At 70.0% G+C, this 48,953-nt stretch carries 37 protein-coding genes; 7 read left to right on the top strand and 30 right to left on the bottom strand.

Features of this window, described 5'->3' with window-relative positions:
- The coding region (locus G537_RS44350; RefSeq protein ID WP_026872847.1) for a hypothetical protein at positions 1–343 on the top strand (343 nt) is incomplete at its 5' end.
- 201 nt (positions 344–544) lie between these two features.
- Here the strand turns inward: G537_RS44350 and G537_RS0127585 are convergent.
- The 12 genes from G537_RS0127585 to G537_RS0127530 all read right to left on the bottom strand — a co-directional run bounded on the left by G537_RS0127585 (position 545) and on the right by G537_RS0127530 (position 12,356).
- Positions 545–1,633 carry an aldose epimerase family protein gene (locus tag G537_RS0127585; RefSeq protein ID WP_211230531.1) on the bottom strand — a complete coding sequence of 363 codons (1,089 nt, stop codon included), beginning with the start codon at positions 1,631–1,633 and terminating at the stop codon, positions 545–547.
- A 208-nt stretch (positions 1,634–1,841) separates the two neighbouring features.
- Positions 1,842–3,080 carry an ABC transporter substrate-binding protein gene (locus G537_RS0127580; protein WP_051249211.1) on the bottom strand — a complete coding sequence of 413 codons (1,239 nt, stop codon included), beginning with the start codon at positions 3,078–3,080 and terminating at the stop codon, positions 1,842–1,844.
- Positions 3,081–3,161: 81 nt separating this feature from the next.
- Positions 3,162–4,208: a CobW family GTP-binding protein gene (locus G537_RS40240; protein ID WP_034853234.1), complete on the bottom strand. Its 1,047-nt coding sequence runs from the start codon at positions 4,206–4,208 to the stop codon at positions 3,162–3,164.
- On the bottom strand, positions 4,205–4,525 hold the full coding sequence (locus tag G537_RS0127570; RefSeq protein ID WP_026872844.1) for a hypothetical protein: 321 nt from the start codon (positions 4,523–4,525) through the stop codon (positions 4,205–4,207). The genes G537_RS40240 and G537_RS0127570 overlap by 4 nt, the downstream gene beginning before the upstream one ends.
- Before the next feature lie 140 nt (positions 4,526–4,665).
- Positions 4,666–5,547, bottom strand: coding sequence for a polysaccharide deacetylase family protein (locus tag G537_RS0127565; protein ID WP_026872843.1), 882 nt, complete (start codon positions 5,545–5,547; stop codon positions 4,666–4,668).
- Between the two features lie 34 nt (positions 5,548–5,581).
- Complete coding sequence (locus G537_RS0127560) at positions 5,582–6,679, bottom strand: ABC transporter ATP-binding protein (protein WP_026872842.1); 1,098 nt, start codon at positions 6,677–6,679, stop codon at positions 5,582–5,584.
- 26 nt (positions 6,680–6,705) lie between these two features.
- The gene (locus tag G537_RS0127555) at positions 6,706–7,941 is read right to left on the bottom strand and encodes an ABC transporter substrate-binding protein (RefSeq protein WP_026872841.1); all 1,236 of its coding nucleotides are present in this window, start codon (positions 7,939–7,941) and stop codon (positions 6,706–6,708) included.
- A 58-nt stretch (positions 7,942–7,999) separates the two neighbouring features.
- Positions 8,000–8,758 (bottom strand): SDR family NAD(P)-dependent oxidoreductase, encoded by a 759-nt coding sequence (locus G537_RS0127550; RefSeq protein WP_211230530.1) that lies wholly within the window; start codon positions 8,756–8,758, stop codon positions 8,000–8,002.
- Positions 8,759–8,766: 8 nt separating this feature from the next.
- Positions 8,767–9,513, bottom strand: a complete 747-nt coding sequence (locus G537_RS0127545; protein ID WP_026872839.1) for an SDR family NAD(P)-dependent oxidoreductase — start codon at positions 9,511–9,513, stop codon at positions 8,767–8,769.
- Positions 9,510–10,361, bottom strand: a complete 852-nt coding sequence (locus G537_RS0127540) for an ABC transporter permease (protein ID WP_026872838.1) — start codon at positions 10,359–10,361, stop codon at positions 9,510–9,512. Before G537_RS0127540 ends, G537_RS0127545 begins: the two co-directional genes overlap by 4 nt.
- 3 nt (positions 10,362–10,364) lie before the next feature.
- The gene (locus G537_RS0127535) at positions 10,365–11,249 is read right to left on the bottom strand and encodes an ABC transporter permease (RefSeq protein WP_155888810.1); all 885 of its coding nucleotides are present in this window, start codon (positions 11,247–11,249) and stop codon (positions 10,365–10,367) included.
- A 33-nt stretch (positions 11,250–11,282) separates the two neighbouring features.
- Entirely contained in the window at positions 11,283–12,356 is a 1,074-nt protein-coding gene (locus G537_RS0127530) for an ABC transporter ATP-binding protein (RefSeq protein WP_034853231.1), read from the bottom strand.
- A 368-nt stretch (positions 12,357–12,724) separates the two neighbouring features.
- Between G537_RS0127530 and G537_RS45490 the strand changes: the two genes are divergently transcribed.
- Positions 12,725–13,744 carry a GntR family transcriptional regulator gene (locus G537_RS45490; protein WP_026872835.1) on the top strand — a complete coding sequence of 340 codons (1,020 nt, stop codon included), beginning with the start codon at positions 12,725–12,727 and terminating at the stop codon, positions 13,742–13,744.
- A 34-nt stretch (positions 13,745–13,778) separates the two neighbouring features.
- Here G537_RS45490 and G537_RS0127520 read toward each other — a convergent pair whose 3' ends face one another.
- The 16 genes from G537_RS0127520 to G537_RS0127440 all read right to left on the bottom strand — a co-directional run bounded on the left by G537_RS0127520 (position 13,779) and on the right by G537_RS0127440 (position 30,499).
- Positions 13,779–14,696: a LysR family transcriptional regulator gene (locus tag G537_RS0127520; RefSeq protein WP_026872834.1), complete on the bottom strand. Its 918-nt coding sequence runs from the start codon at positions 14,694–14,696 to the stop codon at positions 13,779–13,781.
- A 288-nt stretch (positions 14,697–14,984) separates the two neighbouring features.
- Positions 14,985–15,650 carry an RraA family protein gene (locus G537_RS0127515; protein ID WP_026872833.1) on the bottom strand — a complete coding sequence of 222 codons (666 nt, stop codon included), beginning with the start codon at positions 15,648–15,650 and terminating at the stop codon, positions 14,985–14,987.
- An 8-nt stretch (positions 15,651–15,658) separates the two neighbouring features.
- On the bottom strand, positions 15,659–16,483 hold the full coding sequence (locus tag G537_RS0127510) for a carbon-nitrogen hydrolase family protein (protein ID WP_026872832.1): 825 nt from the start codon (positions 16,481–16,483) through the stop codon (positions 15,659–15,661).
- Between the two features lie 174 nt (positions 16,484–16,657).
- Positions 16,658–17,395 carry an HpcH/HpaI aldolase family protein gene (locus tag G537_RS0127505; protein WP_026872831.1) on the bottom strand — a complete coding sequence of 246 codons (738 nt, stop codon included), beginning with the start codon at positions 17,393–17,395 and terminating at the stop codon, positions 16,658–16,660.
- A 35-nt stretch (positions 17,396–17,430) separates the two neighbouring features.
- The gene (locus tag G537_RS0127500; RefSeq protein WP_026872830.1) at positions 17,431–18,222 is read right to left on the bottom strand and encodes an ABC transporter permease; all 792 of its coding nucleotides are present in this window, start codon (positions 18,220–18,222) and stop codon (positions 17,431–17,433) included.
- Between the two features lie 16 nt (positions 18,223–18,238).
- Positions 18,239–19,132, bottom strand: a complete 894-nt coding sequence (locus G537_RS0127495) for an ABC transporter permease (protein WP_026872829.1) — start codon at positions 19,130–19,132, stop codon at positions 18,239–18,241.
- A gap of 3 nt (positions 19,133–19,135) precedes the next feature.
- Positions 19,136–20,266: an ABC transporter ATP-binding protein gene (locus G537_RS0127490; protein WP_081689085.1), complete on the bottom strand. Its 1,131-nt coding sequence runs from the start codon at positions 20,264–20,266 to the stop codon at positions 19,136–19,138.
- A gap of 33 nt (positions 20,267–20,299) precedes the next feature.
- Positions 20,300–21,364: an extracellular solute-binding protein gene (locus G537_RS0127485; protein WP_026872827.1), complete on the bottom strand. Its 1,065-nt coding sequence runs from the start codon at positions 21,362–21,364 to the stop codon at positions 20,300–20,302.
- A gap of 184 nt (positions 21,365–21,548) precedes the next feature.
- On the bottom strand, positions 21,549–22,436 hold the full coding sequence (locus tag G537_RS0127475; protein ID WP_026872826.1) for an N-formylglutamate amidohydrolase: 888 nt from the start codon (positions 22,434–22,436) through the stop codon (positions 21,549–21,551).
- A 10-nt stretch (positions 22,437–22,446) separates the two neighbouring features.
- On the bottom strand, positions 22,447–24,003 hold the full coding sequence (locus G537_RS0127470) for a gamma-glutamyltransferase (protein ID WP_026872825.1): 1,557 nt from the start codon (positions 24,001–24,003) through the stop codon (positions 22,447–22,449).
- A complete protein-coding gene (locus tag G537_RS0127465; RefSeq protein WP_026872824.1) occupies positions 23,996–24,679 on the bottom strand; it encodes an RraA family protein in 684 nt (227 codons plus the stop codon). Before G537_RS0127465 ends, G537_RS0127470 begins: the two co-directional genes overlap by 8 nt.
- Positions 24,666–26,306, bottom strand: a complete 1,641-nt coding sequence (locus tag G537_RS0127460; protein ID WP_034853229.1) for an ABC transporter ATP-binding protein — start codon at positions 26,304–26,306, stop codon at positions 24,666–24,668. The genes G537_RS0127465 and G537_RS0127460 overlap by 14 nt, the downstream gene beginning before the upstream one ends.
- Complete coding sequence (locus G537_RS0127455) at positions 26,303–27,115, bottom strand: creatininase family protein (RefSeq protein ID WP_034853227.1); 813 nt, start codon at positions 27,113–27,115, stop codon at positions 26,303–26,305. Before G537_RS0127455 ends, G537_RS0127460 begins: the two co-directional genes overlap by 4 nt.
- Before the next feature lie 7 nt (positions 27,116–27,122).
- Positions 27,123–28,700, bottom strand: a complete 1,578-nt coding sequence (locus G537_RS0127450; RefSeq protein WP_026872821.1) for an ABC transporter substrate-binding protein — start codon at positions 28,698–28,700, stop codon at positions 27,123–27,125.
- A gap of 31 nt (positions 28,701–28,731) precedes the next feature.
- Positions 28,732–29,568: an ABC transporter permease gene (locus G537_RS0127445; RefSeq protein WP_026872820.1), complete on the bottom strand. Its 837-nt coding sequence runs from the start codon at positions 29,566–29,568 to the stop codon at positions 28,732–28,734.
- A gap of 10 nt (positions 29,569–29,578) precedes the next feature.
- Positions 29,579–30,499 (bottom strand): ABC transporter permease, encoded by a 921-nt coding sequence (locus G537_RS0127440; RefSeq protein WP_026872819.1) that lies wholly within the window; start codon positions 30,497–30,499, stop codon positions 29,579–29,581.
- 159 nt (positions 30,500–30,658) lie between these two features.
- On the opposite strand from G537_RS0127440, the gene G537_RS40235 reads away from it, so the two are divergent.
- Positions 30,659–31,591 (top strand): LysR substrate-binding domain-containing protein, encoded by a 933-nt coding sequence (locus G537_RS40235; RefSeq protein ID WP_051249210.1) that lies wholly within the window; start codon positions 30,659–30,661, stop codon positions 31,589–31,591.
- On the opposite strand, the gene G537_RS0127430 is transcribed toward G537_RS40235, so the two are convergent.
- Both G537_RS0127430 and G537_RS0127425 read right to left on the bottom strand, forming a co-directional pair.
- Positions 31,566–33,320, bottom strand: coding sequence for a thiamine pyrophosphate-dependent enzyme (locus tag G537_RS0127430; protein ID WP_026872818.1), 1,755 nt, complete (start codon positions 33,318–33,320; stop codon positions 31,566–31,568). The genes G537_RS40235 and G537_RS0127430 overlap by 26 nt on opposite strands.
- 98 nt (positions 33,321–33,418) lie before the next feature.
- Positions 33,419–34,594 (bottom strand): LeuA family protein, encoded by a 1,176-nt coding sequence (locus G537_RS0127425; RefSeq protein ID WP_026872817.1) that lies wholly within the window; start codon positions 34,592–34,594, stop codon positions 33,419–33,421.
- Positions 34,595–35,383: 789 nt separating this feature from the next.
- Between G537_RS0127425 and G537_RS43990 the strand changes: the two genes are divergently transcribed.
- From G537_RS43990 to G537_RS42440, 4 genes are all read left to right on the top strand, one after another.
- Entirely contained in the window at positions 35,384–36,004 is a 621-nt protein-coding gene (locus G537_RS43990; RefSeq protein WP_155888809.1) for a hypothetical protein, read from the top strand.
- Positions 36,005–36,562: 558 nt separating this feature from the next.
- A complete protein-coding gene (locus G537_RS0127420) occupies positions 36,563–37,078 on the top strand; it encodes a helix-turn-helix domain-containing protein (protein ID WP_211230529.1) in 516 nt (171 codons plus the stop codon).
- Between the two features lie 112 nt (positions 37,079–37,190).
- Complete coding sequence (locus G537_RS43985) at positions 37,191–37,415, top strand: hypothetical protein (protein ID WP_155888808.1); 225 nt, start codon at positions 37,191–37,193, stop codon at positions 37,413–37,415.
- A gap of 82 nt (positions 37,416–37,497) precedes the next feature.
- Positions 37,498–48,953 (top strand): beta strand repeat-containing protein (locus tag G537_RS42440; RefSeq protein ID WP_155888807.1); only part of this gene is annotated, 11,456 nt, incomplete at its 3' end.

Genomic DNA, 48,953 nt, shown 5'->3' with positions numbered 1-48,953 from the left:
CTGCGGCCTCGGCCTGTCCGAGGAATGGTCCCGCTGGGGCGCCCTCGGCTGGCCGGCGACGCCGCGGCCGGCCCAGCCGGCCGGCGGCCCGGCCGCGGTCGCGGCCGAGCGGGCCCGGCGCCGGCAGGCGGTGGCCGCCGCCATGGAGCGGGCCTTCGCCGAGGTGCGGGACCCGACCCGGGTGCCGGGGCTCCGGGCCGGGCTGGCGGTCCGGCTGCAGGAGCCGGATGTGATCGGGTGGCTCGACGCCGAGACCACCGCCACCACCGCCGACCGCCTCTGCCGCTCCCTCGGCCTCGGCCTCTATGTCGACGACCCCAAGCCCGCACCGGACACCGGGTGACGCGGGGGCGCCCGGCAACGGCGTCCCCGCCACGATCCGCAATTGCGATCGCGCTCGGAGATCGTTTGGAAATGCGCTGGCGTGAGTCGGCTGGCGGTGGTTTCGAGAACCGGAGCGCAGCGGACGTTAAAGTCCGTGAGCACCGGAAGCGCTCGAGCCCGCCGTCAGATGGCCGCGCCAGTAGCATTTACAGACGGTCTCTCAACCGCGGTCGGTCGTGAAGCGGTAGATGGTCGTCGTCTTATAGGTGTCGCCCGGCTTCAGGACGGTCGAGGGGAATTCCGGGTGATTGGGCGAGTCCGGGAAATGCTGGGTCTCCAGGCAGAAGCCGTCCGCCTGGCGGTACATCCGGCCGCTCGGGCCCACGAGCGAGGCGTCGAGGAAGTTGCCGGCATAGAACTGGATGCCGGGCTCGGTCGTCGACACCTCCATGACCCGGCCCGTGGTCGGCTCGCGGACCCGGGCGGCGAGGCTCAAGGCGCCGGCGCTCGGCTTGTCGAGCACCCAGTTGTGGTCGTAGCCGCGCCCGAACACGAGCTGCGGGTCGTTGTCGCGGATCCGGGCGCCGATCGCGGCCGGGATGGTGAAGTCCATCGGCCCGCCGGCGACCTTCACGATCTCGCCGGTGGGGATGAGGGTCGCGTCGACCGGGGTGAAGGCCGAGGCGTTGAGCATGAGCTCGTGGTCGAGGATGCTGCCCGCCCCTTCGCCCGCAAGGTTGAAGTAGGTGTGGTTGGTGAGATTGACGATCGTCGGCTTGTCGGTCGTCGCCTCGTAGTCGATCCGGAGCTCGTTGTTGCCGGTCACCGTATAGGTCACCTTGGCGTTCAGCGTGCCCGGATAGCCCTCCTCGCCATCGGGGCTCGTATAGGTCAGCTCGAGGCCGACGCCGTCGGCGCCCTGGATCTCCTTCGCCTTCCAGACCTTCTTGTCGAATCCCGCGAGGCCGCCGTGCAGCGCGTTCGGCCCGTTGTTCGCGGCCAGCTTGTAGGTCTGGCCGTCGAGCGTGAAGGCGCCCTTGGCGATGCGGTTGGCGTAACGGCCGGTGATGGTCCCGAAATAGGGATTCTTCGTGAGGTAGTCGTCGAGCCTGGCGAAGCCCAGGGCGATGTTGCCCGACCGGCCGTCCCGGTCGGGAACACTGATCGCCTGGACGATCCCGCCATAGGTGAGGATGTTGACGCTCATCGCGCCGTTGGTGAGCGTGTATAGCTCGACCGCGGTCCCGTCCGACGTCGTGCCGAACGGCTTCTTCTCGATCGAAGCCGCCAGCGCCTGCGAGCCGGCCATGAGACCTCCGAGCAGGACCGCTGCGGCCAGTTGCCCGGCAACGAACATCGTATGCATGATCTCGCTCCCAAGGTTGTGGCAACGCTGTAGTTCAGATCCGTCTGGCTGCGGATTCCATGGGTCCGTATTCTTGTCGCGCCGACCGAGGGACAGTCCGCGGACCAGGTTCTTCCGGAGACGGCATCGCTGGGTATTGCGCCCGGCCGTCTCACCCCGCCGTCAGCTCCGACCAGCGGCGGGCCAGGTAGTTGTGCTCGTCCATCACCGTGTTCCACACGGCGATGCGGCTGGCGCGGCGCCAGTAGGAGCCGCCGGAGCGCACGGCGCCGGCCTTCACCGCCACGCGGCCGTCGGTGCCCTCCAGGTCCTTGGCCGCCGGTTTGCCCTCGTACCAGTAGTCCCATTCCGCCGGATCCAGGAACGGGCGCACCCGCTTCGGGATCGACATGTAGTAGCCCTGCCGGGCCATCACCGCGCCGGGCCAGCCGGACAGCCACCAGTTCAGATAGGCATAGGCCACGTCCAGCGCCCGGCCGGTCAGGGGCGCGGCGACGCACAGGCCGCCGTGCCAGGCGCGGTAGCCCTCGCGCGGCGCCGCCTCGCGCACCGGCACGCCGAGGCCGGACAGGGCGACCGCGGCCGGGGCCCAGCTGCTCTGGATCGCCGCGCGATGGTCGGCCATCAGCCGCTTGGCATCGGCCATGGTCTGCCAGAAGCCGCAGAAATGGCCGTGCCGCTTGCGCTCGAGCAACAGGTCGATCAGCCGGTCGATCTCCGCCAGCGTCATGTTGCCGATATCGGCGAAGCTGGCCTCGCCGCGGGCCTGCAGCGCCAGCGCCGCGTCGAACACGCCGATCGCCGGCTCGTCCACCAGGGCGACGCGGCCGCACCAGCGCTCGTCCAGCAGCCAGGACCAGCTCTCGGTCTCATAGGCCTCGCCCGGCGGCACCACGGTCGGGTCATAGGCGAAGGCGTCGACGTTGTGCACCGCCGGCAGCATGCTGATGTGGCGCGACGGCTGCGGGCCCAGCGACCGGTCGGGCTGGACGTACAGCTTCTTCACCGGGGCGTCGCCGCGGCCGATCATGGCATCGGCGCTCAGCCGCCCGGTCTTGGTCAGGTCGTTGACCTCGCCCCAGTGCTGGATGCGGGCGGTGTCGATCGGCTGGATCGCCTTCCAGAACCAGACGATGTCCAGGCTGTGGAAGCACTGGTCGTAGATGTCGAAGGCGCCGGGCTGCGTCGCCGCCTTCTGCTGCGCGCCCAGAAAGTCCAGCGTCTCGTAGCTGATGGTGATGCCGAGATCGGCCTCGGCCCGTTCGCGGATGCTGTCCAGCAGCGTGATCTCGGTGCCCAGAACGCGCAGATGCGGCCGGCCCTCGGTGTGCACCGCCGGCTTGCTCAACCCCTCCTTGCTCAACAGGATGTCGGCTGCGTCCGCGGCCATGATCCGTCCCCCGGGCGAAATCGTATTAGAAGCGGATTTGCCGGCGGCTGACCAGTGCGGCCGGGGGTCCGTTTCCGCGGGTCACGCCGCGGCCGTCGCCGGTTCGGCGAAGGCGGCCTGGAAGGCGGCGAAGGAGCGCTCGATCTCGGCCCGGCCGATGCCCCGGGTGATGAAGACGAGGCGCGAGCGCCGGTCCCCGTCCGGCCAGGCGTCGAGATGGCTCGGCGCATGCACGATGTGCTGCGCCCCCTGGACCACGACCGGCGTGTCGACCCCGGCGACGTGCAGCAGGCCCTTGACCCGCAGCACGTCGTCGCCGCGGCTGTGCAGCAGCAGGGTCAGCCACAGGCCGAACACGGTCCAGTCGACACGGTCCTCGACCTCCAGCACGAAGGCGCCGATATCCCGGCCGTGGCGGTTGATGTCGTGGTCATGCTGGTGCCAGGCGGCGCTGCCGGTCCAGCGCGCCAGGTCGAACCAGCGGCGGATCTCCGCCGGCTTGGTCGCGGGGTCGAAGGCGTCGCGGCCGACCAGCTCCTCGGCCGGCGGCGGGGCGTTGGCCGACCGCCACAGCGGCACGGCCGGGTTGATCGCCTTGAGCCGCGCCTCCAGCGCCGCCACCGCCTCGGGCGCCGCCAGGTCGGTCTTGGTGACCAGGATGCGGTCGGCGACGGCCGCCTGCTTCGCCGCCTCGGGCTGGCAGTCCAGCTGCGCCGGGCCGTTCACCGCATCGACCGTGGCGATCACGTTGCCCAGCCGGAAATGGTGGCGGATCACCGGCTCGCTCATCACCGTCGCCAGCACCGGGATCGGGTCGGCCAGGCCGGTGGTCTCGACGATCAGCCGGCCGAAGGCGGGGATGGTGCCGGCCTCGCGCCGGTCGTACAGGCCGCGGATGGCGCGGCCCAGGTCGCCGCGGATGGTGCAGCAGATGCAGCCGCTCTGCATCAGCACCACGTCCTCGTCCACCGCCTGCAGCAGGTGGTGGTCGAGGCCGACCTCGCCGAACTCGTTGATCAGCACGGCGCAGCCGGCGAAGGCCGGATCGGCCAGGATATGGCGGAGGAGGGTGGTCTTGCCGCTGCCCAGGAAGCCGGTCAGGACGTTGACCGGGATCGCCTCGCTCATCGCCCGCCCCCGGCGATGCGGTCGAGCAGGGCGGGGTCGAGTGGGTCGATCTTCCGGCCCAGCAGCCGCGATGCCGCCTCCCACACCGCCGGCAGGGCGTCGACGATCTCCTGCCGGCCGGTCGGTCCGCTCAGCACGAAGGCGCTGCCCTGCCAGTCGTCCAGCCGCAGCCCGAACAGCGACAGGATCCGGTTGGCCGCGGCGGCGCGGCGCAGCCGCTCGGCCCGGCGGGTGCGGCCGGCGCCGAACACCTCCGGCCGGGCGGATTCCGCCGTCCAGTGCTCCTCGCCGCCGAGCACGCCGCACACGCCGCACATGATGACTGGCTCCTCCTGAGCTGTCGGTGCCTCCCCCCCAATTGTCATGCCCGGGCTTGACCCGGGCATCCAGAAGGTCTCGACGCCCTCTGGATTGCCGGGTCAAGCCCGGCAATGACAATAAGGGAGAACGCTCTTGGCTACTTCTTCCGCGGATTCCGTCGGGCGAAGTCGTCGGCCATCTCGTCCATGGTGACGAAGCGCACGCCGGGGTGGCGGATCATGTGGTTGTACAGCCGCTCCAGCATCAGCAGCACCTGGGGCCGGCCGGCGACGTCCGGGTGGATGGTGATCGGGAACACGGCGTAGTCGTATTCACGGTAGACCCAGTCGAACTGGTCGCGCCACATCTCCTCGATATGCCGCGGGTTCACGAAGCCGTGGCTGTTCGGCGACTTCTTGATGAACATCATCGGCGGCAGGTCGTCGAGATACCAGCTGGCCGGGATCTCGATCAGGTCGGTCTCGACGCCGCGCTTCAGCGGCACCATCCACTCGCTCGGCTTCTTCGAGAAGTCGATCTTGGTCCAGCTGTCGCCGACCCGGACGTAGTAGGGCTCGAAGTCCTTGTGCATCAGCGAGTGGTCGTACTTGATGCCCTTCTTCAGCAGCAGCTCATTGCTGACCGCGCTGAACTCCCACCACGGCGCGACATAGCCGGTCGGCCGGCGGCCGGACAGCTGGGTCACCAGCTCGATGCATTTGTCGAGGACCTCCTCCTCCTGCGCCGGGGTCATGGCGATCGGGTTCTCGTGGCTGTAGCCGTGGATGCCGATCTCGTGCCCGGCCTCGGCCACCGCCTTCATCTGCTCCGGGAAGGTCTCGATCGAATGGCCGGGGATGAACCAGGTGGTCTTGATCCCCAGCCGGTCGAACAGCCTCAGCAGGCGCGGACTGCCGACCTCGCCGGAGAACAGGCCGCGCGAGATGTCGTCCGGCGAATCCTCGCCGCCATAGGAGCCGAGCCACCCGGCCACCGCGTCGACATCGACGCCGAAGCCGCACAGGATCTCTTTCGCCATCAGGACTTCCTCCTCTCGTTGGGCCGCCGCCGTGTCACGCGGCCGCCCGGATCACCGTCGCCTCGCCCGGCTGCCAGCCGAGCACGATCTCCTCGCCCGACCAGCCGGCGGCGTATTTGTCGACATGGCTCTCGACCCCGATCTCGCGCCCGTCGGCGAGGCCGATGGTCAGGTGCAGCGCATGGCCGGTGACGGCCTGGCCGATCAGCCGGCCGGGCAGGGTGTCGCCGCGCCCAGCCAGCGAAGCGGCCCCGGCGGCGCCGACCACGTCGATCGCCTCGGACGGCACCACCACCGCGGCGGCGTCGCCGACCTGCAGCGTCGGGTCGTTCAGCGTGCCGTGCAGCGGGCCGAAGCCGGTCCCGACCCGGGCCACCGCGCCGTCCCGCGCCTCCAGCCGGCCCGGCAGCACGGTGTTGCGGCCGATGAAGCGGGCCGCGAACTCGGTCTTCGGCCTTCGGTAGATCTCCTCGGGCGGGCTGATCTGCTCCACCCTCCCTCGGTTCATCACCACGATGCGGTCCGACAGCGCCAGCGCCTCGGACTGGGCATGGGTGACGAAGACGAAGGTGATGCCGATGTTCCGCTGCAGCAGCTTCAGCTCGGCCTGGATCGATTTGCGCAGATTGGCGTCCAAGGCACCGAGCGGCTCGTCCAGCAGCAGGATGTCGGGCTCGACCACCAGGCCGCGGGCCAGGGCGGTGCGCTGGCGCTGGCCGCCGGAGAGGCCGGCGCTGCGGCGGTCGGCGATGTCCGCCAGGTCCAGCGCCTGCATCATCCGGTCGGCCTTCGCCCTTCGCTCGGCCGCCGGCAGGCCCTTCACCCGAAGGCCGTATTCGATGTTCTGGCGCACGGTCATGTGCGGGAACAGCGCGAAGTTCTGGAAGATGGTGGAGGTCGGGCGGCGCTCGGGCGGCAGGTCGTTGATCCGCCGCCCGCGCACCAGGACGTCGCCGGCGCTGATCTCCTCGAAGCCGGCGATCATCCGCAAGGTCGTGGTCTTGCCGCAGCCGGAGGGGCCGACGAAGGAGATGAACTCCCCCTTCGCCGCCTGGAGGTCGAAATCGACCACCGCCGGCGTGCCGTCCGCATAGGTCTTGCCGACGCCGACGAGCTCGAGATCGTAGGTCATCCTGCGTTCCTCCGGTCCGCGCGGCCTCAGGCGTTCAGGAACTCGTCCCATTTCTGGATCACGTGGTCGTATTCGTCCGGCCACTGGTGCCAGTAGGCGACGTTCTTGGCCCGGGTCTCCAGCGAGCCGCCGTCGCGCAGGTCGCCTTCCTTGATGCCGCGTTCCGGCGCGCCGACCCAGGGCTTGCCCTCGTACCAGAAGGCGTATTTCTCCGGCGCCATCACCGATTTGATGTTGGTGGTGGGGGAATAGTAGCCCTGCTCCGACACCGTGATCGCCGGCGGGCCGGACAGCCAGTAATCGGCATAGGCCGTCACCGCCTCCTTGTTCGGCGAGCTGGCGATCAGCGACACGCCGATGGCCCAGGCGCGGTAGCCCTCCTTCGGCACGGCGTAGCGGCAGGGCTTGCCCTGGGCCTTCACCGCCATCACCGCCGGCTGCCAGGCGTCGCAGACCACCATCTCGCCCGACGCCATCAGGTTCACCAGCTCGCCGAAATCGCCCCACAGGGCGCGGAACTGGCCCTCCTTCTTCTTCGACACCAGGAACTTCATCGCCTCGTCGATCTCGGCCTGGCTCGGGTTGCCGGGATTGGCGACCTGCGACAGGCCCAGCGAGTTCATCGCCAGGATGGCCTGGCCCAGAGCGATCAGCGGATCGGTGTTCAGCCCGGACCTGCCCCTGAACTTCGGGTCGAAGATCGCGGTCCAGGTGTTGGCCTCCTCGTCGGACAGGGCGTCCGGGTTGAAGCCGATGGAATCGTAGTTGTAGACCGCCGGCACCATCCACAGCTCGGTCTGCGCCTCGTCCTTCCAGATCTGGCCGACGATCTGCGCCCCGCGGGGCCATTTCGGGTCGGGCGTGGTGAAGGTGTCGCGGATATTGGCCCAGTTCTTCAGCGCCGAGGCCGGGATGGCGGTGACGTTATTGGTCTGCACCACCGAGGGCAGCCGCTCGCCGATCACCTCCCAGCAGTCGTAGTCGGTGGCGCCGGACAGGATCTTGGTCTGGGCGTCCGGGAAGGTCGCCGCCGTGCCCTGGGTGCCGCCGACGCCGGACGCCTTCTGGAAATCGGCCAGGATGCGGTCCTGCACCGTGACCGACAGGCCGATGGTGCGCAGCTGCTGCTGCGCCAGGGCGCTGGCCTGGGCATAGGCGCGGCGGGAATGGAGGAACGGCGTGCCGCCGCCCATCGCCAGGGCGGTGGCGCCGATCGTGCCCTGCAGGATCTGCCTGCGGCTCAAGGCCGGAATCTGTGCCATGCGATGCTCTCCGTTTCGTGAAAACCACCCGAGAAACCGGCTCTTCTCTGAGGAGCCGTCAGTAGCGCCCGACCAAGAGGCCGCCATCGACGACGATGGTCTGGCCGGTGATGTAGCGGGCGGCCGGCGAGGCCAGGAACAGCGCCACATCGGCGATGTCGTCGGGCTCGCCGACCCGACCCATGGGGATGAACGAAGCCGCCTTCTCCAGCCCTTCGGGGCCCAGCGAATGCTCGCGCGACAGGGCCTGGGCGGTGCGGATGTAACCGGGGGCGATGCCGTTGACGCGGATGCCGCTGCGCGCCAGCTCCACCGCCAGGCCGCGCACCAGCCCGACCACGCCCGACTTGGCGGCGGAGTAGTGGACGTGCTCGTCCCAGCCATAGGCCACGCCCATGATCGAGGACAGGGCGACGATCGCGCCCTGGCCGCGGGTGCGCATGCCGGGCAGGGCAGCGCGCACCACGCGGAAGATGCCCTTCAGGTCGACGTCGAAGGTGTGGTCCCATTTCGCGTCGGTCATCTGCGACAGCGGCACGCGATGGGCGATGCCGGCATTGGCCACCAGCGCGTCCAGCGCGCCGTGCCGGGCCTCGACATCGGCGACCACGGCGTTGACCCGCTCGGTGTCGGTGACGTCGAGGGGCTGGAACTCGCCGCTGCCGCCGGCGTCGCCGATCGCCTTGGCGGTGGCGCGGCCCTCGGCCTCCAGCACGTCGGTCACGACCACGTGGTGGCCGGCGCCGGCGAAGGCCAGCGCCGTGGCCCGGCCGATGCCGATGCCGGCTCCCGTGATCAGGGCAACCTTCCGGACCATCATTCCTCCTACAGCATCACGTCGCCGGAATTGGGCCCCAGCGTCTGGCCGACATAGATCCCGGCGGCGGGGGAGGCGAGAAAGGCCACCGTCTCGGCCACGTCCTCCGGCGCGCCGAAGCGGCCGAGCGGCAACTGCGCCCGCTTCGCCGCCCGCCATTCCTCGGACAGGGCGCGCACCAGCTCGGTCTCGATCGGCCCGGGTGCAACCGCGTTGACCCGCACGCCGCGGGCGCTGACCTCGCGCGCCAGCGCCTTGGTCAGGCCGATGATCCCGGCCTTGGCGGCGCTGTAATGGACCAGGTCGACGCCGCCGATCTGGCCGAGCTGCGAGGCGATGTTGACGATCACGCCCTCTCCGGCCGCCAGCATCGCCGGCAGGGCGGCGCGGCAGCACAGGAAGGTGCCGCGCAGATGCACCGCGATCATCCGGTCCCAGTCGGCCACCGCCAGCGCCTCGAAGGGCGACTGGTGGACATGGCCGGCGTTGTTGACCAGCAGCGTGCAGTCCCCGAAAGCCTCGCGCCCGGCGGCGAAGATCCGTTCCACGGCTTCGGCGTCGGAGACGTCGGCGCCGACCGCCTCGGCCCGGCCGCCGGCGGCGCGCAGGGTCGCAGCCACGGCCTCGGCCCGGTCGGCATGCAGGTCGGCGATCAGCACCGCGGCGCCAGCCATCGCCAGCCGCTCCGCGATCGCCTTGCCGATGCCGCTGGCGGCGCCGGTGACGACGGCGACGTGGTCGGCCAGCGCCCTCATCGCAGCTCCTCCTGGATCGCGATGCGCCTGGCGCGGCGGACCGACAGCGTCATCAGGATCCCGTAGACGGCGAGGAGGGCGAAGGAGAACAGGGTGGTCAGCACCCCGAAGGCGAAGATGTTCGGATGGATCTCGACCGCGAAGGTGCCGTAGATCGTCAGCGGCAGGGTCTGGCCGCCGCCGGCCGTGAACAGGGTGCGCGGGAACTCGTCGTAGCTCAGGGTGAAGGCGAACAGCATCGCACTCAGCACCCCAGGGAAGATCAGCGGGAAGGTGACCTTGCGGAAGGTGCGGGCCGGGCTGACGCCCAGGCTCCACGACGCCTCCTCGATCGACCGGTCGAAGCGGTTGAAGATCGCCAGCATGACCAGGAAGGCGAAGGGGAAGGTGTAGACCACATGGGTGACGAAGGACGTCCCCCACCAGGCCCGCGGGATGCCCAGCTCGTTGGCCACCAGCGCGACGCCGAGCCCGACCAGCACCCCCGGCACCATCATGCCCAGCACGATCAGGTAGAACAGGATGCCGGAGCCGCGGAAGCGCGACCGGAAGGCTTGGGCCGACAGGGTGCCCAGCACCGTCGCCACCACCATGGTCATGAAGGCGAGGGTGAGGGACCGGACCAGCGCGTCGCCGATCGGCAGCGGCGCCACGCGGGACGGCGGGGCCCAGCCGAACAGGTGCTGGTACCAGTAGGTCGACCACTCGATGATCGGGAATTGCGGCCCGCCCTCGGGCCCGGCCTGGAAGCTCAGCGTCGCCAGCACCGCCAGCGGGCCGTAGAGGAACACGATGAACAGCGCCGTGAAGACCATCAGCGCGGTGCGGAGAAGCGGCTGCCCCTGCATGGCCTACAGCTCCTTGCGCAGGTCGACCAGGCGCAGGAGGCCGGCGACGACGATGCCCATCACCACGGTCAGGATCACGCCGACCACGGCGGCGAAGGCCCATTTCAGCGACCCGACCTGGGTGACGATGATGTTGCCCAGCATGTTGACCTTGCGGCCGGACAGCGCTGCGGCGGTTGCGAACTCGCCCAGCACCATGACCGAGACGAAGATCGCGCCGACGATCACGCCGGGTAGGCTCAGCGGCAGGATCACGGTGCGGAAGATGCGGCCGGTGCCGGCGCCGAGATCCCGCGCCGCCTCGATCAGGCTCGGCTCGATCCGCGACAGCATGAAGGCGATCGGCCCGACCATGAACACGACGTAGATCTGGGTCATGCCGATGATGACGCTGAGCTCGGTGAACAGGAGGCCCGCCACCGGCTCCGACACCACGCCCAGCTTCATCAGCAGGATGTTGACCGCGCCCTCGGTGCCCAGCATCGGGCGCCAGGCCAGCACCCGGATCAGGAACGAGGTCCAGAAGGGCACGACGCAGACCACCAGGAGGATGGTCTGGACCGTCTTGTTGCGGACGAACAGGCCGATATAGAGCGCGACCGGGTAGCCCAGCACCAGCGTCGTCGCCAGCACGATCAGCCAGATCCGGATCGTGGTCCACAGCGCCGACAGATAGGTCGAGGTGCCGAAGAAGGTGACCCAGTTCTTGAGGGTCAGCGTCGGCTCGATGGTGAAGGTCTTCTGGGTCCAGAAGCTGACATAGACCATCATCGCGATCGGGACGACCAGGAAGGCGGTCATCCACAAGGCGCCCGGCGCCGCCAGCAGCGCCGCCACCCGCCGCCCGGTGCGCCGTTTTGGAACCGGAGCCGGCGCCGTCTCGGTCATGATCTCCGCTCCGACACTCATCGCCACCCCGCCTCAGCCGCGGAACACGAGGGCATCCGCCGCCGGCCAGCGCAGTGCGTAGCGGCGCCCGGCATCGAAGCTCCTCGGTCGGCGGTGGCTCAGATGGTATTCGACCTCGACCGGCCGGCTGCCGGCGACGTCGAACAGATAGGTCACCCGGGCGCCGGAATATTCGCTGGCGATGAATCGGCCGGGCAGGACGGCCTCGCCCGGCGCCGCCGGCTCCGTCTCCTCGGCCACCGTCACCTTGTCGGCGCGGATGCAGTAGGCGGCCGCCCCCGCGGCGGCCTCGCCCGGCAGCGGCAGGGCGGCCTCGGCGAAGCGGAAGGCGCCGTCGCCGACCGTGCCCTCGAAGATGTTGTAGCAGTTGAGGAAGCGGGCGACGCGGACCGAGCCGGGGCGGTTGTAGAGGACCTGCGGCGGGCCGATCTCGGCGATCCGGCCGCGGTCCAGCATGGCGGTGCGGTGGCCCATGGCCAGGGCTTCCTGCTCGTTGCCGGTGACATGCAGGAAGGTGCCGCCCAGCTGCGCCTGGATGCGCTTCAGCTCGATCATCATCCGCTCGCGCAGATTGGCGTCGAGCGCGCCCAGCGGCTCGTCCAGCAGCACGATCTTCGGGTCGGTGACGAGCGTGCGGGCCAGGGCGACGCGCTGCTTCTGGCCGCCGGAGATCTGGCTGACGGCGCGGGCGCCCAGACCGGTCAGGCCCAGCAGCTCCAGCGCCTCGCCGACCCGGCGCCGGACCTCGGCCTCGTCGGTGACCGGATCACGGCTGCGGTTGCGCAGGCCGTAGGCGACATTGTCGAAGACGGTCATGTGCGGGAACAGGGCGAAGCCCTGGAACACGAAGCCGATGCCGCGCTGATGCGCCGGCGTCGACAGGATGGAGCGGCCTTCCAGCCGCACGTCGCCGGCATCCGGCGTCTCGAAGCCGGCGACGACCCGCAGCATGGTCGATTTGCCGGAGCCGCTGGGGCCGAGGATGGAGAGGTACTCGCCCGCGCCAACCGACAGCGACAGGTCGGTCAGCGCCGGCGCGCCGCCATAGGCCTTGGCGATGCCGCTCAGTTCCAGGAGCAGAGTCATGCGTCCCCGAATCTTTCAAGCCGTGCCCTGAGCCCCGCCATCCCGACCGCGTCGTTCGGCAACGCCGTTGCGCGGAGGTCGATGGGGAGTTCGGGAAGCCTGTCAAAAGTGACTTTAGTATGCAATAGTCTTTTTATGGTGATCGAAAGTTTCGCCATGACGCGCGGTGTGGCTCTTCTCGGCCCTGAAAAGCCGATCTGCCCGGGTTTCGGGCAGGTTCTGCGAGCGCGCGCGGCGTTCTGGGTATGCGATAGCCATTTTTTCGGAGGCGCTGCCCGCCCCATGGGCAGCGGGCTCTTGCGCCGGGGCGCCGCGGAGGCCATCAGAGGACCAGGATCACAGGGACGGCTGGGACGCTGCTGCAGGACATGACGGACACGGCGACGAACGCGTCCCCGCCGCGGCTGTACGAGATCGTCGAGCGCGCGCTGCGGTCGTCGATCGGCACCGGGCGGCTGCCGGCCGGGCTGGTGCTGCTGGAAGGGCCGATCGCCGAGATCTTCCAGACCAGCCGGGCCCCGGTGCAGCGGGCGCTGGCGCGGCTGGAGGCGGACGGGCTGATCCACCGCTTCGAGGGCCGTGGCTTCCTGGTCGGGCCGGAGGCGGCCGGCGTGGCGCCGTTGCGGGCAGACATCCGCGGCTTCGGCCTGGAGGCGGCGGAGGAGATCGACGAGGCGCAGCAGTCCCGCGCCTCATGGGAGCGGATCTATGCCACCGCCGAGCGGCAGATCGCCTCCTGTCTCGTCTTCGGTCGCTACCGCATCGTCGAGGCGGAGATGGCCGACCATTTCGGCGTCAGCCGCACCGTGGTGCGCGACGTGCTGGGCCGGCTGCAGGAGCGCGGGCTGATCGAGAAGAACGCCAGCTCGCACTGGATCGCGGGGCCGCTGACCGCCCGGGCGATTCGCGACCTCTACGAGATGCGCCGGCTGCTGGAGCCGCCGGCCCTGGTCGGTGCGGCGCCGTCGCTGCCGCGCGGCGAGATCGAGGCGATGCTGGAGCGGCTGCGCTGCGCCGAGGCCGCCGGCCTAAAGCCGCCGCCCGAGACCATGGACGCGGTCGAGGAGGACCTGCACGTCCGCTGCGTGCTGGCGACGCCGAACGCCCGACTGGCCGACGCGCTGCGCCACAACCAGCTGCCGCTCCTGGCCACCCACGCCTTCACCCGGTCGCTCGGCATCGCCGACGACCAGCCGATCCTGACCGAGCACCGGCTGGTGCTCGAACTTCTGGCGCAGGAGGCCTGGCCGGCCGCGGCCGCGGTGCTGGAGACGCATCTGCAGGCGGCCGAGCGCCGTGCGATCGCCCGTCTCAAGACCCTCGCCGTGATCCCCGAGCCGAGCAACCTCGCGCCGTACCTCACCAAGACATCCGGCCACGAGCCGTAAGCCGACGAGGCTGGAGCCGGACCGGCAGCAGGGCCTAGCCCTGATGCGCGAGCGAGGCGTCGTACAGGCAGCAGAACGCGGCAGCCGCGTCGCGGGCGATGGACGCGACCAGCCCGGGCAGGCGCGACATCGGCGGGTCGAGATGGACCGCGGCATAGCGGGTCGCCGGAAAGGGCGGATGCACCTTGAGCACGTGAAGAATGCCTTCACGCAGCTCGCGCTGGATCACCACGGGCGGGAGCACGGCGATGCCGATGCCGGCGATGGTCATGCTGACCGTGGTCGCCAGCGAGTTGGAGTAATGCAGCACCGGGTCGCCGGCCCCGGCGAGATACTCGACCAGCCGGGCGTGGTTGTGGGCCCCGGGCTCGTAGGAGATGATCGCATGGGCGGCGATGTCCTCCGGCCCCAGCGTCCCGTCGGCGGAGTGGGGCAGCAAGGCCGGGCCGGAGATCCAGAACATCCCGAAGGTGCAGAGATCGAGGATCTTGAGGCCGTCCGCCTCGTCCGGCCGGATGATCAGCGCGACGTCGATCTCCCGGTCCGACAGCTTCTGCAGGATGGTGTGCGAGGCGTCGGTGGTGACCGAGAAACGGACATTCGGGAACTGCCGGCGCAGCGTGCCGGCGATGTCGGGCAGCAGGGTCAGGGCCATGCTGGGCACCAGGCCGATGCGCACCGCGCCCTTGATCGCCGAGGTCGGGTCCAGGCTGCAGACCAGCTCGTGGTAACGGGCGACGATCTCCTGCGCCCCTTCGACGAAGGTCTGGCCCTCGGCGGTCGGGCGCACGTCGCGCGCGTCGCGCTCGAACAGCTTGAAGCCCAGCTCCTGCTCCATCGCCGCGACCCGGCTGGAGATCGCCGCCTGGGTGATGTTGAGGCGCTCGGCCGTGGCCCGGAAACTGCGCAGGCGCGACAGCCAGATCGCGGTTTCGAGGAAGCGTATGTTCATGGGCGGGCCGCCGACGTGTCGATCAGGGCTGCAAAGATCCTGATTGAGGGCGCCGGCGAGCCCCGCGTAAAGGCCTGATGGCGGCGGCTCCAGGCGAACCCCATAGGCGCAGTCATGCAGGGAGGACGGGACCACCCCCCTCACCCGAAATCGCTTGCGCGATTTCGACCTCTCCCCAAGGAGAGGTGAATCGGGCCACGATTCCGTTCCCCTCTCCTCGGGGAGAGGGAGGGGCCCGGCGCCGAAGGCGACGGGAGGGTGAGGGGGGCTGTGCGGCCGACTCTTGCCTCAGGCCGCGCCGCGGGCGAGCACCTTGCGGCTCGCCCCCGATACCTCGCCCAGCTTGGCGCCGTGCTTGACCGTCAGCTCGCGCTCGCGGCCCACCTCCTGCCGGCGCAGCGCCTCGCCCGCCACCGCCTCGACCTCCGCCCGCGGCAGCACCAGCACGCCGCTGTCGTCGGCCAGGACCGCGTCGCCGGGCATCACCACCACGCCGCCGCAGGAGACCGGGATGTTGAGGCCGCCGCCGAGATCGTAGAGCCGGGTCGTGATCGGCGAGATGCCGCGGGCCCAGATCGGGAAGTCGGAGTCCTCGATCTCCGCCAGATCGGTGCAGGGGCCGTCGACGATGCCGGCGACCGCCCCCGCCGCCTTGGCGGCCACGGTGACGCCGCCGCCCCAGCAGGCGTGGCGGTCGTCGCCGAGCCGGTCGACGACCAGGATGTCGCCCGGCCGCAGCAGGCCCGTGGCATGGTGCAGCAGGGTCGAATCCGGCCCCGGTATGGCGACGGTGACGGCGGTGCCGACCACCCGCTTGCCGCGCAGCAGCGGCTGGATGCCGTGATGCATGAAGCCGAACAGGCGCCAATGCCCGACCGTTGCCGTCTCGACGCCGGACAAGAGGTCGAGATGGGCCGGCGGCACCGGCGCCGGCATGTCGTTGATCGTGTACATCGGCAGCCTCACGCACAGGCCAGGCGGCGGTGATCGTTCATCGGGATCAGCGTCCGCGCCCGGCGGATCTGCTCCGTCTCCACCCGCGCGGTGACGAAGCCGACCCCGTCCGAGGCGCGGGCGACGACATGGCCCCAGGGGTCGCAGACCAGCGAATGGCCGTAGGTGTGCCGCCTCTCGCCATTGGCGACATGGGCGCCCCATTGGCCGCAGGCGGCGACATAGGTCTGGGTCTCGATCGCCCGGGCGCGGGCCAGCACCTCCCAATGGTCCTTGCCGGTCTGCAGCGTGAAGGCGGCGGGCAGCACGATGACGTCGGCCCCCTGCTTGGCCAGGGCGACGAACAGCTCGGCGAAGCGGATGTCGTAGCAGATGGCGCAGCCGACCTTCAGCCCTTCGAGGTCGTAGAGGACCACGTCCTCGCCCGGCCGGACCGTCGCGGATTCCCGGTAGGCGGTGCCGTCCGGCGCGACGATGTCGAACAGATGGACCTTGCGGTAGCGCGCCACCTCGCGCCCGTCGCGGTCGAACACGACCGTGGTGTTGTAGATCCGGTCCTCGCCCGGGATGCGCTCCAGCAGGCTGCCGGCATGAACCCAGACGCGGTTGGTCTTGGCCACGCTCTGCGCCATGGCATAGGCGGCGCCGCCCGGCGCCGGCTCGGCGGCCGCCACCTTGTCGGCGCTGCTGCCGCCATAGAACTCGAAATATTCCGGCAGCACCAGCAGGTCCGGCGCGTCGGTGCGGATGGCTTGCTCCATCAGCACCTTGGTGTTGCCGAGATTCTCCGCCCGGTCGGTCTGCGGGTTGGTCTGGATCAGGCTGATCTTCATGGGTGGGCTCCGGAAGGAAGGGAAGGGGTCAGAGACCGTTTGTAAATGCTACTGGCGCGGCCGCCCGGCGGCGGTTTCTGCGCTTCCGGTGCTCACGGACCCAAACGTCCGCTGCGCGCCGGTTCTCGAAACCACCGCCATTCGACTCACGCCAGCGCATTTCCAAACGGTCTCTCAGGCGGCGAGCACGGCTTCGCGCTTCAGCGCGTCCAGGGTCCCGGCCAGGCCCTGGCGGACGACCATGGTCTGGGTCGCGACCACCAGCTGGGCCGCGCCCTCGGCCAGGGCGAATTCGCGCTCCGCCGCGGTCCAGGCCGGCATGATCCAGGGCTTGCCGGCGGCCTGCGCGGCGCGGGCGCAGCGGGTCAGGTCGGCGCGGTCGGCGTCGCCGAAGGCGTAGGCGCCGCGGCCGCGCGCCAGCGCCAGGTCGGAGGGGCCGGGGAACAGCCCGTCGACCGTATCGAGGTCCAGGATGGCCTCTACCTCGGCCAGGCTCTCGGCGGTCTCGATCATGGCGTAGCAGCGGGTGCGGCGGTTCTCCTCCTCGAAGTAGCTGCTGCTGGGCCGGGCGTATCCGGCCGGCCGGCCGCCGGAATAGCTGCGGATCCCGCGCGTCGGGAACTTCGCGGCGGCGGTCACCGCCCTCGTGTGCTCGACGCCCAGGAGATGCGGGATGACCACGCCGTCGGCGCCGAAGTCGAGCACCTGCTGGATCGCCTCCGTGGTCGGCGCCAGCACCTTGGCCAGGACCGAGATTCCCTTGGCCTTGGTGAAGGCCAGGAAGCGGTCGAGATCCGGCAGGTCGAAGGTGCCGTGCTCGACATCGATGACGAGGGTGCGGAAGCCGCAGAGATGCGCGATCTCCACGTAGGAGAAGTGCGGATGCGACATCCAGAGGGCCAGACGATCCATGCTTGCGGAGGACTCCATGGCAGCGGGAGCGAGGGTCACTTGCCCATCGCCTTCGACAGGCCGAGCGAGCGCTCGACCAGGGTGATGATCAGAAGCGTGGCGGCGACGAGGACGACCGAGACGGCGGCGATCATCGGGTCGGTCCGGCTCTCGACGTAGTTGAACATCGCCACCGGCAGGGTGGTGATGCCGGGGCCGGTGACGAAGAGCGAGATCACCACCTCGTCGAAGGAGATCAGGAAGGCCAGGGCGGCGCTGGCGACCAGGCCCGGCATCATCAGCGGCAGCGTGACCCGGCGGAATACGGTGAAAGGTGGGGCGCCCAGCGTCGCGGCCGCGTCCTCGACCGCCGGCGGCAAGGTGGCCAGCGCCGTGGCCATGATCCGGATCACATAGGGCGTGGTGACGATCAGATGCGCTGCCACCAGCCCGGGATAGGTGCTGAGGAGGCGCAGGTCGACGAAGACCAGCAGGATGGCGAGGCCCAGCACGATCGAGGGCAGCAGCAGCGGCGCCGTGAACAGGCTCATCAGCGCCTCGCTGCCGCGGAACCGGAACCGCCGGATGGCGTAGGCGGCGGGGATTCCGGCGGCCAGCGACAGCGCCGTGACCAGCGCCGCGATGCCCAGGCTGACCCAGAAGGCCTGGATCATCACCTTGTTCTGGATCAGCGCCGCGTACCAGCGCGTGCCCCAGGCCGAGGGTGGGAAGGTGAGATAGGCGTCGTTGCTGAAGGACAGCGGCACGACGATCAGGATCGGCGCCAAGAGGAAGGCGTAGAGCAGCAGCACCAGCAGCCTGAAGGGCAGAGTCGTGGTTCCGACCATGGTCATCCCCTCCGGTTCAGTCGAAGCGCCGGACGATGCGGGCATAGGCGGCGAGGGCGGCGCCGAAGATGATCAGCACGATCACCGAGATCGTCGCCGCCATCGGCCATTGCAGTTGGATCACCGCCTGGTCGTAGATCTCGGTGGCCAGGAGGAAGACCCGGCCGCCGCCCAGCAGCTTCGGCGTGATGAAGGAGCTGATGGCGAGCACGAAGCACAGCAGGCAGCCCAGCGCGATCCCGGGCAGGGTCAGCGGCAGGACGATGCGGCGGAACCGGGTGAAGGGGCCGGCGCCGAGCGAGGCCGCGGCCTCCTCATGGCTCGCTTCCAGCCGGCCGAACCCGGCCATCAGCGATAGCGCCATGTAGGGCATCAGGATCTCGACGAGGCCAATGAAGACGCCGGTCATGTTGTTGACCAGGCGCAGCGGCGACTGAACCAGGCCGAGCGACAGCAGCGCGCCGTTCACCAGCCCCTGGTCGCCCAGCAGCACCATCCAGCCATAGGTGCGGACCACGCTGCTGACCAGCAGCGGCGACACCGTGATGACGAACAGGATGTTGCGCCAATGCGCCGGCGCCCGGTGCAGGAACATCGCGATCGGATAGGCGCAGGCCAGCGTCGCCAGGGTCACGGCGAAGCTCATCGCCAGCGAGTTCGCGATCAGGCTGAGATTGAAGCTGTCGGTGAAGAAGCCGAGGTAGTTGCGCAGCGAGTAGACGTCGGTCAGGACACCGCTGCTGCGGCTCTCCTGGAACGAGATCTGGGCCAGCCGCAGCACCGGGACGACGAAGGCGACGAGGTTGATCAACGCCATCGGCGCCAGCAGGGCGGCGGCGATCAGGGCGAAGCGGCCGCGGCGGGAGCGCGGGGTCGCGGCCGGGGCGAGGTCGGCGGAGACGGCGGTCATGGCTCAGCCCGGGAAGACCAGCATGTCGTCGGGCGACCATTCGCACATCAGCCGGTCGCCGGGCCGATGGGCGGCACCGGGCCCCGCGGTCGGCGCCTCGACCTTCAGCACCGGGCCGCCGATGTCGATGTCGTACTGCACCAGGTCGCCGATATAGGTGACGCGCAGCACCCGGCCGGGGGCGCCGTTGGTGGCGGTGCTCAGGAGGGCCTGATCGCGATACGGCGTCAGGCTGATCCGGTGCGGCCGCACCGTGGCCCAGGCGGCACCGGGCGACTGCTCGGTCGCGGCGCAGCGGTAGACGGCGCCGCCCAGCCGCAGCCGGCGCCGGTCCAAGAGCTCGCAGGGCAGGGTGTTGGTGCGGCCGACGAACTCGGCCACGAAGCGCGACGCCGGCCGCTCATAGATGTCTTCCGGCGTGCCCAGCTGCGCCAGCCGGCCGCCGGACATGACGCCGACCACGTCGCACATGGTCAGGGCCTCGACCTGGTCGTGGGTGACGAAGACGGTCGTGATCGACAGCCGTTGCTGGATCTCGCGGATCTCAATCCGCATCTCGTCGCGCAGCTTGGCGTCGAGGTTGGACAGTGGCTCGTCCAGCAGCAGGATGCGCGGGCGGATCACCAGCGCCCGGGCCAAGGCAACGCGCTGCTGCTGGCCGCCCGACATCTCCTTCGGCTTGCGCGGGCCGTAGCCCGGCAGCCGCACCATCTCCAGCGCCTGCTCCACCCGCTCCCGCGCCTCGGCCTTGCCGACGCGGCGCATGTCCAGGCCGAAGGCGACGTTCTCGGCAACGGTCATGTGCGGGAACAGGGCGTAGTTCTGGAACACCAGGCCGATGTCGCGCCGGTGCGGCGGCCGCTGGGTGATGTCGTCGCCGGCCACGACGATCCTGCCTTCGGTCACCGGCAGCAGCCCGGCGATCATGCGCAGCGCCGTGGTCTTGCCGCAGCCGGAGGGGCCGAGCAGCCCGAGCAACTTGCCGCGGCTGACCTCGAGCCAGAGGTCGGTGACGGCGGTGAACCCGGCATAGCGCTTGGTGACGCCTTCGAGGCGCAGGAACCCGGCGGCGGGATCGGGTGCCGGCTCCGGACGGCCGGGGTCGATGGCGGGGGCGGTCAGCGTCGCCTGCATGAGGAGTCCCGGGTGCTGGTGAGGGGAGGGGAACTAGCGGCTGGCCGGGATGATCTGGCGTCGCCAGGGGGCCAGGATCGACTCCCGCATGTCGCCGATGGTCATCCAGTCGATCGGCACCAGCTTTGCCTTCTGCGCCGGGTCGAGCAGCGGGATGCGCCTGCCGGTCTCGGGCGGGATCGCCGCGTCCTTGTTCGAGGGGGCGTAGAACATCGCCTCGGAGAAGCGCTTCTGCGCCTCGGCCCCCAGCGCGTAGTCCATGAAGGTCTCGGCCGCCTCGCGGTTCGGCGAGTTGGCGATCAGGCTGATCACGTTGACCTGGGTGATGGTGCCCTCCGCCGGCGCGACGGAGCCCAGCCGGCCCTCGGTCTGGTCGGCATAGAACTGGCTGCGCGCATTCCAGCCGATCGCCAGCGTGGCGGTGCCGTTCGCGACCAGGGTGTAGGCGTCCGGCTTCGGCTCCCAGGTCTGGATCAGCGGCGCCATCTCGACCAGCTTGTCGACGCCAGCGTCGACGCCTTCCCGGTAGTCCTCGGCCCCGGCCATGCGGTTGGCGATCAGGGTCAGCGCGATCGCCTGGATGTCGCCGCCACCTTGGGCCGGGACGATGATCTTGCCGGCCTGCGCCTTGTCCCACAGCGCGGTCCAGCTGGTCGGCGCCGTCGGGAAGGTCTCGGCGTTGTACAGCAGGGCCAGCGTGTCATAGGTGATCGGCGGCGCGAAGGCGCCGAGGTCGCGGCCGAGATCGCCGAGATGGGCCAGGTTGGTCAGCCGCGCCGGGTCGCCCTCGGCGATCAGCCCCTCATCCCGCGCGATCTTGGCGACCGACAGGTCGAAGATCACGGCGTCGACCTGCGGCGCATCTTTCTGCGCCCGCATCAGCCCCAGCGCGGTGGCCGCGTTCTGGACGCCGTAATAGGTCACGGTGATGTCCGGATGGGCGGCCTGGAACGGCTCGATCACCGCCTTGGTGTAGTTCTCCTGGAACTCGCCGCGATAGCCCATGACCGTGATCTGGGCGGCGTCGGCCGCGCCAGTCGCGGCGACGGCCAGGATGGAGGCGAGACAAAGGGATCGCGCGCAGGAGGCGAGTGTCATGGTCGTGTCCCTGTTTGCCGTGGCTGCCGCCGTCGAGGCGGTCTGCGGGCGCCGGTCGATCGCCGGCGACAGGGACACGCTGGGGCAGGGGGGCCGCCCCGTCTAACGGGTTTTTCTTATCGCCCGATAAGATTTCGCGGACGGCCTGGCCGCCGCTCCCGGGGACACAATCCCTCGGGAGCTCCTATGCCTCGACGCCGCCGTTCGCCGCATAATTGCGCAGCGCCCGGCCCAGGATTTCGAGATGGCCGCGCAGCGCCGCGAAGCCGGCGGTGCGCTCGCGGCTGTCCTCGTCCATATAGAGCCGGCGGTTGATCTCGATCTGCAGGCTGTGGCGGCCGCGTGCCGGGTCGGAATAGGCCGAGACCAGCTCGGCGCCGCGGAACGGCACGTTGAGCGAGACCGAATAGCCGAGACCGCGCAGGGTCTCTGCGGCGAGCCGGACGAAGCCGGGCTCGCAGCTGGCCCCGTCATAGTCGCCGAGCACGAAGTCGGGCCGCACCGTCCCGGCCGGGTCGGGCGACAGCGCATGGCCGATGGCCGGCATGGAGTGGCAGTTGACGTGGTAGACACGGCCGAAGGCCCCGTGCACCGCGTCGAGCAGGGCTTTCAGCCGGTCGTGATAGGGCCGCCAGTAGCGCTCGATCCGCGCCTCGACCTCAGCCACGGTCAGGCGCCGGTCGTACATCGCCGCGTCGCCCCAGGCGTAGCGCCAGATCAGCCCCATGCCGCGCCGGGCCGAGGCGCTGTCGCGAACCGGATGCGGCCAGTCGCCCTCGACCAGCTCCAGATCCACGTCGAGCAGCGAACGATTCACGTCGAGGAAACTGCGCGGGAAATGCGCGACCAGGAAGGGCGCGCCGAGATCGGGGGCGAAGTCGAACAGCGCGTCGACATGGGTATCGGCGGCGATGTGCACCAGCCCGGGCGGCACCGCCGGATGGAAGTCTTCCGGCAGCATCAGCCCGCTATGCGGGCTGTCGAAGACCATCGGGCTCGGCGTGCCGCGCGGCGGGACGACGGTAAGGACGCCGTCGATCTCGACGGCGTCGATGCGGGCGGGCTGGGTCATCGTGGATCGGTCAACGGGTCGCGGCGGTGGCCTGGGAGGCCGGGTAGGTGGTGTCGGCCATGCCGGTGAAGCCGCCGCCCTCGCGGACGATGGCCGAGGGTGAGGCGAAGGGGCGGGGATAGACCGCCCGCTGGGCCGGGCGGATCGGGCCCAGCGGCTCCAGCGCCGCGACGCAGTCGGCCGGCAGGTCGATGTCGACGGTGATCCCGGCGGTCGGCCCGGCATTGATGCGCGGCGCGTTCAGCGCATCCTCGACGCCCATCCCGGCATGCAGCAGCATCGCCGAAACCTGGGCCAGAGCCGGCACGATCTGGTTGCCGCCGGAGGCGCCGAGCACGGCGAGGGGGCCGTCGACGTCGGTGATCGCCACCGGGCACATGTTGTTGGGGCCGAAGGCGCCGGGCCGCAAGCTGTTCGCCCGGCCGGGGCGTGGATCGAACCAGGCCATGCCGTTGTTCAGCAGCACGCCGGTCGAAGGCGACAGCACCCGGGCGCCGAAGCGGTTCAGCAGGGTGAAGGTCAGCGCCACCATCCGGCCGTCGCGGTCGGCGGCGTTGAGCTGGGTGGTGCTGGAGGTGGTGCTCAGCTCGGCCGGGGTCAGCCGCGTCCGGTGGGCGGCGAAGGCGTCGCGCAGCGCCGCCGTTATCGCCGTGTAGAAGCCGGCATCGAGCGGTCCGGCACCGCGCTGTGCGTCGAAATGGCGGAGCGCGTCGTGCAGCCGGCGGCCGCCGCTGCTGTCGCCGGCGACATGGACCTGCCGACCGGCGATTTCGGCCGCGGAAGCCCGGTACACGCTCGGCCGGTAGTCGGCCAGGTCCTCGGCGGTGATGAAGCTGCCGCCGCGGCGCAGGTCGTCGACCAGGCGCTCGGCGATGCGGCCGGTGTAGAAATCCTCCGGCCCGGCCTCGGCCAGCCGCTCCAGCGTCGCGGCCAGGGCCGGCAGCGGCAGCACCGTCTCCGGCTCCGGCACCGTGTCGCCGGGCATCAGCACGGCGCGGGCGCCGTCGTCGCGCCGCAGATCGGCCTCGGCCATGGCGATGGCGAGGGTGGCGTGCCAGTCGACCGCCATGCCCTTGCGGGCCCGTTCGATCGCAGGGGCCAGGGCGCGGTCGAAGCCGATCGTGCCGAAGCGCCGCAACGCCTCGGCCAGGCCGCGGACGCAGCCGGGCACCACCGCCGCGGTATAGCCACGGACATTGGCCTGGCCGGCCGAGGCCGGCAGGCCGAGGAAGGTGACGGATCCCTCCGGGTCCGGCCGGTAAGCCTCGGGGTCGAAGCGCAGCGGCGCGCGGCCGGTGAACTCCACCACCTCGACCCGGCCGTCCGGCTCCGCCACCATCAGATAGCCGCAGGCGCCGAGGCCGCTCATCCAGGGCTCGACCGTCTGCAGCACGAAGGCGCCGGTGACCGCGGCGTCGACGGCGTTGCCGCCGGCCTCCAGCACCGCGGCGCCGGCCTCGGCCGCGGCATAGTGCTGGGCGGTGACGACGCCGTGGGGTCCGGCGGCGGCCGGCTTGCGCAACTGCCAGCGCTCGACCCGGGCGGCGGCGAAGCGGGGATCAGCCATGGTCGGCCTCCTGGTCGGCGGCGACGAGGCGGCTGGCGCCGGAGATGTCGCCCAACTGCTGCCCGGCCTGGGCGCGGGCCTGCCGCTCGGCGATCCGCGCCTCGCGGGCGATCGCCTTGTCCGCCGCCGCCTCGGCCTCGCCGGGCGGCAGGACCAGCACGCCGGTGGCGTCGGCCAGGATCGCGTCGCCCGGCAGCACCGGGACGTTGCCGCAGGCGACCGGCAGGTTCAGCGCCCCGCCCAGATCGTTCAGCCGGGTGGTGATGGCGGAGGCGCCGCGGCACCAGACCGGCAGCCCGGTGTCGCGGATCTCCTCCGGGTCGGTGCAGGGGCCGTCCAGCACCACGGCCACGGCGCCGGCCCGCTTGGCCGCCCGGGCCACGCCGCCGCCGAGGCAGGCGTGGCGGTCATCGCCGAGCCGGTCGATCACCAGCACGTCCCCCGGCCGCAGCAGGCCGATGGCATGATGCAGCAGGGTGGAATCCGTGGCCGGGATGGCGACCGTGACGGCGGTGCCGACCAGCGTCCCGCGCACCGGCTGCAGCGGCGCGATGCTGCGGTGGACGAAGCCGCGATGGCGGAAATGGCCGATCGTGGCGATTTCCACCCGGGCCAGCTTCTCGGCCAGGGCCGGGGCGATCTGCGGCGGCACGGCGCCGATCTCATACTTTCTCATGCAGCTTCGCTCCTTCCGGCCCGGCGGCATCCCGGCCCCAGTCGCGGCCGGGCACGGCCGACAGCAGCTCGCGCGTGTAGGCCTCGCGCGGGGCGGCGAAGAGGACGGCGGGCTCGCCCTCCTCGACGATGCGGCCCCGGCGCATCACGGCGATGCGGTCGCAGATCCGGCTGGCGACGCGCAGGTCGTGGGTGATGAACAGCATGGCGAAGCCCAGCCGCTGCTGCATCTCGGCGAGGAGATCGAGGATCTGCGCCTGGATCGAGACGTCGAGGGCCGAGACGGATTCGTCGGCGATCAGCAGGTCCGGCTCGATCGCCAGCGCCCGGGCGATGCAGATGCGCTGGCGCTGGCCGCCGGAGAATTCATGCGGAAACCGGCCGGCGGCGTCGGCGTCGAGGCCGACGGCCTGCAGCAGCCGCAGCGCCCGTTCCCGCGCCTCCGCCTTGCCGACGCCGTGGATGATCGGCCCCTCGGCGATGGCGGCGCCGACGCTCTGTCGCGGGTCGAGCGCGCTGTAGGGATCCTGGAACACGATCTGCACCCGCCGGCGCGCCGCCCGCAGCGCCTTGCCGCGGAGGGCGGAGAAGGAGCCGCCCGGCAGCGTGACGTCGCCGCGCTCGGGCTCGATCAGCCGGATGACGCATTGCGCCAGGGTGGACTTGCCGGAGCCGGATTCCCCGACCAGCCCCAGCGTCTCGCCGCGGCGGATCTCGACATCGACCCCGTTCACCGCCTTGACGCTGCGGCCGCCGCCGAACAGCCCGGACTTGCGGAAGGTCTTGGCGATGCCCCTGGCCGAGACCGCGACCGGCCCCAGCCCCGGCCGGGCGCGCCGCGGCTCCAGCACCGGCACCGCGGCCAGCAGGTCGCTTGTGTAGGGCTCCTGCGGCCGGCGCAGCACCCGGTCGCGCGGGCCTTCCTCGACCAGCCTGCCGTTCTGCATCACCGCGACCCGGTCGGCGATCTCGGCGACCACGCCGAAGTCGTGGGTGATGAACAGGATGCCGGTGCCGTGCCGCTGCCGCAGGTCCAGCATCAGCCGCAGGATCTGCGCCTGGGTGGTGACGTCCAGCGCGGTGGTCGGCTCGTCGGCGATCAGGATGGCGGGGTCCAGCGCCAGCGCCGTCGCGATCATCACCCGCTGGCACTGCCCGCCGGACAGCTGGTGCGGATAGCTGTGGTACAGCTGCTCGGGATCGGGCAGGCGGACCTCGCGGAACAGCGCCAGCACGCGCTCCCGGATCTCGGCGGCGGAGAGCTTCGTGTGCAGCCGGAAGGTCTCGGCCACCTGGTCGCCGACCCGGTAGATCGGGTTCAGCGCGGCGCTCGGCTCCTGGAAGATCATGGCGATGCGTCGGCCGGCCAGGTCGCGCCGCTCGCGCTCGGCCAGCGCCAGCAGGTCGCGGCCCTCGAACAGCACGCGGCCGCTCGGTGCCGGCAGGTTGGCCGGCAGCAGCCCCATCACCGCCAGGGCCGTCATCGACTTGCCGGAGCCGGACTCGCCGACGACGCAGAGGATCTCGCCGCGGCCGAGCGTCAGCGACAGGCCGGAGACGGCGTCCGGTCGCTGCGCCGCCGGCGGCAGCGGCACCCGCAGATCCTCGATGGCGAGCAGGGGCGTCATGCCGGCGCCGCCTCGACCCGGCGCGGGTCGCAGCGGCGGAAATGGGCGACGAAGCGGGCGGTGAACCCGGTGATGTGCTCGACGATGCGGGCGCCGATCGCAGCGTCGGCCAGGGCCGGGTCGCCGCCCAGCATGCCGTCCGGATTGACCTCGGTGACGTCGAGCGGGACCTGGACCGGCAGGCCCTCGAAGGTCACGGCGGCGACGCCGTCGGTCGGCAGGCCGAAGGCGCGGGAGGGCGTCGCCGGGCGGATCAGGTCGGGCCGCATCAGCTCGGGGAACAGGTGCAGATAGACCGAGGTCAGCGGGTCGCCGCCATGGCCGCGGGCCTGGGCGGTCTTGTCGCCGTGCAGCTCGCGCCACAGCTCCGGCGGGATCAGGCGCCAGATGTTCAGCGCCGCCACCGCCACGCCGCGCTCGCGCCGCAGGCGGCGCAGCGTCTGGTCGATCAGCGGCGCGTTCGAGCTGTGGCCGTTGAACACGACCAGATGCTCGACGCCGTGGTCGAGGAAGGCGGTCACCGTGTCCTCCAGCACCGCCGAGAAGGTCTCGGCGCGCAGCTGGATTCCGCCCGGCACGGTGCGGAAGAAATCGGCATAGCCGAAGGGGACGGTGGGGGCGGCGATCGCATCCGCCGCCTCCGCCGCCAGCACCGACAGCCGTTCGGTGAGCATGTAGTCGCCCATCGGGGCGTGCGGGCCCTGCTCCTCCTGGCTGCCGAAGGGCAGCAGGATCACGGGGCGCTCGGCCAGACGCTCGCGGAACTCGACGAAGGTCATGTCCTTCAGGGCGTGCTTGCGCAGCGGCATCGCCGTCTCAGCCCAGCTTCAGGTAGCCGCCGTACATGCGCATGTCGCTGTCGGCGATCGGCGTCCACTGGATGTCGGCGCGGTGCGCCCAGTTGTAGACGCTCTTCCACAGATAGAAGCCGGGCGTGACCCGCTGCCATTCCTCCGACAGGGCGAGATAGGCTGCCTTGCGTTTCTCGAAATCGGTCTCCTTCTCGAAGGCGCGGCCCAGCTCGACGAACTTCTCGGTCGGGGTCCAGGACTTCCAGCTGGCGGTGGATCGGGTCGCGGTCGGGCCCCAGTCCAGCCACAGCGGCTGGTACGGATCGCCCGGGATGAAGTCCGAGCTCATCGACATGTTCATCAGGTGATAGGGGCGGCGATAGACCAGCTCGAAGTTGTCCAGCACCACGGCCTCGACATTGACCCCGATCTCGCGCCACTGCTCGACCATGATCTCGGCCGCGGCCTCGTAGTTCGGATAGAACTGCCGGGTGATGTGCCAGCGCAGCTTCTGGCCGTCGTATTTGGTCTCCTTGACCAGGGCCTTGGCCCGCTCCGGGTCGTAGGGCAGCTTCGGCTTCAGCTCCGGGTCGTAGAACCTGCCGTATTCCGGGAAATTGAACGGCACCGCCGGATGGAAGGTGGCGTCGCCGAACAGGGCCGAGACGATCTCGTCCATGTTGACGCCCTGTACCATGGCATAGCGCAGCTTCGGGTCGACGAGCGGATTGTCCGGCGGGTCGGGCAGGGTGTTGAAGGCGAAGGCCGGGTAGTTCTCGACCTGGCGGCGTATCAGCTTGACGTCGGAATAGCCCTGCAGCGTCGGCTCCTGGTCGGTCGGGATGTTGACGATGAAGTCGAACTCCTTCGACACCAGCCCGGCCAGGCGCGCCGCGAATTCCGGCACGATCTTCCACACCAGCTGTCGCACCGGCGGCGGGTCGCCCCAGTAGCCGTCGAAGGCGTCCAGCACCATCATCTCGCCGGAACGGAAGGTGGTGACCTTGTAGGGGCCGGTGCCGATCGGCGCCTGGCCGAAGCGGTCGACGCCGACCTCAAGATAGTACTTCTTCGGCACCACCAGGCCGATATTGCCGGTCAGCTTGCCCGGGACGTTCGGATCCGGGTTGGCGGTCTCGATCTCGATCGTGTGGGGACCGGTGGCCTCCACCCGCTTGAAGCCGGCGGTGAAGGTCCTGCCGCGCGGCTCGAACGGCTTCGGGCCCCACAGCCGGTCGGCGCCGAGGGTGAAGGCGACATCCTCGGCCGTCATCTCCGTGCCGTCATGGAAGCGCACGCCCTGGCGCAGCTCGATGGTCCAGACCGTGCCGTTCTGCTGCCACTTCGTCGCCAGCTTCGGCTGCAGCGCCAGGCCGTTGGGGTCGGAGAGGTAGTCGCGCTCGATCAGCGCTTCGTAGAAGTTGGGGAAGATCCGGTTCGAGGTGGTGCTGAGCCCGTTGATCGGCGACATCGTCTGCCAGAGATTGTCGACCGCGATGGTCAGCACAGGCCGGTCCGCCGCCCGCCCGGTGCGCAGCGGCGCCGCCAGCGAGACGGCGCCGGCGCCGAGCGCCAGCTTGCCGAAACCGCGTCTTGTGAACATCGAAGCCTCCTTTGTTTGTTCGTTCGGATTGTCAGGCGGTGCGATGGCGCAGCATCGGGTCCAGCCGGTCGCGCAGCCAGTCGCCGACGATGCTCATCGACAGGGTGATCGCGAAGATCACGAGGCCGGGCCAGACCGCGATCCACCAGGCGCTGGACAGGTATTCGCGGCCGTCGCCGAGGATCTGGCCGAGGCTGGTCAAGGGCGGCTGGATGCCGAGGCCGAGGAAGCTCAGCGAGGTCTCGAGCAGGATGATCTGCGGGAAGTTGAGCGTGATCTGCACGATCAGCGCGCTCGCCACATTCGGCAGGATGTGCCGCAGGTAGAGCCGCATCGGCGCCGCGCCCAGCGCCACCACCGCCTTGGCATAGGGCTGGCTGGCGGCGGACAGGACGACGCCGCGCGCCAGCCGGGCGTAGGCCTCCCAGCCGTGCAGCCCCATCAGGATCACGAACAGCGTCAGGCTGTTGCCGAAGAAGGCCAGGAGGGTCAGCGCGATCAGGATGAAGGGCAGGGACGCCTGGACGTCGACCAGCGTCATCAGCGCCTCCTCGACCCAGCCGCGGAAATGCGCGGCGATGAAGCCGAGGGCGCTGCCGACCACGGCGCCGATCAGCGTGCCGGCGACGGCGACCGACAGCGACATCTGCAGCCCGCCGACGAGGCGGGCCACCATGTCGCGGCCGAGCCGGTCGGTGCCGAGCAGGTAGCGCGGGTCGCCGCCCAGGAACGAAGGCGGCTTCAGCCGGGCGAGCAGGTTCTGCTGGGTGACGCCGTAGGGCGTCAGCCAGCCGCCGAACAGGGCGGCCAGCAGCGCCGCCGCCAGGACGATGGCGGCGGCCGCGAGGAGCCAGGGGAAGCGCCGCATCGCCGGGCCCTCAGCGCGCCGCGCGGATGCGCGGGTCGAGCAGCCCGTACAGCAGGTCGACCGCGAGGTTGGCCGCGACCATGGTGGCGGCGACCAGCAGCACCAGCGCCTGGACCACGGCCAGGTCGCGCGAGGTGACGGCGGTGACCAGCAGCCGGCCGATGCCGGGCCAGGCGAAGACCGTCTCCACCACCACCGCGCCGCCGACCAGCGCGCCGAGATTGAGCCCGATGATGGTGACGATCGGGATGGCGGCGTTGGGCAAGGCGTGGCGCAGGATCCGGGTGAGGGGCGGCGCGCCCTTCGCCGCGGCGGCGCGCATGTAAGGCTTGGCCAGCACCTCCAGCATCGCCGAGCGGGTGAAGCGCGCCAGCGTGCCGGCGGTGTAGACGCCGAGCGTCGCGGCCGGCATCAGCAGGTGCAGGATCGAGCCGGTGCCGGAGCTCGGCAGCCATTGCAGCGTCAGGGAGAACAGCAGGATCAGGAGGATGCCGAGGAAGAAGTTCGGCAGCGCGAAGCCGAAGACGGCGAAGCCCATCACCAGCCGGTCGAGGGCGGAGCCGCGGCGCAGCGCCGCGACGATGCCGGCCGGCACCCCGACCAGGATGGCGACGGCATAGGCGGAGAGGCCGAGAAGCACGGTCCAGGGCACGCGCTCGGCGATGATCTCGGTGACCGGCCGGCCGTCGCGGTAGGAGGTGCCGAACTGGCCCGACGCCATCTGCACGACGTAGCGCAGATACTGCTCGGGCAGCGGCCGGTCGAGGCCCCAGGCCTCCCGGAACTGCGCGATCTCCTCGACCGTGGCGTCCGGGCCCAGCAGCGACTGCACCGGGTCGCCCGAGACCCGCAGCACGATGAAGGCGAAGGTCACGACGAACCAGAGCGTCAGGAGGGTCCGCGCGGCTTTGACCGACCAGAAGCGCACCATGCAGCAGCCTTCTCCGTCATCGGGCGGGCAGGGCCTGTCTCGGGAGGGCGCCCGCGATCGGCAGGAAAGCTCCGATCCGGGGCGTCGACGGGGTTAGCGGACCACAGCGATCTCCTGGGATCTATCACAAAATTACAGGTCCATTTATATGTCACATGTATGAATAGGGGCATCGAGCTGCGGCATCTGAGCTACTTCGCCTGCCTGGCGGAGGAGCTGCATTTCGGCCGCGCCGCCGATCGCCTCGGCATGGCGCAGGCGCCGCTCAGCCAGCAGATCCGGCAGCTCGAGGAGCGGCTCGGCGTCCGCCTGTTCGACCGCACCACGCGGCGGGTCAAGCTGACCGCGGCCGGCGAGATCCTGTTGCGTCATGCCCGCGACGTGCTGAGCGGCCTGGACCGCGCCATCTCCCACACCCGTGCGATCTCGGGCGAGCATGTCGGCCATCTGGTCGTCGGTGGCGTGCATCTGGCGCTGTCGCAGTTCCTGCCCGCCATCATCCGCGCGTTCCGCGAGGACTATCCGGCGGTGACGGTGGACGTCGTGCCCTTCACCACGGCCGAGCAGCTGAAGACGCTGGAGGCCGGCGGCATCAACGTCGCCTTCATCCGGCCGACCACGGCGGCCGGCTTCATGCAGATGGAGCGGCTGTCGAGCGAGGGCTTCGTCGCGGTGCTGCCGAAGGCGCATCCGCTCGCCGCCAAGCGCGACCTGTCGCTGCGCGACTTCTCCGGACAGCCCTTCATCGGCTATGCGCCGATCCTCGGCGCCAGCTACAGCAACCTGGTGCTGGAGGCGTTCCGCCGGGCCGGGGTGCGGCCGATGGTGGTGCAGGACGCCTCGCACACCCTGTCCATCGTCACCCTGGCCGCCGCGGGCGTCGGCCTCGGCATCGTGCCCTCCTGGGTGTCCCACATGCCGCTGCCGGAGCTGGCCTACCGGCCGCTCGACGAGCTGCCGCGGGCGGTGGAGCTCGCCGTCGCCTGGCCGGCCGGCGAGACGTCGCCGGTCGTGCTCGACTTCGTCCGCATCGCCCGCCGCGTCGCGGGAGGACGATGCGGCGCGGTCACAGGTTTCCGGCCCGGGGATTGATGCCGAGGATGTGTTCGGGGTCGACCGGCACCGTGACCAGGGTGGAGCGCGACGGGCCGCCGTGATGGGCCGCGAGGATCTCGTCGAGATTGGCGAGATCCGGGCGGAGCGCGGCGGCCCGCCAGCCGCAGGCGCCGGCCATGGCGGCGAAGTCCATGCGGGCGATGCGGACATGGCGGCGCGAGGCCGGCGCGTCCGGAACGATCGTGCCGACGCCCTGTTCGACGATGCCGTAGCTGGCGTTGTCGAGCACGAAGAGCAGGAGGCCCAGGTCGCGCGCCTCCGCCAGATATCCGGCGAACAGCCGGAAGCAGCCGTCGCCGGTGAAGGCGACGACGTCGCTCTCCGGCGCGGCCAGCTTGGCGCCGATCGCCAGGCCGAGCGCATTGCCCATGGCGGAGCCGCGATACAGCGAGAAGAAGCGCGCCTGCGGATGCGGGCGCTGGACCGCATACTGCCGGTCCTTGTAGGCCAGGCACACATCGTCGAAGCCGATGGTGTTCGGCCGCCAGCGCGCATCCAGCGCCTTGAGCAGCGCCGCCATGTCGACATGGCCCGGCCTCGGCGCCCCGGGCCGGCGCATATTGAGGTTCTCCGGCGCCGGGCCGGTCCGCCGGTTCCCGGGCGGCTGCCGTTCGAGGCGGCCGATCAGCATCCGGAGCGCCGCGTCGAGGGGCGCCACGAGCTGGCGATAGGCCCCGGCGGCGCGGTGCCCGAACCCGCCCGCGACCTGACCGTAGCCGTCCTCGATGCCGGTCAGGACGAAGGTGTCGCCGGCCCTGTAGGGCGCCAGGTTGACGGTGTATTCGTCCGGGCAGGCCCCGAGGACCAGCAGCACGTCCTCGGCCCCGATGCTCCGCCACAGCTCGATCGCGGCGTCGTTCCCGCCGAAGGAGATGTAGCCGTATCCGTGCGGGTTGCCGCGTTCGACCCCGTTCGCGCCGTTGATGCTCCACACCATGGGGGCGCCGAGCAGCTCGCACAGGCGGGTGGTCAGCCGCGGGGCATCGGCATGGCGCGCCAGCTCCTCCCCGGCGAGGATGACGACGCGCCGGCCGGGGATGCTCCGGCGGAAGGCCTCCGCGAACGCGTCCGTTTCGGCCGCGTCGGGAGAGGGAAGCGCTTCCGCCGGCTGGTGCGCGGGATCGGGATCCGCCACGATCTCGGTCTGCAGCGCCGCATGGTCCAGGATCAGAACGACCGGCTTGCGGCGCTGAAGCTGGGCATGGGCGGCTTGCAACTGCGGGCCGATGGCCGTGGCGTCGTCCAGCACGAAGACGCCGTCCGGCAGCTCCGCGCGCAGCTGCGCCAGCATATGGCTGCCGTGGCGGCTGGTGTCCTGCAGCGGGGACAGCCCTTCGGTCGATGCCGCCGAGACCGGGACGATGTAGACCGCCGGGATGTCGTGCAGCTTGGCGTCGCTGAGCCCACAGCACAGCAGCTTCGTCGCCGCCCCCGTCGTGGCGATGCACGCGCCGATGCGGCCGGACGCCAGATAGGTGCCGAGCGGGACGAAGCCGGCCGCATACTCGCCCAATGACAGAAAGCCTATCTCGGAAGGCCCGGGGCGGTCGCCCGCATCCTCTCCAGGACGACAGGGGGGCAGGTGCCGCAGGAAGCGGATCGCGCCGCCGCCGGTGACGCCGGCGCAGATGTCGATGCCCCAGGACTTCAGTGTCGCGACGAGGACTTCGTACCCGCTGAGGGTTCCTTCAACGCGCATATCCATGCGAACACCCCGTGGCGCTTGATCGTGGTCGGGCGAAGTGTGGGTCGGTGAATGCCGGGCCGTTTCATGCCCACGCGTGACGGCGACTGCCGATCCGCCTAGAGCGGTGCCGCGATTTCCTGAGTATTCTGCAGAACCAGGGCGCGCAGCCGGCTGTCGCTGCACACCGGTTCTTCCGACGCGGTCAGTTCCCGGTAGATGTGCTCGACCAGGCCGGGCGTCGGCGCCAGGCCGAAGGCCTCGATCTTCGCCTTCAGCGCGTGCCGGCCGGAATGGCGGCTGATCACCATCCGGCGCTCGGCCCCGAACATGGCCGGGTCGAGGAACTCGTAGGTTTGGGGATTCCGGATGATGGCGGCCTGATGGATGCCCGCGGCCGTGGCGAAGGCGTTCTCGCCGATCACCGCCTTGCCGCGCGCGATCGGCAGGCGGATGCTGTCGATCAGAAGCTGGCAGGCGGCGTAGACCCGACGGACGTCGATGGTCGTCGACCGCCCGAAATGCGCCGGATGGGCCGTCAGGGCCGCGACGACTTCCTCCAGGGCGCAGTTCCCGGCGCGCTCGCCGATGCCGCACAGCGTCACCTGGATCTCGTCGATCCCCGCCTCGATGGCTGCGAGGGTGTTGGCCACCGCCAGGCCGAGATCGTCATGGGCGTGCATCGCCACCCTGACCTCGGCCGGCACGCGCGCCCGCACGGTCTCGATCAGCGCCGGCACGCGGCCGGGCAGCAGGCAGCCGACCGTGTCCGGGATCAGGATCATCGTCGCGCCGGCCTGGGCGCTCAGCTCGCACATCAGGCCGAGGAATTCCGGGTCCGCCCGGGTCGCGTCCTCCGGGGCGACGCAGATGTCCTCGAAGCCGATCCGCCGGGCCAGCCGGACGGCCTCGGCGATCTCGTCGAGCGCCTGCTGCCGCGTGATCTGGCGCTTGTGCAGCAGGTGGATCTCGGAGGCGACGCCGAGGATCTCGATCTGCGCGGCCGCCGCGTTCTCCACGGCCTTGGCCGCGCGCTCGATATCGGCGCTGCTGGCCCGCGCGAAGGCGCAGATCTTCGCCCCGCGCACCGCATCGGCGATGGCGCGGACGGCGGCGAAGTCATTGTCCGACGCCGCCGGGAACCCCGCCTCGATCGTGTTCACCCCCAGCGCCTCGAGCTCGCGGGCGATGCGCAGCTTCTGCTGCAGCGACATGGCGTTGCCGGGCGCCTGCTCGCCGTCGCGCAGGCTCGTGTCGAAGATCGTCAAGGGTTTGTCGATTGAAACAGCTGGCATGATCGGTTCTCCATTGGGGACGCCAACTATTCTCGAGGGATTTCTGACCCTGCTTTCTCGAAGGAGCGCAAATCTTCCTACCCGGTTCGCATCTATTGCGCGGGTTGTCCGAATCGGCGTGACGGCTGTGCTGTTGGGGAGTCCTTTTCTATAACGCCCTCATATAGATGAGGGTGTTTGGTGCTAAAATCCGTTCTACTGACTTACTATTACTTATACGATTCGATTTAGTAGAGTCAAAACAATCTTGTTGCATAAATATGCAATCAATTTTTGATGATTAAGGGAGAGTTTGACGAGAAGAAGGTCTAATTTATTATAAAAGCAGATCGCTGTTTCGGATCTGTCGGGTGGTTCGATAGCGCCTGCAAGGACCAGCGGTTCGATCCGCCCACCGGGCTGCACGACCGGCATGGTCGGAACGTTCATAAAAACATCAAATGTTAAATCCTGATCCGATGGCCTGATATAATATATCAGTACATCTCTGAAATATTGGAATTATTGTTTGTTGAAGAACAATGATCGTAACTCGATTGTATAAAATAAAATCTATTGATTCCGTTTCCACATTAGAGGAGATAAGCCCGCGGTTGAGGATCAGTGCATGGTCCTCAATCGTTTGGATTCGAGGCGCGAGTTTTTGAGATCAGGCCGGACGAAAAGCCGGGAAGGGACAAGATGATGTGCGGGCCTAGAGGAATTTGCAGTCAAATATTGTAGGATAGTGCAAAAGTTTCTGGATTTTGACTGTCGCTTGATCCTGCGGTCATTATGGCAATTCCTTCGTTGGCGCAGCGGCCGGCCGATCGTCGGTTCAGCCGCCCGCTTCATGGCGGAAGACCGGCGCGGCCGGCCTCCGGCGGCCGGGCGGCGGCCGATCACCTCTTCCGGCTCATTCCCGACAACGTGGGGCCACGACTGGAGACGGCACGCGGCGCGGTCGACCTGCGGGCGCTGCGGATCGCGCGGCTGCTGAAAGCCGATCTGGCTCCGCGGGAGACTTCGGGCAGCCTCTATGTCGATTCCCCGACCATGCTGCTCGGGATCCATCTCCTGCGCCATCACTCGGGCGCAGGCCGGTCCGCGCGGTCGCCGGCCGGTGATGCCTGCACTCGCAGAATTCCGGGAAGGCCAGATCTTGGCGTTCGTAATTCAAATCAAAAATGCGACCAATTTGTCCTGGATATATGCATAAAATGCTATTGTTCGAAAGAACAGGGCAAGATTTTGATGCCTGCTTGCGGATTCGTGAAAAAATCGGACATTTCTGGAATACCCGGGCCGCTGAACTATGAAATTGCTGCCCCGGGAAAAAAGTCGGGCATTTGCCCGCAAAACGCGAAGCGACAGGGGAAAGTATCGATGCGGACGGCTCCGGACCGGCCGGAAAGGCTGGCTGTTCGATGACTTAGGATTTTTTTCTGGAGTGCCGATCGGGGTCTTTGTTGCGGACGAAATCGCCCCATGCGGCAGTTTGGCGGGCCGGCTCCGGCCCGCAGGTGAAGGAATTCTTTCTCCGCCTCGGACGCATGATGAACTACGAGATCATCCTGGCCCGTCCCCGGCAAGTCCGGGCCGGTCCCGCCGCGCGGCTTCGCGCCGCCCGCCGCATCCGGCGCCTCGCGGCCGGGTGCGGCTCACCTGGCGCAGATCCCCGTCGGCGGCTCGGGGCCGCGGCTGGCGACCGCGCATGGCGGCGCGGTCTGCGCCGTCCACCCCGCGGGGCCGCAGCAGCCCGCGTCGGAGCACCATGTCGCCGAGATCCTGCTGAGCCCGGTCCTCCGGGTCCGCGCCTCCCGACTTGGGGAGGCGGCGACGTTTGACGCGGCGGCGGGCTGCCTGCTGATCACCCCGGCGGGGGCCGGGGGCGGGCTGGCATGGCCGCAGCCGCGGGAAAGCGTCACCGTCGTCCTGACCGAGGCCGCCCTGCGTGAGCTGGCGGCGCACGAGCTCGGCACCGCGCGGGTGGAGCTGCGCCCGCCGCCGCTCGGCACCGTCGACGCCTGGGCCCTGCGCATCGGCCATCTGCTGAAGGCGGAGCTGACGCAGCGCGAGGCGCCGAACGCGCTCTACGTCGATTCCCTGATCACCTTGTTCGGCGTCCATCTCCTCCGCCACTATTCCGGCGTCCGGACGACGCCGCCGGCGGTCCGGGGCGGTCTGCCCGCCGCCATCGCGCGGCGCCTGCAGGATTTCATCGGGAACAACTTGTCGCGCAGCCTGCCGGTGGCGGAGCTGGCGTCGATCGCCGGCCTGTCGGAGCGGCACTTCATCCAGGCCTTCACCAAGACCTTCGGGGCGCCGCCGCACCGCTACGTCGTCGACCAGCGGCTGGACTTGGCCGAGAGGCTGCTGACCGAGGGCGACCTGCCGATCGCCGAGGTCGCCTATCAGGCCGGCTTCTCGAGCCAGAGCCACCTGACGACGACGCTGAAGAAGTACCGGCAGAAGACGCCGATGCAGGTGCGGCGGGAGCGGTGAGGCGCATCGGATCGGGACATCGGGTTCGAACGACAGGATAGATCTCGGACGCAAGGACAGATTGCCTCTTCCGCTTGCGGGAGAGGTCGGAGCGTGCCCGAGAGATCCGTGAATGGCGGAGAGAACGGACGCCGGCCCGCAAAGGCCCGGATCGTCGGGGACAGCGGCATTTCTCCTCGTGATCAGGAGAATCACAGATTCTCCCGGCATTCCTCAGTATTCCCGGAATCTGGAACAGCGCCCGGCCTTCCGCCACACCTCGGACTTTTTTGTGAAGCCGCCGCGCTTTTGTGAAGAAACCGGACAATCCTGGAATACGGCGACGACACTGCTGTGAGTTTCTGACAGGCAGATTGCCTTATTCAGTTTTACTTGCCGGCGGATCCAAGAAACCGCGGCCTGCAGAGGGGGTCACATACGTGAGCAGCGCCTGGAACTCCACCGCTTCGATCATTCGTCGGCACTCCGCCCGTTTCGCGGGGAACTGGGTCCCGGGCGTGGGCGACGGCAGCCGTTCCCTCCGTCGCCGGCTGATGGCGGCGCTGCGCAACGCGCACCGCACCCTGGGGCTGAAGCGCGACCGGCTGGGCCTGGGCGCGCTGGGCGTCGGCGGGGCGGTCCGCGTGGGCGGATCTGCGGCTTCGGTGCCCAGCAGCATGCTGGGCGTCCTGCGGCGGGCGAGGGGGCTTTACGCCGGGGTGGCCATGGCCACGGTGATCCTGCAAGCCGCGACTCCAGCGCATGCGGAATTTGTGGCCGGCGGCGGCACCGTGGCGAACACCAACGGCACGATCGCGATCGGGACCGGCAACTACACCGCGACGGTGAGCGGCGCGACCAACACGGGCGGCATCGCCATCGGCTCCCGCGCGGTATCTAACGGAGCCAATTCCATCGCAATGGGCGTGGATGCCAGCGCTACCAATACAGGGGCAACCGCGCTCGGTATCAATGCGATTGCGAATGGGGTGGGCGCCACTGCCCTCGGCAGGTTTGCGAACGCGACCGGGGATAGCGCGACCGCCGTCGGAAGAAACGCCAGCGCGACCGCAGCGACCGCTGCCGCAATCGGCTATCTGTCCTCCGCCACGGCCAACGGCGCCGTTGCATTTGGGCTTCAGGCGTCATCGACCAACACCAGCACGATCGCGGTCGGCAATCAGTCCAACGCCTCGGGATCGAATGCCACGGCCATCGGTTCGGCCTCCAGCGCCTCGGGTGCCAACAGCATTGCCTTCGGCTCGAGCTCCGTGGCGAGCGCCAACAACGCGATTGCCATCGGTAACACCTCCGCCGTGGATGCGGCCTCGACCAACAGCGTCGTGATCGGGTTGGGCGCGAAGGCCACCAACGCTCCCTCCGCCGTCGCCCTGGGGCAGACGGCGACCGCAAATGCCGTCAACGCCATGGCTCTGGGTAACTCCGCCAACGCCAGTGGCGACAACGCCGCCGCGGTCGGGCCCGCCACCACCGCCAGCGCCCTGAGTTCCGCCGCGCTCGGCTTTCGCGCCAATGCGACCGGTGTGGCTTCAACCGCCCTTGGCTCGGCTTCCAAGGCGAGCGGGGACAACTCGGTAGCCGTCGGCCAGAATGCCGTCTCCTCGGCTGCGAAGGGAACGGCGGTCGGCTTCGCGGCCAATGCCGCGGCCGAAGGTGCGCTCGCCCTCGGCAACGGCGCCACGGCGGCGGCCAGCGCCGGTGACGTGGCGCTGGGCTCGGGCTCGGTGACCGCGGCAGCGGTCGGCACCAAGAGCGTCACCCTCCGCGGCACGACCTACGACTTCGCCGGCACCACCCCGACCAGCACGGTCAGTGTCGGCGCCGCGGGGGCGGAGCGGACGATCACCAATGTCGCGGCCGGGCGGATCTCCGCCACCTCGACCGACGCGATCAACGGCAGCCAGCTCTTCGCCACCAACCAGTCGCTGCAGTCGGCCATCGCCGGCGCGGCGCCGCATTACTACAGCGTCAACGACGGCGGCTTTCCCGGCGCCAACTACAATAATGATGGCGCAACGGGCGCGTCGGCGCTGGCGGCGGGCATCGGGGCCACGTCGACCGCCACCCAGTCGACGGCGCTGGGTTTCCAGGCGAATGCGAGCGCCGAGAATTCCATCGCACTCGGCTCCGTCTCCAAGGCCAGCGGCCTCGGTTCGGTGGCCCTGGGGCTGTTGTCCAACTCGAGCAGCAACAGCTCGATCGCGATCGGCTGGCAGTCGATCGCGTCCCAGGTGAACTCGATCTATCTCGGCGCACGCACCGTCGCGGGAACGGGGGCTACCGCGGAGAGCGCCATCGGCATCGGCACCGACGTGACCGCCTCGGCCCAGGATGCGATCGCCATGGGCCGCTCCTCGGCCGCGACCAATTCGGGCGCCATCGCGGCGGGCGTGAGCTCCAAGGCCGCGGGCCTGGCCGGTGTCGCGGTCGGCTCGACCTCCAATGCGGCCGGCGACTTCTCCCTGGCCGCGGGCAACGCGGCATTGGCGAGCGGAGTTGGCTCGGTGGCGGCGGGCTCGGGGGCCCAGGGCACGGGCGAATCCGCCACGGCGGTGGGCAACAACGCCGCCGCGACCGCCGACCGGACGGTGGCGGTGGGATTGGGCGCAACGGCCGACACCTCGGCCGCCATCGCCATGGGCGCGCAGGCCAAGGCGACGGCTGCGAACGCCGCGGCGGTCGGCGTGCTCGCCAGCGCCTCGGCCGAGGGTGCGCTGGCGTTTGGGCATCAATCCCTGGCGAGCGACACCAATGCGATTGCATTGGGCAATTCAGCGCAAGCTACCGCGCAGAACGCAGTTGCCGTGGGCCTGTTCGCGAGCGGCGGCGGGAAAGGGGTGGTCGCTATCGGCAACGGTGCCGGCAGCGGTTCGACCACCGCCAGCGCCAACTCCGTCGCCATGGGCGTCGCAGCCGGCCAATTCGTCACCGGTGCCCAGAATGTTGCCGTCGGCGGCGGCGTCAACGCGGCCATGAAGGGTGCCGGCACGGGCGTGGCCGGGGCGCGGAATATCGCCATGGGGTCCGGCGACGGCACCGTCGCCTATGACGCCTCCCAGACGGCCTCCGCCGGCAACAACGTCACGGGCGACGACAATATCGCGATCGGCACCAATGCGGGCATCGGGGTCGCCGCCAGCAAGACGACGTCGATCGGCTTCAACGCGAGCGCATCCGCCGAAAACGCGATTGCGATGGGCAGCGGCGCGAAGGCGCAGAATGCCGGCGCCGTGGCGCTGGGCTCGGGCTCGGTGACCGCGGCGGCGGTTGGCACCGGCAGCACGGTGATCGGCGGCAAGAGCTATACCTTCGCGGGTGGGACGCCGACCTCGACGGTCAGCGTCGGCGCGGCAGGGGCCGAGCGCACCATCACCAACGTCGCGGCGGGGCGGATCGCGCTCGACTCGACCGACGCGATCAACGGCAGCCAGCTCTACGCCACCAACAAGGCGCTGGAATCGACCATCGCCGGCGCGGCCGTCCACTACTACAGCGTGAATGACGCCGGCACCCCGGGCGCCAACTACAACAACGACGGCGCCGTCGGCGTCGGGTCGTTGGCGGCGGGCGCCGGCGCCCTGGCGAATGGCGAGAACAGCGTGGCGCTGGGCAGAGCCACGACCGCCACGGGCAACGGCTCGATCTCGATCGGCTACGTCAACGGCACCAACGGCCTGAATGCGATCGCGATCGGCGTCTTCTCGAACGCGACCGGCGTCAATGCCCTCGCCCTGGGCGGGGCCGCCCGCGCCGTCGCGGACGGAACGACCGCTCTCGGCGTCAACACCCTGGCCAGCGCCGTCAATGCGACCGCCGTCGGCAACGGTGCGAATGCCGTGGAGAATGCAACGGCAGTCGGCGTCAGCGCCAGCGCGGGCGCCGGTTCCACTGCGGTCGGCTGGCAGGCCAATGCCAGCGGCATCGATGCGTTGGCCTTCGGCTACAACACCAAGGCCTCCGGCAACAGCGCGGCCGCCGTCGGCGTGGAGGCGACAGCCTCGGCCGACGGCGCGATGGTGTTCGGCAACCACTCCACCGGCTCGGGGATCAACACGGTCGTCGTCGGCACCAGCGCCACCGCGGCCGACCTCAATGCGGTGGCGATCGGAACGCAGAGCAATGCTGCGGTGGCCAACGCCACCGCCATCGGCTCCCAGTCCATTGCGACGGGCGACCAAGCCATCGCCATCGGCACCATCGCCAACGCCGCGGCCGACTATGCCGTGGCCCTCGGCCCCAATGCCCGCGCCACGGCCGAGAATGCGGTCGCCCTCGGGCTCAACGCCGCGGCCTCGGGGACCAGCGCCATCGCGATCGGCAAGGACTCGGGCGCGGCGGCGGCCTCGACCGTGGCCATCGGCGACACCAACACGGTGGCGGCGACGGCCGGCCCGGGCTCGGTGGCGATCGGCCACAACTCGCAGGTGAATGGCGGCGCCGGCGCGGTGGCGATCGGCGAGGGCCAGGTCGTCAACGGCGACGGCGCGGTCGCGATCGGCGACCCGAACTCGGTCACCGGCACGGGCGCCGTCGGCCTGGGCGCCAACAACACGGTCAACGGCACCGGCGCGGTGGCGCTGGGCAGCGGCAACACCGCGACCGGCCAGGGCTCGGTCGCGCTGGGCAATGCCAGCAGCGCGGCGGGCGCCGGCTCTCTCGCCTTCGGCGACGGCGCCTCGGCGGTCAACGCCAGGGACGTGGCGCTGGGCTCGGGCTCGGCGACCGCGGCGGCGGTCGGCACCGCCGGAACCACGATCGGGGGCAAGGCCTACACCTTCGCCGGGGCGAACCCGACCTCGACGGTCAGCGTCGGATCGGCGGGGGCCGAGCGGACCATCACCAATGTCGCGGCCGGCCGGATCGCCCTCAACTCGACCGACGCGATCAACGGCAGTCAGCTCTTCGCCACCAATCAGGCTCTGCAGGCGACCATCGCGGGGGCGGCCGTCCACTACTACAGCGTGAACGACGGCGGGACCCAGCAGGCGAACTACAACAACGACGGTGCAACGGGCGTAAACTCCATTGCGGCAGGGGTGGGTGCCAAGTCTGCCGCGCGATCCGTCGCGATGGGTTTCCAGGCGAATGCCGCCGGCGAGCAGAGCGTCGCGGTCGGGTTCCTGTCCAATTCCAGCGCGTTGGAGAGCACCGCAATCGGCTATGCCGCCACTGCGAGCGCCGTCAACGCAACGGCTCTCGGCAACCAAGTCACCGCGGCCTCTGATGGCAGTATCGCCATCAGCGCGAATAATGGGCTTGCGGTCGATGCTAATTCGCTCAAGGGCGTTTCCATCGGGTGGGGAGCGAGAGTCGCGAATGCCCCCTCCGGCCTGGCCGTGGGCGACACAGCCGCTGCGTCGGCGCAGAACGCCACTGCGGTCGGCGTTCTCGCCAAAGCGAGTGGGATCGATGCGACCGCGATAGGCTCGAACGCCGCGGCCAGCGGCACGAACGGCAGCGTTGCCGTGGGTCTCAATTCGAATGCGACCGGCGCCAGCGCCGTCGCCATGGGCCGGGCCAGCGTCGCGAACGGCACCAACGCCTTCGCGGCGGGCGTCACAGCCAACGCGACCGGCAACAATACCCTGGCGGTCGGCACCGGCGCGGTGGCGAGCGGTGGAGACAATGCTGCCGCGCTCGGCTTCACCGCCAAAGCGTCGGCAGCGAACGCGCTCGCCCTCGGCACCGGGGCGACGGCCGGCCAGGCCGGCGCGGTGGCGCTGGGCTCCGGCTCGGTGACCGCGGCGGCGGTCGGCACCAAGAGCGCGGTGATCGGCGGAACCACCTACAATTTCGCCGGCGCGGCTCCGGCCTCGACGGTCAGCGTCGGCGCGGCCGGCGCCGAGCGCACCATCACCAATGTCGCGGCAGGGCGGATCTCCGCCACCTCGACCGACGCGATCAACGGCAGCCAGCTCTTCGCCACCAACCAGGCGATCTCGGCCATCGCCGCCAGCACGCCGCTGCACTACTACAGCGTCAACGACGGCGGCACCCAGCAGCCGAACTACACCAACAACGGCGCGACCGGCGTCAATGCCATGGCGGCCGGTGTCGGGGCCAGCGCCGCCGGCGCCAGTGCGACCGCCGTCGGGCGCCTTTCCAACGCCGCCGGGCAGAATTCCGTCGGGTTGGGTACCGGAGCGACCGCGGGTAACCTCAACACGGTGGCCATCGGCATCAACACCAACGCGAGCGGGACTTCCGCCATTGCCATCGGCGCGTTGTCAACCGCGGAAGGCGATGCGGGCGTTGCTGTCGGCATCAACACCCATGCGACCGGTGACCTCTCGTCTGCTTTCGGCCGCGCGGCCGTTGCGTCCGCAGCGAACGCCACCGCACTGGGCGCTTTCGCCAACGCCAGTGGCTCGGAAAGCATCGCCATCGGCCCTCAGAGCGTTGCCAGCGCCACCAATTCGACGGCCATCGGCCTGAACTCGACCGTCAGCGGCGAAGCCTCGCTGGCGATCGGCTACCAGAGCAACGCGTCCGATGTGAACGCCGTCGCGATCGGCAACTCGGCTGTCGCTTCCGCCGCGTCCACCGTCGCAATGGGCATCAGTTCCAGGGCCACGGGTGTGGCCTCGACCGCCGTGGGCCGGATCTCCAATGCCAGCGCGGACGGTGCTTCGGCCTATGGCTACGGCTCCAACGCTTCCGGCGTCAACGCAACCGCCGTCGGCGCCCTGGCGAATGCAGCCGGCGCAAACAGTGCGGCGCTGGGCAACGGCGCCACGGCCGGCCAGGCAGGCGCCGTGGCGCTGGGCTCGGGCTCGGTGACGGCGGCGGTGGTCAACACGCCCAGCACCGTGATCGGCAGCAAGACCTACACCTTCGCCGGCACCGCGGCGACCAGCACGGTCAGCGTCGGCGCGCCGGGGGCGGAGCGGACGATCACCAATGTCGCGGCCGGCCGGATCGCCCTGGACTCGACCGACGCGATCAACGGCAGCCAGCTCTACGCCACCAACCAGGCGCTGCAGTCGAGCATCGCCGGCGCGGCGGTCCACTACTACAGCGTGAACGACGGCGGCACGCCGGGCGCGAACTACAACAATGATGGCGCCACGGGCTTGCGTGCCATGGCACTGGGGACGTCTGCGATTGCCGCCGGCGACGGGGCGGTTTCCATCGGACACGGCGCCGGCATCGGCTCGACGGCCGCCAGCGCCAACTCCATCGCCATGGGCCTCGGCGCCGGCCAGTTCGTCTCCGGTGCCCAGAACGTCGCCCTCGGCGGCGGCATCAACAACGTCATGCGGGGCGCCGGCGCCGGCGTGACCGGAACGCGGAACGTCGCCATGGGCTCGGGTGACGGCACCGTCGCCTATGACGGCACGGCAAAGGCTTCCGCGGGCAACCTGGTCACCGGCGACGACAACGTCGCGATCGGCACCAATGCGGGCATCGGGGTCGCCGCCGACAGGACGACCTCGATCGGCTTCAATGCGAACGCGTCCGCCGAAAACGCGATTGCGGTGGGCACGCAGTCCGTCGCCGACGCCGCCGATGCGGTCGCCATCGGCACCGGCGCCAAGGCCACGGGCGGCAAGGCGGTCTCGATCGGCGCCGGCAATGTCGCCACCGGCGATGGCGCGGTGGCGATCGGCGACCCGAACACCGTGACCGGCACCGGCGCGGTCGGCATGGGCGCCAACAACACGGTCAACGGCACCGGCGCGGTGGCGCTGGGCAGCGGCAACACGGCGACGGGCCAGGGCTCGGTCGCGCTCGGCAACGCCAGCAGCGCGGCGGGCGCCGGCTCTCTCGCCTTCGGCGACGGGGCCTCGGCCATCAATGCCAGGGACGTGGCGCTGGGCTCGGGCTCGGTGACCGCGGCGGCGGTCGGCACGGCCGGCACCAAGATCGGCGGTACCGCCTACACCTTCGCCGGCGCCAACCCGACCAGCACGGTCAGCGTCGGCAGCGCCGGCGCCGAGCGCACGATCACCAATGTCGCGGCCGGCCGGATCGCTCTGGACTCGACCGATGCGATCAACGGCAGCCAGCTCTTCGCCACCAACCAGGCGATCGAAGCCATCGCGGCCAGCACGCCGCTGCACTACTACAGCGTCAACGACGGCGGCACGCCCCGCGGGAACTACATCAACGACGGCGCCACCGGCGCCAATGCGATGGCAGCGGGTATCGATGCCGTGGCCAGCGGCGGGCAGGCGGTCGCCATCGGCTATCAGTCCAAGGCCAGCGGTCTGGAGGGCACGGCGCTGGGCTATCTGAGCGAGGCGAGCGGCGTCAATTCGACCGCGATCGGCAACCAGATCACCGCTGCGGCCGACGGCAGCATCGCGATCGGCGCCAACACCGGGCCCGCCGTCGATGCCGCTTCCATCAACGGCATCGCCATCGGCTGGGCCGCGCAGCTGGTGAACGCGCCTTCCGCCGTTGCCATCGGCGATACGGCGACCGCAACTGCCGAGGACGCGCTCGCCCTGGGCGCCGGGGCAACTGCCGGCAATGCCGGCGCCGTGGCGCTGGGCTCGGGTTCGACGACGGCGGCGGCGGTCGGCACGGCCGGCGCGACGATCGGCGGCACGGCCTATACCTTCGCCGGCGCCAACCCGACCTCGACGGTGAGCGTCGGGTCGGCTGGTGCCGAGCGGACCATCACCAACGTCGCGGCGGGGCGGCTCTCCGACACCTCGACCGACGCGGTGAACGGCAGCCAGCTCTTCGCCACTAACCAGGCGGTGGATGCGGTCACGACGACGGTGACCAACATCAACAACGGCGCGGGGATCAAGTACTTCCACGCCAACTCGACCGAGCCGGACTCGCAGGCGCTGGGGACGGACTCCGTCGCCATCGGCCCGAACGCGGTCGCCAACAACGAGGGCGACATCGCGCTCGGCTCCGGCTCCACGACGGATGTGGCGGTCGGCACCGCCGGCACCACCATCGCCGGCACGGCCTACACCTTCGCCGGCGCCAACCCGACCAGCACGGTCAGCGTCGGCGCGCCGGGGGCGGAGCGGACGATCACCAACGTCGCGGCCGGCCGTCTCTCGGAGACCTCGACCGACGCGGTGAACGGCTGGCAGGTCTTCGCCACCAACACCTCGGTGGACACGCTGAACACCAAGGTCGAGAACATCAACAACGGCGCGGGCATCAAATACTTCCACGCCAACTCGACCGAGCCGGACTCCCAGGCTCTGGGGACGGACTCCGTCGCCATCGGCCCGAATGCGGTCGCCAACAATGAAGGCGACATCGCCCTCGGCTCCGGCTCGACGACGGACGTGGCGGTCGGCACCGGCGGGGCGACGATCGGCGGCAAGGCCTACACCTTCGCCGGCGCCAACCCGACCTCGACGGTCAGCATCGGCGCGGCGGGCGCCGAGCGGACCATCACCAATGTGGCGGCCGGGCGGCTCTCCGACACCTCGACCGACGCGGTGAACGGCAGCCAGCTCTACGCGACGAACCAGCAGGTCACGGCCAACACCACCGATATCGACACGATCAACACCATCATCGGCGACATCAACAACGGCGCCGGCATCAAGTACTTCCATGCCAACTCGACCCTGGCCGACAGCCAGGCGACGGGCACGGACAGCACGGCGGCCGGTCCGGAGGCGGCGGCCTCGGTGCAGGACGGCGTGGCGGTCGGCCACGGGGCGACGGCGGGTGTCAATGTCGGCGACGTCGCCCTGGGTTCGGGCAGCACGACCGCGGCCGTGGTCGGCACCGCCGGCACCACCATCGCCGGCACGGCCTACACCTTCGCCGGCGCCAACCCGACCAGCACGGTCAGCGTCGGCGCGCCGGGGGCGGAGCGGACGATCACCAACGTCGCGGCCGGCCGTCTCTCGGAGACCTCGACCGACGCGGTGAACGGCTCGCAGCTCTTCGCCTCGAACCAGGCGATCGACAACGTCGCGAACCAGATCACGGACGTGACCGGCAAGCTGACGCACTACTACAGCGTTAATGACGGCGGCACCCAGGGGGCCAACTACGACAACGACGGCGCCACCGGCACCAATGCGGTGGCGGCCGGCGTCGGAGCTTCGGCTTCGGGCCTGCGATCGACGGCGCTGGGCTTCCAGGCAAGCGCGTCGGCAGCGGACAACATCGCTATCGGGACAAACGCAGTTTCCACGGGGTCGTCGGGAGGCTCGATCGCGGTCGGCGTCAATGCCAATGCGACCGGCTTCCGTGCAACCGCGATCGGGGCGAATGCGAAGGCTGCCAGCGATGGGGCGACGGCATATGGTGCCGAGGCCAATGCGGCGACCGACACGGCCACCGCGATCGGCACAGGCAGCAGCGCCACTGACGGCTTCGCACTCGCTATGGGTTATACAGCCGCTGCGGCGGGACCGCAGTCCACGGCAATTGGCCAGAACGCCAACGCCTCGGGCGAGAGCTCGATAGCGATGGGCACTTTGGCCAGCGCGGCGTCAGAGAATAGCATTGCGCTCGGGACCAGCGCTGTTTCTTCGGGGGCCTCAGGCGGTTCGATCGCGGTCGGCGCCAGTGCCAACGCAGCGGGGTCCTATGCAACGGCGGTCGGCATGAACTCGGCGGCCCATGGCGACTGGGCGACGGTATATGGTTTCGGGGCCAATGCGACCAACGCCGCGGCCACTGCCGTCGGCGCAGGCGCCAAAGCCACTGCCGATTTCGCACTCGCTGCGGGCTATCAGGCCTTCGCAACGGGAGAGCAGTCCACCGCAATCGGTTTGAACGCCAACGCGTCGGGCCTGAACTCCATAGCGTTGGGTACCCAGGCTGGTGCTACGGCGACCAACGCCACGGCCATTGGCAACGGTGCATCGGCGACCGCGGCCTCGACCGTTGCGCTGGGCGACTTGGCCTCGGTTTCAGACGGCCCGGGATCGGTGTCGATCGGCCACAACTCGCAGGTGGTGGGTGGCTCCGGAGCGGTCGCGATCGGTGAGCTTCAGGCGGTGAACGGCGACGGCGCCGTCGCCATCGGCGACCTGAGCCACGCCAGCGGCACCGGGGCCTTCGCCGGCGGCGCGAACAACATCGCCAACAGCGACGGCAACAGGAACGCCGACGACACCAACCAAGCCAATGGCGCGGTCGCGATCGGCAACGGCAACAGGGCGATCGGCCAGGGCTCAGTGGCGCTGGGCAACGGCTCAATCGCCGGGACCGTCGGCTTGGCGGGCAATGTCGCTCTGGGCGACGGTGCGACAGCGGCCGTGAGCTCGGGCGATGTCGCCCTGGGCTCCGGCTCGGTGACCGCGGCGGCGGTCGGGACGGCGGGCGCGACGATCGCCGGCACGGCCTACAGTTTCGCCGGTACCACCCCGACCAGCACGGTCAGCGTCGGCAGCGCCGGTGCCGAGCGAACCATCACCAATGTCGCGGCGGGCCGCCTCTCGGAAACCTCGACCGACGCGGTGAACGGCAGCCAGCTCTTCGCCACCAACACCTCGGTCGACACGCTGAACACCAAGGTCGACAACATCAACAACGGCGCCGGCATCAAGTACTTCCATGCCAACTCGACCCTGGCGGACAGCCAGGCGACGGGCACGGACAGCACTGCGGCCGGTCCGGAAGCGATGGCCTCGGTGCAGGACGGCGTCGCGGTCGGCCACGGCGCGACCGCCGGGGCCAATGCCGGCGATGTCGCCCTCGGCTCGGGCAGCACGACCGCGGCGGCGGTCGGCACAGCCGGCGCGACCATCGGCGGCACGGCCTACACCTTCGCCGGCGCCAACCCGACCTCGACGGTCAGCGTGGGGTCGGCGGGGGCCGAGCGGACCATCACCAACGTCGCGGCCGGGCGGCTCTCCGACACCTCGACCGACGCGGTGAACGGCAGCCAGCTCTACGCGACGAACCAGCAGGTCACGGCCAACACCACCGATAT

It is taken from the genome of Inquilinus limosus DSM 16000, from assembly GCF_000423185.1.
In the GTDB taxonomy this organism is placed as follows: Bacteria; Pseudomonadota; Alphaproteobacteria; order DSM-16000; family Inquilinaceae; genus Inquilinus; species Inquilinus limosus.
Note: the sequence above shows the minus strand (reverse complement) of the source record. Positions and strands in the feature narration are given on the sequence as shown.

Excerpts from the sequence above, each read along its gene's own strand:
- G537_RS0127520 (WP_026872834.1), bottom strand. The coding sequence starts at position 14,696 with ATGAACATACGCTTCCTCGAAACCGCGATCTGGCTGTCGCGCCTGCGC.
- G537_RS0127445 (WP_026872820.1), bottom strand. The coding sequence starts at position 29,568 with ATGCGGCGCTTCCCCTGGCTCCTCGCGGCCGCCGCCATCGTCCTGGCG.
- G537_RS0127490 (WP_081689085.1), bottom strand. The coding sequence starts at position 20,266 with ATGCAGGCGACGCTGACCGCCCCCGCCATCGACCCCGGCCGTCCGGAG.
- G537_RS0127570 (WP_026872844.1), bottom strand. The coding sequence starts at position 4,525 with ATGTGCGGCGTGTGCGGCGTGCTCGGCGGCGAGGAGCACTGGACGGCG.
- G537_RS0127545 (WP_026872839.1), bottom strand. The coding sequence starts at position 9,513 with ATGAGGGCGCTGGCCGACCACGTCGCCGTCGTCACCGGCGCCGCCAGC.
- G537_RS0127535 (WP_155888810.1), bottom strand. The coding sequence starts at position 11,249 with ATGACCGAGACGGCGCCGGCTCCGGTTCCAAAACGGCGCACCGGGCGG.
- G537_RS0127440 (WP_026872819.1), bottom strand. The coding sequence starts at position 30,499 with ATGGTGCGCTTCTGGTCGGTCAAAGCCGCGCGGACCCTCCTGACGCTC.
- G537_RS0127485 (WP_026872827.1), bottom strand. The coding sequence starts at position 21,364 with ATGACACTCGCCTCCTGCGCGCGATCCCTTTGTCTCGCCTCCATCCTG.
- G537_RS0127495 (WP_026872829.1), bottom strand. The coding sequence starts at position 19,132 with ATGACCGCCGTCTCCGCCGACCTCGCCCCGGCCGCGACCCCGCGCTCC.
- G537_RS0127465 (WP_026872824.1), bottom strand. The coding sequence starts at position 24,679 with ATGAGAAAGTATGAGATCGGCGCCGTGCCGCCGCAGATCGCCCCGGCC.
- G537_RS43985 (WP_155888808.1), top strand. The coding sequence starts at position 37,191 with ATGGCGGAGAGAACGGACGCCGGCCCGCAAAGGCCCGGATCGTCGGGG.
- G537_RS0127540 (WP_026872838.1), bottom strand. The coding sequence starts at position 10,361 with ATGCAGGGGCAGCCGCTTCTCCGCACCGCGCTGATGGTCTTCACGGCG.
- G537_RS45490 (WP_026872835.1), top strand. The coding sequence starts at position 12,725 with ATGACGGACACGGCGACGAACGCGTCCCCGCCGCGGCTGTACGAGATC.
- G537_RS0127500 (WP_026872830.1), bottom strand. The coding sequence starts at position 18,222 with ATGGTCGGAACCACGACTCTGCCCTTCAGGCTGCTGGTGCTGCTGCTC.
- G537_RS0127505 (WP_026872831.1), bottom strand. The coding sequence starts at position 17,395 with ATGGATCGTCTGGCCCTCTGGATGTCGCATCCGCACTTCTCCTACGTG.
- G537_RS0127470 (WP_026872825.1), bottom strand. The coding sequence starts at position 24,003 with ATGGCTGATCCCCGCTTCGCCGCCGCCCGGGTCGAGCGCTGGCAGTTG.
- G537_RS0127585 (WP_211230531.1), bottom strand. The coding sequence starts at position 1,633 with ATGGCCGGCTCGCAGGCGCTGGCGGCTTCGATCGAGAAGAAGCCGTTC.
- G537_RS0127430 (WP_026872818.1), bottom strand. The coding sequence starts at position 33,320 with ATGGATATGCGCGTTGAAGGAACCCTCAGCGGGTACGAAGTCCTCGTC.
- G537_RS0127455 (WP_034853227.1), bottom strand. The coding sequence starts at position 27,115 with ATGCCGCTGCGCAAGCACGCCCTGAAGGACATGACCTTCGTCGAGTTC.
- G537_RS0127580 (WP_051249211.1), bottom strand. The coding sequence starts at position 3,080 with ATGGCCGCGGACGCAGCCGACATCCTGTTGAGCAAGGAGGGGTTGAGC.
- G537_RS0127565 (WP_026872843.1), bottom strand. The coding sequence starts at position 5,547 with ATGGCGAAAGAGATCCTGTGCGGCTTCGGCGTCGATGTCGACGCGGTG.
- G537_RS0127515 (WP_026872833.1), bottom strand. The coding sequence starts at position 15,650 with ATGTACACGATCAACGACATGCCGGCGCCGGTGCCGCCGGCCCATCTC.
- G537_RS0127450 (WP_026872821.1), bottom strand. The coding sequence starts at position 28,700 with ATGTTCACAAGACGCGGTTTCGGCAAGCTGGCGCTCGGCGCCGGCGCC.
- G537_RS0127560 (WP_026872842.1), bottom strand. The coding sequence starts at position 6,679 with ATGACCTACGATCTCGAGCTCGTCGGCGTCGGCAAGACCTATGCGGAC.
- G537_RS0127555 (WP_026872841.1), bottom strand. The coding sequence starts at position 7,941 with ATGGCACAGATTCCGGCCTTGAGCCGCAGGCAGATCCTGCAGGGCACG.
- G537_RS0127425 (WP_026872817.1), bottom strand. The coding sequence starts at position 34,594 with ATGCCAGCTGTTTCAATCGACAAACCCTTGACGATCTTCGACACGAGC.
- G537_RS0127510 (WP_026872832.1), bottom strand. The coding sequence starts at position 16,483 with ATGAAGATCAGCCTGATCCAGACCAACCCGCAGACCGACCGGGCGGAG.
- G537_RS0127550 (WP_211230530.1), bottom strand. The coding sequence starts at position 8,758 with ATGGTCCGGAAGGTTGCCCTGATCACGGGAGCCGGCATCGGCATCGGC.
- G537_RS0127530 (WP_034853231.1), bottom strand. The coding sequence starts at position 12,356 with ATGACTCTGCTCCTGGAACTGAGCGGCATCGCCAAGGCCTATGGCGGC.
- G537_RS40240 (WP_034853234.1), bottom strand. The coding sequence starts at position 4,208 with ATGAGCGAGGCGATCCCGGTCAACGTCCTGACCGGCTTCCTGGGCAGC.
- G537_RS0127460 (WP_034853229.1), bottom strand. The coding sequence starts at position 26,306 with ATGACGCCCCTGCTCGCCATCGAGGATCTGCGGGTGCCGCTGCCGCCG.
- G537_RS40235 (WP_051249210.1), top strand. The coding sequence starts at position 30,659 with ATGAATAGGGGCATCGAGCTGCGGCATCTGAGCTACTTCGCCTGCCTG.
- G537_RS0127475 (WP_026872826.1), bottom strand. The coding sequence starts at position 22,436 with ATGACCCAGCCCGCCCGCATCGACGCCGTCGAGATCGACGGCGTCCTT.